59 protein-coding genes, 2 pseudogenes, 3 riboswitches and 1 other annotated feature (1 of these 65 running past the window's edge) are annotated in these 57,671 nt (G+C 34.8%); of the genes and pseudogenes, 24 read left to right on the top strand and 37 right to left on the bottom strand.

Annotation, left to right across the window (positions count from 1 at the left end; all coding sequences use genetic code 11):
- Nucleotides 1–1,322, top strand: partial view of a CocE/NonD family hydrolase gene (locus FHP05_RS00285; RefSeq protein ID WP_147664961.1) — the 3' portion only. 409 nt of this gene lie to the left of the window's left edge; 1,322 of the gene's 1,731 nt are visible here — the last part of the coding sequence; its start codon lies off the left edge, out of view; its stop codon occupies nucleotides 1,320–1,322.
- A 129-nt stretch (nucleotides 1,323–1,451) separates the two neighbouring features.
- Here the strand turns inward: FHP05_RS00285 and FHP05_RS00280 are convergent, their stop codons facing one another.
- Nucleotides 1,452–1,763, bottom strand: coding sequence for a hypothetical protein (locus FHP05_RS00280; RefSeq protein WP_147664959.1), 312 nt, complete (start codon nucleotides 1,761–1,763; stop codon nucleotides 1,452–1,454).
- A 54-nt stretch (nucleotides 1,764–1,817) separates the two neighbouring features.
- Nucleotides 1,818–2,579 (bottom strand): class I SAM-dependent methyltransferase, encoded by a 762-nt coding sequence (locus tag FHP05_RS00275; RefSeq protein ID WP_147664957.1) that lies wholly within the window; start codon nucleotides 2,577–2,579, stop codon nucleotides 1,818–1,820.
- 421 nt (nucleotides 2,580–3,000) lie between these two features.
- Between FHP05_RS00275 and FHP05_RS00270 the strand changes: the two genes are divergently transcribed.
- On the top strand, nucleotides 3,001–3,780 hold the full coding sequence (locus FHP05_RS00270; protein ID WP_230973896.1) for a 2-keto-4-pentenoate hydratase: 780 nt from the start codon (nucleotides 3,001–3,003) through the stop codon (nucleotides 3,778–3,780).
- Nucleotides 3,781–3,862: 82 nt separating this feature from the next.
- Here the strand turns inward: FHP05_RS00270 and FHP05_RS00265 are convergent, their stop codons facing one another.
- Nucleotides 3,863–4,405, bottom strand: a complete 543-nt coding sequence (locus FHP05_RS00265) for a recombinase family protein (RefSeq protein ID WP_147664955.1) — start codon at nucleotides 4,403–4,405, stop codon at nucleotides 3,863–3,865.
- A 304-nt stretch (nucleotides 4,406–4,709) separates the two neighbouring features.
- Here FHP05_RS00265 and FHP05_RS00260 point away from each other — a divergent pair, with 304 nt between their 5' ends.
- The 3 genes from FHP05_RS00260 to FHP05_RS00250 all read left to right on the top strand — a co-directional run bounded on the left by FHP05_RS00260 (nucleotide 4,710) and on the right by FHP05_RS00250 (nucleotide 8,063).
- Nucleotides 4,710–6,173, top strand: a complete 1,464-nt coding sequence (locus FHP05_RS00260; protein ID WP_147664953.1) for a SulP family inorganic anion transporter — start codon at nucleotides 4,710–4,712, stop codon at nucleotides 6,171–6,173.
- Nucleotides 6,174–6,194: 21 nt separating this feature from the next.
- Nucleotides 6,195–6,614 carry a universal stress protein gene (locus FHP05_RS00255; protein WP_147664951.1) on the top strand — a complete coding sequence of 140 codons (420 nt, stop codon included), beginning with the start codon at nucleotides 6,195–6,197 and terminating at the stop codon, nucleotides 6,612–6,614.
- Nucleotides 6,615–6,965: 351 nt separating this feature from the next.
- Nucleotides 6,966–8,063: a flavin monoamine oxidase family protein gene (locus FHP05_RS00250; protein ID WP_147664949.1), complete on the top strand. Its 1,098-nt coding sequence runs from the start codon at nucleotides 6,966–6,968 to the stop codon at nucleotides 8,061–8,063.
- A gap of 401 nt (nucleotides 8,064–8,464) precedes the next feature.
- Here the strand turns inward: FHP05_RS00250 and brnQ are convergent, their stop codons facing one another.
- A complete protein-coding gene (brnQ, locus tag FHP05_RS00245) occupies nucleotides 8,465–9,787 on the bottom strand; it encodes a branched-chain amino acid transport system II carrier protein (protein WP_147664947.1) in 1,323 nt (440 codons plus the stop codon).
- A gap of 197 nt (nucleotides 9,788–9,984) precedes the next feature.
- Nucleotides 9,985–10,231 (bottom strand) — a binding site (T-box leader).
- 274 nt (nucleotides 10,232–10,505) lie between these two features.
- On the opposite strand from brnQ, the gene FHP05_RS00240 reads away from it, so the two are divergent.
- The 3 genes from FHP05_RS00240 (at nucleotide 10,506) to FHP05_RS00230 (ending at nucleotide 14,094) form a co-directional block, all read left to right on the top strand.
- On the top strand, nucleotides 10,506–11,669 hold the full coding sequence (locus tag FHP05_RS00240) for an aminotransferase class I/II-fold pyridoxal phosphate-dependent enzyme (protein WP_147664945.1): 1,164 nt from the start codon (nucleotides 10,506–10,508) through the stop codon (nucleotides 11,667–11,669).
- Between the two features lie 617 nt (nucleotides 11,670–12,286).
- Nucleotides 12,287–13,108: a DnaD domain protein gene (locus FHP05_RS00235; protein ID WP_147664943.1), complete on the top strand. Its 822-nt coding sequence runs from the start codon at nucleotides 12,287–12,289 to the stop codon at nucleotides 13,106–13,108.
- 158 nt (nucleotides 13,109–13,266) lie between these two features.
- Nucleotides 13,267–14,094, top strand: a complete 828-nt coding sequence (locus FHP05_RS00230; protein ID WP_407923406.1) for an alpha/beta fold hydrolase — start codon at nucleotides 13,267–13,269, stop codon at nucleotides 14,092–14,094.
- Nucleotides 14,095–14,132: 38 nt separating this feature from the next.
- On the opposite strand, the gene FHP05_RS00225 is transcribed toward FHP05_RS00230, so the two are convergent.
- From FHP05_RS00225 to FHP05_RS00190, 8 genes and pseudogenes are all read right to left on the bottom strand, one after another.
- Nucleotides 14,133–15,566 carry an amidase gene (locus tag FHP05_RS00225; RefSeq protein WP_230973895.1) on the bottom strand — a complete coding sequence of 478 codons (1,434 nt, stop codon included), beginning with the start codon at nucleotides 15,564–15,566 and terminating at the stop codon, nucleotides 14,133–14,135.
- Nucleotides 15,567–15,931: 365 nt separating this feature from the next.
- The gene (locus tag FHP05_RS00220; RefSeq protein WP_407923405.1) at nucleotides 15,932–16,033 is read right to left on the bottom strand and encodes a flagellin; all 102 of its coding nucleotides are present in this window, start codon (nucleotides 16,031–16,033) and stop codon (nucleotides 15,932–15,934) included.
- A 362-nt stretch (nucleotides 16,034–16,395) separates the two neighbouring features.
- Nucleotides 16,396–17,444: pseudogene (locus FHP05_RS15680) on the bottom strand (flagellin N-terminal helical domain-containing protein).
- Between the two features lie 76 nt (nucleotides 17,445–17,520).
- On the bottom strand, nucleotides 17,521–18,087 hold the full coding sequence (locus FHP05_RS00205; protein ID WP_269144268.1) for a peptide arginase family protein: 567 nt from the start codon (nucleotides 18,085–18,087) through the stop codon (nucleotides 17,521–17,523).
- A gap of 28 nt (nucleotides 18,088–18,115) precedes the next feature.
- Nucleotides 18,116–18,262: a hypothetical protein gene (locus FHP05_RS15230; RefSeq protein ID WP_191126190.1), complete on the bottom strand. Its 147-nt coding sequence runs from the start codon at nucleotides 18,260–18,262 to the stop codon at nucleotides 18,116–18,118.
- A gap of 245 nt (nucleotides 18,263–18,507) precedes the next feature.
- Nucleotides 18,508–19,533, bottom strand: a complete 1,026-nt coding sequence (gene darG, locus FHP05_RS00200; protein ID WP_147664939.1) for a type II toxin-antitoxin system antitoxin DNA ADP-ribosyl glycohydrolase DarG — start codon at nucleotides 19,531–19,533, stop codon at nucleotides 18,508–18,510.
- A gap of 20 nt (nucleotides 19,534–19,553) precedes the next feature.
- Entirely contained in the window at nucleotides 19,554–20,183 is a 630-nt protein-coding gene (gene darT / locus FHP05_RS00195; RefSeq protein WP_147664937.1) for a type II toxin-antitoxin system toxin DNA ADP-ribosyl transferase DarT, read from the bottom strand.
- Between the two features lie 64 nt (nucleotides 20,184–20,247).
- Nucleotides 20,248–21,069 carry a tyrosine-type recombinase/integrase gene (locus tag FHP05_RS00190; RefSeq protein ID WP_147664935.1) on the bottom strand — a complete coding sequence of 274 codons (822 nt, stop codon included), beginning with the start codon at nucleotides 21,067–21,069 and terminating at the stop codon, nucleotides 20,248–20,250.
- A 428-nt stretch (nucleotides 21,070–21,497) separates the two neighbouring features.
- Between FHP05_RS00190 and FHP05_RS00185 the strand changes: the two genes are divergently transcribed.
- Nucleotides 21,498–21,917: a hypothetical protein gene (locus tag FHP05_RS00185; RefSeq protein ID WP_147664933.1), complete on the top strand. Its 420-nt coding sequence runs from the start codon at nucleotides 21,498–21,500 to the stop codon at nucleotides 21,915–21,917.
- A complete protein-coding gene (locus FHP05_RS00180; RefSeq protein WP_191126189.1) occupies nucleotides 21,859–22,569 on the top strand; it encodes a hypothetical protein in 711 nt (236 codons plus the stop codon). Before FHP05_RS00185 ends, FHP05_RS00180 begins: the two co-directional genes overlap by 59 nt.
- Nucleotides 22,570–22,787: 218 nt before the next feature.
- Here FHP05_RS00180 and FHP05_RS15635 read toward each other — a convergent pair whose 3' ends face one another.
- A complete protein-coding gene (locus FHP05_RS15635; RefSeq protein ID WP_269144265.1) occupies nucleotides 22,788–22,916 on the bottom strand; it encodes a hypothetical protein in 129 nt (42 codons plus the stop codon).
- Nucleotides 22,917–23,405: 489 nt separating this feature from the next.
- On the opposite strand from FHP05_RS15635, the gene FHP05_RS15630 reads away from it, so the two are divergent.
- The gene (locus tag FHP05_RS15630; protein ID WP_269144264.1) at nucleotides 23,406–23,528 is read left to right on the top strand and encodes a hypothetical protein; all 123 of its coding nucleotides are present in this window, start codon (nucleotides 23,406–23,408) and stop codon (nucleotides 23,526–23,528) included.
- A gap of 72 nt (nucleotides 23,529–23,600) precedes the next feature.
- On the opposite strand, the gene FHP05_RS00175 is transcribed toward FHP05_RS15630, so the two are convergent.
- From FHP05_RS00175 to FHP05_RS15225, 3 genes are all read right to left on the bottom strand, one after another.
- The gene (locus FHP05_RS00175) at nucleotides 23,601–24,974 is read right to left on the bottom strand and encodes a reverse transcriptase/maturase family protein (protein WP_147664929.1); all 1,374 of its coding nucleotides are present in this window, start codon (nucleotides 24,972–24,974) and stop codon (nucleotides 23,601–23,603) included.
- Nucleotides 24,975–26,103: 1,129 nt separating this feature from the next.
- On the bottom strand, nucleotides 26,104–26,460 hold the full coding sequence (locus tag FHP05_RS00165; protein ID WP_191126188.1) for an ankyrin repeat domain-containing protein: 357 nt from the start codon (nucleotides 26,458–26,460) through the stop codon (nucleotides 26,104–26,106).
- 322 nt (nucleotides 26,461–26,782) lie between these two features.
- Nucleotides 26,783–26,959 carry a hypothetical protein gene (locus FHP05_RS15225; RefSeq protein WP_191126187.1) on the bottom strand — a complete coding sequence of 59 codons (177 nt, stop codon included), beginning with the start codon at nucleotides 26,957–26,959 and terminating at the stop codon, nucleotides 26,783–26,785.
- A gap of 301 nt (nucleotides 26,960–27,260) precedes the next feature.
- Here FHP05_RS15225 and FHP05_RS00160 point away from each other — a divergent pair, with 301 nt between their 5' ends.
- Complete coding sequence (locus FHP05_RS00160; RefSeq protein WP_147664923.1) at nucleotides 27,261–27,557, top strand: hypothetical protein; 297 nt, start codon at nucleotides 27,261–27,263, stop codon at nucleotides 27,555–27,557.
- 980 nt (nucleotides 27,558–28,537) lie between these two features.
- On the opposite strand, the gene FHP05_RS15625 is transcribed toward FHP05_RS00160, so the two are convergent.
- The gene (locus FHP05_RS15625) at nucleotides 28,538–28,666 is read right to left on the bottom strand and encodes a hypothetical protein (protein WP_269144263.1); all 129 of its coding nucleotides are present in this window, start codon (nucleotides 28,664–28,666) and stop codon (nucleotides 28,538–28,540) included.
- Complete coding sequence (locus FHP05_RS00155; protein ID WP_147664921.1) at nucleotides 28,650–28,937, bottom strand: hypothetical protein; 288 nt, start codon at nucleotides 28,935–28,937, stop codon at nucleotides 28,650–28,652. Before FHP05_RS00155 ends, FHP05_RS15625 begins: the two co-directional genes overlap by 17 nt.
- 804 nt (nucleotides 28,938–29,741) lie before the next feature.
- Here FHP05_RS00155 and FHP05_RS15220 point away from each other — a divergent pair.
- Nucleotides 29,742–29,897: a hypothetical protein gene (locus FHP05_RS15220; RefSeq protein ID WP_191126186.1), complete on the top strand. Its 156-nt coding sequence runs from the start codon at nucleotides 29,742–29,744 to the stop codon at nucleotides 29,895–29,897.
- An 80-nt stretch (nucleotides 29,898–29,977) separates the two neighbouring features.
- Here the strand turns inward: FHP05_RS15220 and FHP05_RS00150 are convergent, their stop codons facing one another.
- Nucleotides 29,978–30,280 carry a hypothetical protein gene (locus FHP05_RS00150; protein WP_147664919.1) on the bottom strand — a complete coding sequence of 101 codons (303 nt, stop codon included), beginning with the start codon at nucleotides 30,278–30,280 and terminating at the stop codon, nucleotides 29,978–29,980.
- Between the two features lie 622 nt (nucleotides 30,281–30,902).
- Here FHP05_RS00150 and FHP05_RS00145 point away from each other — a divergent pair.
- Both FHP05_RS00145 and FHP05_RS00140 read left to right on the top strand, forming a co-directional pair.
- Entirely contained in the window at nucleotides 30,903–31,157 is a 255-nt protein-coding gene (locus tag FHP05_RS00145; protein ID WP_230973893.1) for a hypothetical protein, read from the top strand.
- Between the two features lie 119 nt (nucleotides 31,158–31,276).
- Nucleotides 31,277–31,543: a hypothetical protein gene (locus FHP05_RS00140; protein ID WP_230973892.1), complete on the top strand. Its 267-nt coding sequence runs from the start codon at nucleotides 31,277–31,279 to the stop codon at nucleotides 31,541–31,543.
- Between the two features lie 628 nt (nucleotides 31,544–32,171).
- Here the strand turns inward: FHP05_RS00140 and FHP05_RS00135 are convergent.
- From FHP05_RS00135 to FHP05_RS00120, 4 genes are all read right to left on the bottom strand, one after another.
- Entirely contained in the window at nucleotides 32,172–33,170 is a 999-nt protein-coding gene (locus FHP05_RS00135) for a replication-relaxation family protein (protein ID WP_191126185.1), read from the bottom strand.
- 349 nt (nucleotides 33,171–33,519) lie between these two features.
- Nucleotides 33,520–34,014 (bottom strand): hypothetical protein, encoded by a 495-nt coding sequence (locus FHP05_RS00130; protein WP_147664915.1) that lies wholly within the window; start codon nucleotides 34,012–34,014, stop codon nucleotides 33,520–33,522.
- Nucleotides 34,015–34,089: 75 nt separating this feature from the next.
- On the bottom strand, nucleotides 34,090–34,524 hold the full coding sequence (locus FHP05_RS00125; RefSeq protein WP_147664914.1) for a hypothetical protein: 435 nt from the start codon (nucleotides 34,522–34,524) through the stop codon (nucleotides 34,090–34,092).
- Nucleotides 34,525–36,384 (bottom strand): YfjI family protein, encoded by a 1,860-nt coding sequence (locus tag FHP05_RS00120; RefSeq protein ID WP_147664912.1) that lies wholly within the window; start codon nucleotides 36,382–36,384, stop codon nucleotides 34,525–34,527.
- Between the two features lie 585 nt (nucleotides 36,385–36,969).
- Here FHP05_RS00120 and FHP05_RS00115 point away from each other — a divergent pair.
- The 4 genes from FHP05_RS00115 to FHP05_RS00100 all read left to right on the top strand — a co-directional run bounded on the left by FHP05_RS00115 (nucleotide 36,970) and on the right by FHP05_RS00100 (nucleotide 39,253).
- On the top strand, nucleotides 36,970–37,182 hold the full coding sequence (locus tag FHP05_RS00115; RefSeq protein ID WP_191126184.1) for a helix-turn-helix transcriptional regulator: 213 nt from the start codon (nucleotides 36,970–36,972) through the stop codon (nucleotides 37,180–37,182).
- Nucleotides 37,183–37,319: 137 nt separating this feature from the next.
- On the top strand, nucleotides 37,320–37,529 hold the full coding sequence (locus tag FHP05_RS00110; RefSeq protein WP_147664909.1) for a helix-turn-helix domain-containing protein: 210 nt from the start codon (nucleotides 37,320–37,322) through the stop codon (nucleotides 37,527–37,529).
- Between the two features lie 21 nt (nucleotides 37,530–37,550).
- Entirely contained in the window at nucleotides 37,551–37,871 is a 321-nt protein-coding gene (locus tag FHP05_RS00105; protein ID WP_230973891.1) for a hypothetical protein, read from the top strand.
- 164 nt (nucleotides 37,872–38,035) lie between these two features.
- Nucleotides 38,036–39,253, top strand: coding sequence for an IS110 family RNA-guided transposase (locus FHP05_RS00100; protein WP_147664908.1), 1,218 nt, complete (start codon nucleotides 38,036–38,038; stop codon nucleotides 39,251–39,253).
- 45 nt (nucleotides 39,254–39,298) lie between these two features.
- Here the strand turns inward: FHP05_RS00100 and FHP05_RS00095 are convergent, their stop codons facing one another.
- The 8 genes from FHP05_RS00095 to FHP05_RS00055 all read right to left on the bottom strand — a co-directional run bounded on the left by FHP05_RS00095 (nucleotide 39,299) and on the right by FHP05_RS00055 (nucleotide 43,926).
- Nucleotides 39,299–39,538: a hypothetical protein gene (locus FHP05_RS00095; RefSeq protein WP_147664906.1), complete on the bottom strand. Its 240-nt coding sequence runs from the start codon at nucleotides 39,536–39,538 to the stop codon at nucleotides 39,299–39,301.
- 306 nt (nucleotides 39,539–39,844) lie between these two features.
- The gene (locus FHP05_RS00090; protein ID WP_147664904.1) at nucleotides 39,845–40,408 is read right to left on the bottom strand and encodes a hypothetical protein; all 564 of its coding nucleotides are present in this window, start codon (nucleotides 40,406–40,408) and stop codon (nucleotides 39,845–39,847) included.
- A 167-nt stretch (nucleotides 40,409–40,575) separates the two neighbouring features.
- Nucleotides 40,576–40,677, bottom strand: a complete 102-nt coding sequence (locus FHP05_RS00085; protein WP_407923413.1) for a flagellin — start codon at nucleotides 40,675–40,677, stop codon at nucleotides 40,576–40,578.
- Between the two features lie 357 nt (nucleotides 40,678–41,034).
- The gene (locus FHP05_RS15490; protein WP_230973908.1) at nucleotides 41,035–42,528 is read right to left on the bottom strand and encodes a flagellin N-terminal helical domain-containing protein; all 1,494 of its coding nucleotides are present in this window, start codon (nucleotides 42,526–42,528) and stop codon (nucleotides 41,035–41,037) included.
- 263 nt (nucleotides 42,529–42,791) lie between these two features.
- Nucleotides 42,792–43,004 (bottom strand): flagellin N-terminal helical domain-containing protein, encoded by a 213-nt coding sequence (locus FHP05_RS00070; protein ID WP_330998067.1) that lies wholly within the window; start codon nucleotides 43,002–43,004, stop codon nucleotides 42,792–42,794.
- A 6-nt stretch (nucleotides 43,005–43,010) separates the two neighbouring features.
- Nucleotides 43,011–43,490 (bottom strand): hypothetical protein, encoded by a 480-nt coding sequence (locus tag FHP05_RS00065; protein WP_147664900.1) that lies wholly within the window; start codon nucleotides 43,488–43,490, stop codon nucleotides 43,011–43,013.
- Nucleotides 43,472–43,747 carry a hypothetical protein gene (locus FHP05_RS00060; RefSeq protein WP_147664898.1) on the bottom strand — a complete coding sequence of 92 codons (276 nt, stop codon included), beginning with the start codon at nucleotides 43,745–43,747 and terminating at the stop codon, nucleotides 43,472–43,474. The genes FHP05_RS00065 and FHP05_RS00060 overlap by 19 nt, the downstream gene beginning before the upstream one ends.
- A gap of 8 nt (nucleotides 43,748–43,755) precedes the next feature.
- Complete coding sequence (locus FHP05_RS00055; protein WP_147664896.1) at nucleotides 43,756–43,926, bottom strand: CoA-transferase; 171 nt, start codon at nucleotides 43,924–43,926, stop codon at nucleotides 43,756–43,758.
- Between the two features lie 123 nt (nucleotides 43,927–44,049).
- Nucleotides 44,050–44,163: riboswitch (SAM riboswitch) on the bottom strand.
- 490 nt (nucleotides 44,164–44,653) lie between these two features.
- Nucleotides 44,654–44,775: riboswitch (SAM riboswitch) on the top strand.
- A gap of 113 nt (nucleotides 44,776–44,888) precedes the next feature.
- Here FHP05_RS00055 and FHP05_RS00050 point away from each other — a divergent pair.
- The 5 genes from FHP05_RS00050 to FHP05_RS00030 all read left to right on the top strand — a co-directional run bounded on the left by FHP05_RS00050 (nucleotide 44,889) and on the right by FHP05_RS00030 (nucleotide 50,675).
- On the top strand, nucleotides 44,889–45,956 hold the full coding sequence (locus FHP05_RS00050) for an ABC transporter substrate-binding protein (protein WP_147664894.1): 1,068 nt from the start codon (nucleotides 44,889–44,891) through the stop codon (nucleotides 45,954–45,956).
- A 40-nt stretch (nucleotides 45,957–45,996) separates the two neighbouring features.
- On the top strand, nucleotides 45,997–46,758 hold the full coding sequence (locus FHP05_RS00045; protein WP_210766922.1) for an ABC transporter ATP-binding protein: 762 nt from the start codon (nucleotides 45,997–45,999) through the stop codon (nucleotides 46,756–46,758).
- A 12-nt stretch (nucleotides 46,759–46,770) separates the two neighbouring features.
- Nucleotides 46,771–47,694: an ABC transporter permease gene (locus FHP05_RS00040; RefSeq protein ID WP_147664890.1), complete on the top strand. Its 924-nt coding sequence runs from the start codon at nucleotides 46,771–46,773 to the stop codon at nucleotides 47,692–47,694.
- Between the two features lie 423 nt (nucleotides 47,695–48,117).
- Nucleotides 48,118–48,225, top strand: a riboswitch (SAM riboswitch).
- A gap of 348 nt (nucleotides 48,226–48,573) precedes the next feature.
- Nucleotides 48,574–49,047: an OsmC family protein gene (locus FHP05_RS00035; protein WP_147664888.1), complete on the top strand. Its 474-nt coding sequence runs from the start codon at nucleotides 48,574–48,576 to the stop codon at nucleotides 49,045–49,047.
- On the top strand, nucleotides 49,047–50,675 hold the full coding sequence (locus FHP05_RS00030) for a sodium:solute symporter family protein (RefSeq protein ID WP_147664886.1): 1,629 nt from the start codon (nucleotides 49,047–49,049) through the stop codon (nucleotides 50,673–50,675). The genes FHP05_RS00035 and FHP05_RS00030 overlap by 1 nt, the downstream gene beginning before the upstream one ends.
- 112 nt (nucleotides 50,676–50,787) lie before the next feature.
- On the opposite strand, the pseudogene FHP05_RS15720 reads toward FHP05_RS00030, so the two are convergent.
- The 6 genes and pseudogenes from FHP05_RS15720 to FHP05_RS15215 form a co-directional block, all read right to left on the bottom strand.
- Nucleotides 50,788–50,994 (bottom strand): annotated as a pseudogene (locus FHP05_RS15720) (hypothetical protein); the annotation flags it as partial.
- 919 nt (nucleotides 50,995–51,913) lie between these two features.
- A complete protein-coding gene (locus FHP05_RS00020; RefSeq protein WP_147664884.1) occupies nucleotides 51,914–52,126 on the bottom strand; it encodes a hypothetical protein in 213 nt (70 codons plus the stop codon).
- A 629-nt stretch (nucleotides 52,127–52,755) separates the two neighbouring features.
- Complete coding sequence (locus FHP05_RS00015; RefSeq protein WP_147664882.1) at nucleotides 52,756–53,484, bottom strand: hypothetical protein; 729 nt, start codon at nucleotides 53,482–53,484, stop codon at nucleotides 52,756–52,758.
- Nucleotides 53,485–53,565: 81 nt separating this feature from the next.
- Nucleotides 53,566–55,308, bottom strand: a complete 1,743-nt coding sequence (locus FHP05_RS15675) for a flagellin N-terminal helical domain-containing protein (RefSeq protein WP_147664880.1) — start codon at nucleotides 55,306–55,308, stop codon at nucleotides 53,566–53,568.
- A gap of 545 nt (nucleotides 55,309–55,853) precedes the next feature.
- Nucleotides 55,854–56,324, bottom strand: a complete 471-nt coding sequence (gene yiaA / locus FHP05_RS00005; protein ID WP_147664879.1) for an inner membrane protein YiaA — start codon at nucleotides 56,322–56,324, stop codon at nucleotides 55,854–55,856.
- 573 nt (nucleotides 56,325–56,897) lie between these two features.
- Nucleotides 56,898–57,068, bottom strand: coding sequence for a hypothetical protein (locus FHP05_RS15215; protein ID WP_191126183.1), 171 nt, complete (start codon nucleotides 57,066–57,068; stop codon nucleotides 56,898–56,900).
- Between the last annotated feature and the right edge of the window lie 603 nt (nucleotides 57,069–57,671).

Here is a 57,671-nt window from a genome sequence, read left to right as displayed (position 1 = left end):
TTCCGGCAATGACTTTAAATGATTTACAACGTAATATGATCTACCAAGATGGTGCTTTGAAGGTAGCTTCTATAAAAACATGGACATTGGAATCCATTGTGCCCAATTTATTGAAACGGAAATATACTACCCAAAGAACATACGAAGATAAATTACAACAATGGCTTACTGAAATGAATCACATCGATAAATCATTTCGTGAAGTACCTGTTCTAAATTGGAAAGTACTTGAGGAATTCAGTGTGGCAGATTACTTTTTTAAACACTTGTCACTTTATCCAGATGATAAAGAATGGGATGAAACAAGTATCACGAAACACTATCAAAACATCAATATACCCGCCTATCATCTTGCTGGCTGGTATGATAATTTCCTAAAGTCAACGATAGAGAACTTTCAATATATGAATCAAAAAACAAATCAAGTACAAAAGTTAATGATAGGACCGTGGACACATGGAGATTTCAGTTCGACCGCTGGGGATCGTTATTTCGGCAACCATGCTTCTGAAGACTTTTTAGCTGGAAAAGAAGACCTTACAACACTTCACATACGTTGGTTTGACTACTGGTTAAAAGAAAAGGAAACAGGTATCAAGCAAGAAGCACCCATAAAAATATTTGTTATGGGAATCAATGAATGGCGTGATGAATATGAATGGCCATTAGCACGTACCTCTTATGTTCCTTATTATTTTCATAGTAATGGTAATGCTAACTCCCGTTTTGGAGATGGCTCTTTGAGTACAGAGGCTCCAAACAATGAACCGGAAGATACATTTATTCATAATCCAGATCATCCCGTTCCAACCCAAGGTGGACAAACATTATATCACGGAGTTCATACATCTGGACCACGTGATCAACGTTACGTAGAGGAAAGAGAAGATGTACTTGTCTATACCAGCGCGCCACTGACAGAGCCACTGGAAGTAACAGGACCGATTAAAGTAAAACTATGGGCAAAAAGCGATGCGAAAGATACAGACTTTACAGCAAAACTCATTGATGTTCATCCAGATCAAACTGCTTATAATCTTACGGATGGAATTGTACGTGCTAAATATCGTAATGGTACTAAGGAAGAAAAAGAGTTAAACGAAGAGATTATCTGTTATGAAATAGATTTATGGGCAACAAGTAATGTCTTTTTATCAGGACATGCCATACGTGTAGAAATCGCTTCTAGTAATCACCCTCGTTTTGATGTCAATCCAAATACGGGGACAACATTAAAAAACACGAAACAAACACAGACAGCTACTCAAACGATTTTTCATAACAAGGAGTTCCCTTCTCATATTGAATTGCCGATTGTTTGAACATATACTTAAAAACAAAAAAAGATCATAACCAAATAAATAGAAGGTATGTATGTTCATATATGAATTTACATACCTTCTATTGTTATAATTATGTTCGCTTCTCCACAAAAAGAAAGCATTTACACATTACGGAGCAAAATCAATTTGCCCAGTAAACAATAAAGTTATTATGATCACCCAATATATAAAGAAAGATGATGAAAGAATGAATGAGATAATAGGTATAATATTTTTCTCCGTTTTCTTCACTATCCCAATTATTGATAATAAAATACCTAAACCAGTTAGAAAAAACGTGATATAATCTCCAACCAAATTCCCAATATTTGCTATTCTTGTGGGTGTTACAAATACAATGAAGAAACAAATAATTCCAATCAGTAAAGAAATATAACTGATGATACCATGTTTCTTTTGAATAGCTTTTTCGTTTTCCACATAAGCACAACCTTTCTAATACTTTAGTCTAAATTTTACTACAGCGTTTTGCTTTTACTCCTTTAATACCGCTTCAAATGTAATCATTTCATTTGCATTTGAAGGATATTTACCATATACATATCCTGCCGAAATTGTAATATCAGTGAAGCCAATGCTTTCTAATAACATTTTAAATTCTTCTATCCCATACCACCTCAATCCAAACTCTTGTAATTCTGTATCGATTAATTTTCCATCTTTCCACTTTTCATACTTTAAATATGTTTTAGTTGTTTGCTTTATCCAATCCATTTCGATTGACTTACTTTCCAATGTAATTCCTTCTCCATTTAGTAACGAAAATGAGTCTGTTACAATTTCCCCCACTTTAAAATCATATGGCATGAACAAATCAATAATAATACGTCCTTTTGGTGCTAAATGATTCTTAAAATTAGTTAATACCTTTATCGAGTCCAATCTATTTTCTATTAAACAAAAAGAACCAGTTGGCATGACAATCGCTTCATATTTATCTGGAAAAGAAAAATCCCTTAGGTCTCCCTCATATAAATTTGGATTCAGTCCTCTTTTTTCACATCGCTTCTTACAAGAATCTAGCATCTCTTTTGAATAGTCTATTCCATCTACTGTATTACCTTGTTCCAAAAGCGGAATGAGAAACCTACCTGATCCAACACCAGCTTCTAGTAATCTCCCATTGATATTTCCTAGTCTTTCTAAATAATATTCTATGTCACCATTGATGGATTTACCGACCGGTTTTGTAAAATCATAAAGCTCTGTACTTAGTTTTCCATAATAACTAAACATCTCTTCTCTCCTTATTGAGAATTCCCTTTTATGGTGTCAATCTTTCCATAAGCGTTTAAAATGAGATTCATTCTGGGATATTTTTAATTGATACACATCTGGATTACTCATTTTCCTCCATTCCTCAAATCCAAAATCTAAATCATAATAATTTAATACAAGGGATACAATGCCTCCATGTACACAATAATTGTATTTTCAGTATTACTAGCCACAATATCTTCTATAACCTTTACAATTCGCTTCACAATGTCTAATGATATAGATGTTTATATCCATAATTTCTCCTTAAAAGAACATACAAAAAGACATGTAATCTTTTCAAATTTGCAATCCATGTTTTTATTTTATATTATTCCGACTTTACAAAATATGGTATACCAATTAAACTAAAATGTAAAATCAAAGGGAGAGTGAGCGTGTGACAGATAAAATAGATATGATTGTGAATAAATTACTAAATGCGTATAAAACAGGTATTCCAATTGATTTTATCAGAAATGAGATAACATTAGATGAACAAACTTCCTACAAAATTCAAGATGTATTAGTCAAGAAAAAATGTGCACTATTCAACGAAGAGATTGCAGGTTATAAAATCAGTATGACAAGTCCAGAAACACAGAAACTAGCTAACACAAATGAGCCAGCATATGGAACAATCACGACCTCCTCACTACTAAAAAGCACAGATAGTCTTTCGCTTACAAATATGAACAAACCGCTTGTAGAGCCTGAAATTATGTTTATTCTTACCGACGATATATCTATGGGAGCAACCGAGGAAGAAATTCTTGCCCACAGTAAACTGACTGCAGGTCTTGAGATTCCTGACTCACGATACAAAAATTGGTTTCCTAACTTCACTTTACAAGATCTCCTCTGTGATAACGGCGTAATGGGAAAAGTAGTTATAGCAGATGAAGTAGCCCCCCCATCATTTGAGGCTTTGGCTAAGATTGAAATGGAGCTATTTTACAATGGGGAAAAAATCAGTGAAGGTATTGCTTCGAATGTACTTGAAAATCCTGCCTCATCTGTTGCCTGGTTAACACAAAAGCTTGCAAAACAAGGCAAAAACTTAAAAAAAGGAATGGTTATTTCTTCTGGGACATTTATCTCTCCTATTCCTGTTGAGGAAGGTATATATGAGGCTAACTTTACGGGGTTAGGTAATGTAAACATTTTACTTAAATCTTGATATAGACTCCCCAGTCCAAAATATTGGCCTGGGGGATAAACCTTCATAGTGAATTTATGTATTATCTTGTCTGACGATAATTTTAATTTTCAAGATATCTATATAATGTAGATTTGCTGATTCCTGTATCTTTCTTTATCTCGGAAAGGCTATATTTCTTACTTTGGTACATTTTAATGGCACGTTTTACATTTTCATCAGGTTTTCTTGGTCTTCCCGTAGTTACTCCTTTTTGTTTTGCCTCATATAATCCTTTTTTCGTCTTTTCACTTATTACATCACTTTGAAATTCCACCAAGTGCTTCACAATATCACTAAAGTTATATCCATTCTTTTTACTTGTATCAATACCTTCTAAAAGAGATTGTACATAAGCTCCTTTGGTTTCTATAATTTCTAGTAATTCTACTAAATGACGGGTTGAATCGGCTATGACAAAGAGTTTCGTAACAATTATTTTGTCGTCAGATTGGATAGTATCAAGTATGTATTCTAACTGGGTTCTTTTTTTGGCGGATGAATGTTCTTCTTTAATGATTTTAGAGCAATTCAGTTGTGTTAGTTTTTTTAATTGAATTTGACAATCTTTATCTTCATAATAAGGCCTCATATATCCAAGTAACATAGATACTCCCCCAACTATAAAAATGTTTTCTTTTATCTTCGCGGCGTTACTAATACTCCCACTTTTTAGGCGATAGTCAAGTAACGCCAAGGCTTCGAAATAAGTGCGGATAAGATTCGGGTGGAGTAAAAACTCCATTTGAATCAAGTCTTTTTTATCATAACATATTCTTTATTTTTTAAAATAAAAGTTCCAAAAGGGTTCCATTTTGGGAAATAAGATGATAGACTAATCTTTATTGATATCGGCCAGGGCTTTTATGAGAGTTAAAAGCCAAAAAAATATATAAAAGAGGTGTTAAAAAGTGCAAGGAAGGATAAAAAAGGAATGGTTTTCTAATATAAGGGCAGATATCCTTGCGGGGATTGTTGTCGCATTAGCATTGATCCCCGAAGCGATTGCTTTTTCCATCATTGCTGGGGTTGATCCGATGGTGGGATTGTATGCTTCTTTCTGTATCGCTGTTATCATCGCTTTTGTTGGTGGGCGCCCAGGGATGATTTCGGCTGCAACAGGTGCCATGGCATTATTGATGTTACCTTTAGTGAAAGAGCATGGACTGAATTATCTATTAGCGGCTACTATTTTGACAGGTGTGATTCAAGTACTTTTTGGTATATTTAAAGTGGCCAAGGTTATGAAATTCATTCCTCGTGCTGTTATGATTGGTTTCGTCAATGCACTCGCCATATTAATTTTTATGGCTCAGGTACCACATTTTATTGGTATTTCAACGATGACTTATGTTTTTGTTGCCATTACATTATTAATTGTCTATATCATGCCTAGATTTATTAAAACAATCCCGGCTCCATTAATCGCAATCATTATTTTAACAGCTATTGCTATTTATGCCAACATGGACTTGCGAACAGTGGGAGATTTAGGAACAATTACAAAATCTTTGCCGGAATTCTTTATTCCAGATGTTCCATTTACATTCGAGACACTAGCGATTATTTTCCCTTATTCGTTAGCTTTAGCCATTGTCGGTTTATTAGAATCTTTGCTGACAGCATCTATTGTAGATGATATGACAGGAACAGAAAGTAATAAAAATAAAGAAGCTAGAGGGCAAGGGATTGCCAATATTTTTACTGGTTTCTTTGGCGGCATGGCCGGTTGTGCTATGATTGGACAATCTGTCATTAATGTTAAATCAGGAGGACGTGGCCGACTATCCACTTTAGTTGCAGGATTGTTCCTTATGTTTTTAATCATTGTTCTCGGAGATTTAGTAGTCCAAATTCCCATGCCAGTACTTGTGGGAATCATGATTATGGTGTCTATTGGAACATTTGACTGGTCTTCGTTCTCCTATTTAAGAAAAGCACCAAAGACCGATGCCGTAGTGATGCTAGTAACTGTTGGGATTGTTGTAGCTACAAACGACTTGTCTAAGGGAGTTATCGCAGGTGTTATTTTGAGTGCTATTTTCTTTGTAGCCAAAATCTCACATATTCAAGTAAAAGAACATCATGAAAATCAGCAGACCATTTTTACGGTAGAAGGCCAATTATTTTTTGCTTCTGTAGATAAATTTGTAGATTCATTTAACTACAATGTAGAAAATAAAGATATCATCATTGATTTTTCAAATGCTCATATTTGGGATGATTCTGCTGTTGGAGCGATAGACAAAGCAGTTCTTAAATATAGAGAAAATAATAATACAGTCACCATTAAAGGATTAAATGCATCAAGCAAAAAAATTGTAGATAAGCTTTCTATTTCCAATCATTCTAATACCAAATTATCAGCACATTAATTTATTTTATGAGGTGATAAGATGTATGAAAAAATTTTATTAGCTGCAGATGGTTCAAAGAACTCAATCCGGGCTGCAAAAGAGGCGATAAAGATTGCTTCTTTGATTCAAAACTGTTTGATTGAAGTCGTTTATGTAGCCGATTTTGCCAAGGCAAAGAGTGATATCCTTCATTCGAAAGGAAAAGAAGAATTAGATTTTTCACGCAGACAGAAACTTCTTCCTTTAGAAGAACAATTAAAATCTCACAATGTAACGTATGAAGTAAAAATCCTTCATGGGGAACCTGGACCAGCCATTGTCGATTATGCGAACAAAGAGAAATTTGATTTAGTCATCATAGGAAGTCGAGGACTTAATACATTACAGGAAATGGTATTAGGAAGTGTAAGCCATAAAGTAATGAAAAGGGTGAATTGCCCGGCTCTTATTGTGAAATAGAAACGTTAAGTAAAAAGGCGCTCATTGGATTAGAAATAGTCTTGGTTTCCGTGGAATATCCACGAAATTAGGGCTTTTTCTCTTTTTATTAACCTTATTAACACCTATTCTTACCTTATCTTTTTGCTCGTGAATGGCGTAATAACTGTTTGGGTTCCGAAGAAAAATTATTAATTATTTTAGATCTTTTTTCGCATTCCCTTAATGTTAACTATCATACATTACGCAAATCTCTTCCCTTTCTCCATTATTTTCGGTATTCTTTATTTTATATGCAAAAGATGAAAAACTAGCTTGTTTTTTTGCTAAATATAAATAACTTAAGTAAACACAACGAATGGACGTGAATATATGAATGAACCTATTGTAATTGTCGGGGCTGGATTAAGTGGCCTCCGTGCTGCATCTCTACTATATTCCCAAGGCATCAATTGTAACGTTTTGGAGGCGCGTGGACGAATTGGAGGTAGAATTTTAAGTGAAATGGCCTTAGACAGACCTGACCTCGGAAAGTTCGATCTAGGCCCAACATGGTTCTGGCCGCAACATGAACCCATTATCTCTCATCTTGTTAATGAACTTGGTTTACAGACATTCGAACAGCATACCAATGGAGCATTACTTTTGGAGCAATCTCTAAATGAGCCTATACAGCGACACGTCCTACCTGAAGAAGCTGTCGAGAAATCAGTACGCCTTGTTGGGGGTGTTCAGTCTCTAATTGACGCTATAGCAGACTCGCTTCCTCCCAGTACAGTTAAATTAAATACATGTGTAACGGCAATTCAAATGAACGATCACGGAACTACCACCGTTGAAGCGGTTCTCGGTGATGGGAAAAAGAAAACTATACGTGCAAAAGCTGTTATCTTAGCACTACCACCCCGAATTGTGGCACAACGGATAACATTCTCACCTTCTCTACCCACTGAATTTATGGCGAGCTTGGTAGATAAGCCTACATGGATGGCAGGACAGGCTAAGGTGGTTGCAATATATAATAGCCCTTTTTGGCGAGACGATGGACTTTCCGGCCAAGTAATGAGCTGGGGTGGTCCCTTGCAGAAGATTCACGATGCATCACCCAGTACAGGGTATGGTGCACTCTTTGGTTTCTTCGGGATACCTGCAAAGATACGCCAGGAAATGGGGGAGGAAAAAATTCTCAAGCTTGTTGTTGATCAGTTGACAAGGCTTTTTGGGCCTTCCGCAGAAAAGCCGATTTCTCTTTTATATAAAGATTGGTCTAGTGATCATGAAACTGCGGTTGAAGATGACCTTAACCCACTTACCAAATTTCCAAAGTATGGTCAATCGACAATTACAGGTGTGTGGGAAAAGAATATCATTTTTACTGGTACAGAAACTTCCTTTGAACATGGGGGACATCTTGAAGGTGCACTTCAGTCAGCTGAACGTGCAGTTTCTGAAGTTATTGAATTATTATAAAAGGGAATATTTTACAAGGAAAATCTAGGTGGAATCGCGAAGTGTAATATCCGAATAATCACTAACCGAAAAGGCAGCAGTAAATATCTCTAAAAAGCTAAAATCATTGTCAAAACTTCGTCCATTTTGTTTTAATGGACATTCTACTAAGTTTTTTCATCAAGCTTAATCAATAGGTTCTAAAAACTATAATATTTTTTAAAAATTATTTTAGGGAATCCCATATAAACTGAAGTTTTCCGTTCTTTTAATATAAGCCAGAGGGACAGTCCCCTCTGGCTTTGGTATTCCATAAGATGATAGTTTAGAGTTGTTACGTATTTAAAAAGTATTCCAAAAAGTAAGGTTATATCCTCACTTATTCTACTATTGTCGTTTTCAAAACTCCATTTTCAGTGTGTTCATGAAGCGATTGTAGCTTCCTTATGCAAAATCTTTCCTTGAGAGTCATCCCACAAATAACCAATAATCGCAACAACTAAGGTCGGCACTACCCAGCCCAAACCATTTTCGAATAATGGAAATACACCTAATACGGTATCAATGATTGGTACATCAATGTTAAAGAATTGTAAAACATCGTATACAGCAAAAACAGATGTTACCGAGATTGATAAAACGTACATTTTCTTACTTTCGCCAATGAAATGTTGAAATATTGATAATATAATTAACACGATGGCAAACGGGTATACAAAGACAAGCAGTGGTGTTGCAATAGCTAAAATCGTGTTTAAACCAAGGTTTGTAATAAGTAATCCAGTCACAACAAAAATGAGAACAAATTTTTTATAAGAAATTTTAGAAAAAGTTTGACTGAAGAAACTAGCACATGCATTGATTAATCCAACACAAGTTGTTAGGCATGCCAATGTTACAATTGTACCGAATAATAAACTTCCGCCATAACCAAATAATCCTTTAGAAGCTAATACAAGTATTTCGGCGCCATTTTCTACAGGTGTATCCATTGGTAGTACCCTTCCAATCCAGCCAAGTGAAAGATATACAATGGTAAGACCTACAGCTGCAATTATTCCCGCAAGAGCAGTTCCACGAATTAAATCTTTTTTCTTCCCTACCCCTGTCAACTTTAAACCATTAATAATTACAATTCCAAATGCTAATGCAGCAATGGCATCCATCGTATAGTACCCTTCCAAAAAGCCGGCTAAAAATGGACTGGATTGAAATTTCTCTGCAGTTGGTTTTCCCGTGTAATTTAATGTTGTAAAGGCTTTGACAAATAAGACGGCTAATACAACTAGTAATGCTGGGGTGAGAATCTGTCCAATTCGATTGATCATTTTCTTCGGATTAATACTGAGTATATATGTTAAACCAAAGAAAACTACAGTAAATAAGAATAATGACAATCGATTATCCACTTGAAATGCTTGGACAAAACCTAATTCATAAGCCACACTCGATGCACGTGGAATTCCATAAAGTGCCCCAATCGATAAATAGATGACAATGGTAAAAATAAGGCCAAAAACAGGATGAACACGCTGTCCAATTGCTAATAAACCATTGTTAGATAGTGAGACAGACATAACCGCTAGAAATGGCATGAATACGGCAGTTAAAATAAATCCAATCATTGCAGGTATAAAGAAATCACCTGATTCCATCCCAAGAAATGGTGGAAATATTAAATTCCCTGCTCCAAAAAATAGTGAAAAAAGCATAAACCCTAAAAATAAGATATTTTTTTTATTCATCGTAAATCCCCCCTAATTATTAGCAAAAAGTAAAATCTAACAAATTATGATTTTGGATACTTTAACTTTTTATGAAATATTTTGATAATTCAGTCCAGTGATTTTGTATATGTGTTATAAATATCTCTTAAATGGTCCCTCCTGCCTAAATATTTTTATCTTCAAACTATTCTAGCAACAAAAAAACCCGTCCCATAAATTGGGACGAGTTTATACTCGCGTTACCACCCATATTCCTCAAGTTTCTTAAAGAAACCTTCGGCGCTCAACCAACGTACTATCATACGTGTTCCAGATAACGGAGGAAAACCGTCAAAGCTTACCTCATCTCAGCTTTGCATCTCAGGGATGATTTTCAGATAAGATCTACACATCAGTTTTCACCAAATTCTGACTCTCTTTGGAGTAGTTTCTTTTCCTACTTTTTCCCGTCAAAGAATTTTATTATAGTTAAAATATACTATAATTTAAATTGCATGTCAATAATTTTCAAAAAAATTAGCGAAATTAACCAAACAATGTCGGTTTTTAATCAATGTTTAAACTATAGTTGATGCCTAAAATAATTGCATCAAATTCTATTCATTACCGTGCTTATATTTTTTTCATAAATTATCAATGTATTAATAGTTATTTGAATTCAAAATAATCAATAGATATAATATAAATAAATTATTCTAGCTTAAAACAAATCAAAATTATATAGGAGATGTTTTATTTGAAGATGGAACCAGCTAAAAAAATGTCGGTATTTACACCTTCTATTTTCGGAAAATTAAAAGCAGTAACCGCTAAAAGGGAAGCACAAAATGAAAAGATAATCGATTTAAGTTTAGGTAGTCCAGACATACCGCCATCTGATTTAGTGAGACAAACTTTATCAAAAGAAAGTGCAAAGGCAGATATGTATGGATATACGTTAGGTGGAATAAAGCGTTTTAATGAAGCTGTTTCCAATTACTATCAACGTCGCTCTAAGGTTTCACTGAATCCAGAAACAGAAGTACTGCAAACGATGGGATCACAAGAGGGCTTAGTTCATTTACCGTTAGCTTTTTGTAATGAGAATGACATTGTACTAACAACAAATCCTGCATATGTTGCGTATGATGCTGGAATTAAATTGGCAGGAGCAATCCCCTACTATATGCCATTACATGCGGAGAATAATTTTTTACCTGACTTGGATGCTATCCCTGAAAATATTTTAGAACAAGCAAAATTACTTATTTTAAATTTACCAGGGAATCCAGTTCCGGCTATTCCAACAAAGGCATTTTTTGAAAAAGTTGTTTCATTTGCTAAAAAGTACCAAATTATTGTTTTACATGATGCCGCTTATTCTGAATTTTATTTTACAGAAAATTCCCCTGCTAGCTTTTTAGCCACACCAGGAGCAAAGGAAGTTGGATTGGAAATTAATTCTTTATCGAAAAGTTTTTCTTTAGCAGGTGCAAGAGTTGCTTATTTCGCTGGAAATGCGGACGCCATTCGAATTATGCGTGAATTCAAGTCAAATTTAGACTATGGTATATTCGCACCAATTCAAGAAGCAGCGATTGTCGCATTGAATCATGCGGAGGAAATTACAGATCGCCTCAGAAAAATATTCAAAGAACGCCACCAAATTCTTACAGAAGGGTTAACTGAACTAGGTTGGGAAGTAACACCATCAAGTGGTGGAATGTTTATCTGGGCAAAATATCCTTATGAAATAGATGACAAGGAATTTGCTTTTAAAGCCATTGAACAAGTCGGTGTTGTCATGGTTCCAGGTAGTGCTTTCGGAACAGAAGGCAAAGGTTTCGTTCGTATTGCCCTTGTTCAAGATGTGGAAGAACTAAAATTGGCATTACAGTTACTAAAAGGACTTGACATGTAAGTTTAGCATATGAATAGGATATTGATTATAGAAACATGTGATCAAAAAAACCAACTTAATGACTAAATGAGTTGGTTTTTTTGTACATTTTATTTTAATTTTCTTTGATCTTAGTATTAATTAGCCTTCATTGATAAAACCAATGACTCAAACAGAAACCATAAAATTTTTTTATGAAAAAAAATAAAACTCCCCTCTGGTAGCGTGTTTTATAAAAATTTGTCCAATTTTTAGATTATGTCCGGAATTGTGTGTAAAATGATAACTTTATAATGGTTATCGCTACAGAAATATACTCCGCTTTCCGCGGGCGGCTGCTGAGCCTCCTCGAGTTACACTCTGCGGGGTCTTAAGCGAGGCCTTTTTTCCCGCAGGAGTCTACGTATATTTCTTTCGCTCATGTTACTTGGTCCATTTAATATTTACACAATTATTCGGACATGACCAATTTTTATGGAATTTGCCTTAAAAATGATTTTTAGGCTATTTTTGAATTGAAAAATTCACTTTCATTATGAGGTTTTGTTGTTTTGAAGAGGTTTTTAAAAATTTTGTGTCTCGTTTTATTTCTATAAAATTTTTATAATAAAGAAAATGATTGTAGGAGATGATAAGCGATGAATTATATTAAGGAAATAAATGCATTTTATATAAAAATGGAAACAGAGCCATTATCATTTGGAGCCGTGTCCCTATGGCATACATTGTTACATATCAATAACCTAACAGACTGGGTGAAACAATTTACTGTCGCACAAGCGGTACTTTGTTATATATCAGGACTGTCAGATAGTGGTTTTAGTAGAGCGCGAGCCGAATTGCGTGATAAAGGTTTTATCACCTATATGTCGCGTGGAACGAAAGCACCTGTATATGAAATGATTTCATGTGTGAGAAGTAATGTAGCCGATGCTGGGAAGGAAGAATTTCCTACAAGAAAAGTAGATACAAAGCATACTTTCGACAAAGATTGCTCAGAAAATACAACAGATACGAAAAGCGAAATAATGATAAATGAATTAATACGTGATAAAAACAAGGTTACGATGAATAAAGATGTAAACGAAGATATGGATGAAATGGTGACAGATGAAGTGATGGAAGATGTGAATGAAGATGTGAATGAAGATGTGACGGAAGTTTCGGCGGAAGATGCGGGCACATTATATAAACAAAACAATACAAAACAAAACATAAACAAAACTACTACTAGTAGTAATAGTCGCGTAGTACCATTTGGTTCCATTCTATTTTTTACAAACCATTTTGACAAACCAACAAATAATGTGCATCAACAATTAATAAAATGGATAAAAAACATGGGAGATGAACTCGTTCTTCAAGCATTAAAACAAACCACTGATAACGGAAAAGCATGGACCTATGCAGTTGGTATTTTAAAAAAATGGCAAAAGAATCGATTATTCACACCAGAATAGGAAACATAACGCTTAAATTTATATCTTGATGATATAGGTTTCTCTAAGCCATAAACAAATGCTGTATAATATTCCTTGGAGCGAATAAAAATAAAAAAGAGATTACTTCAATTTCCAAGAAGAGTGGAGATATAATCATAGCAATTGGCGGTGGAAAATTGAGACAGAATGAATATACCAAAACGAAAATTACACTTGCTGGTGCAAAGGTGTACTGTGAATATATACTAAACGGGAAACCACCAATTATATTGATTCATGGTTTTGTATCATCTACCCATACATTTCATCGTATAATGCCTTTATTACAAAAGGAGTTTTCTGTTATTGCCATTGATTTAATCGGATTTGGCCGAAGTGAGAAATCCACGAAGTTTATATATTCCTATGCCAATTATGCGAAGGTTATTGTGGATTGTATGGATCATTTTCAACTTGAAAACGCTACAATTGCTGGTCATTCGATGGGAGGTCAAATTGCTTTATATACAGCAAGAAGCACTCCCAAAAGAATCAATAAATTAATCCTTTTAGCCAGCTCATCCTACTTAGGAAAATCTCGTAAATCTCTCATTTACAGTTCATTCTTACCCTTTTTCCATTTAATTGCCAAGTATAAAATACAACAGCAAGATGTAAAACAAAACTTAGCAAATGTGCTGTATGATTCATCACTTATTACTCCCGAATTAGTGGAGGAATATGGAAGGCCATTGAAAGAAAGAAATTTTTATAAGGCACTCGTCCGATTACTCCGCCACCGAGAAGGAGATTTAAAACCTAAAGAACTTCAGAAAATATACACGCCTGCATTGTTAATTTGGGGAGAGAAAGATAAAGTTGTACCACTTCATGTTGGCCGCCGATTAGTCAAAGATTTACCAAATGCAAAATTAAAAACCTATGAAAAAGCAGGCCATTTAATAACAGAAGAACGACCGAATGAGATTTATGAAGAAATTCTTAGCTTTGTAATGGGTACTTAGAGAGAGCAAAGTCATTTAGTTCCCTATAGGCACCTAGATCAATCAAACAAGGTACTTCGAATATATCCACGAAATCTCGCTTCAAGAATTTTGCCTAACTGAATTATGGCGGATTCATTACCATTTTTACTCATGATTTGAATGCTGATTGGCATATTGTTTTTATCTGTTCCAACAGGGATGGTTAATGCAGGCAGTCCCCAAACATTTGCATAAGCAATGTATGGCATATATTTTAAAAATGTCTTACGAATAGAGAAGATTTCTTTATATACTTTTCCATGTTTCGGTGCTGCTGTATGGTAGACAGGGAAAATAAGTAATCGATTATTTAAGTAGCCATCTAGCCTTCTATCTCCTTCACCCAGTATGTTCCTTATCACCATTTGACGTTTATGTGAAGGTTTAAAAAGCCTTGCCCCAATTAGTGCCCATGATAAATATGGATGGACTTGAGATTTCCCGATTACCTTTTTTTTTGCATATTCCAGGAATACATTCCCCTGCCCTGATGGAAACGCTACGTTGATTTCCGATTTTCCTCCACCAATTGACATGATTTCCTGCCATAATAATGCACTTTCTTCAAAATATGGTGGAGTATTTTGTTCCACCGAAAATGACCCTTTTAAGAAATCCTTCACTTTTTTTAGAATACTGGTGGTAGTATAAGTTAAAGGATAAATCTGATTGTCTGTTAAAAATTCTATTGTGTAATCGTGAATTTCCTGGTCTTCGATTTCTTTCACACTGTTTTCAGCAATAATGTTGTACATCAATTCCATGTCGCATACAGATTTTCCCATTGGTCCAAGTCCAAGCATACGACTTTGTAATGGCTCCGTAGTTTCTGGGAAATGTCCTTGTTCAGAGACCTGAAATTTACCTGATTTAAATCCTATCACTCCATTAAAATGACTTGGAAAACGAATCGAACCACCAATATCCGAGCCAATTCCAAGTGCTGCTCCACCAACACCCAATAAAGCACCCTCGCCACCACTCGAACCACCAGCCGTACGGGTTTTATCCCAAGCATTATTTGTTCGACCATATAATGTATTATCTGTTTCTTGACAAAAGCATAACTCCGGCGTATTCGTCTTTCCTAAAATAATCGCACCTGCTTGTTTAAGCTTTTTTACGACAGCGGCATCTGAATTTCTAATCCGTTCCTTCCATTTCACCAATCCCCCTGTTGTTTTCATACCAGATACATCATATGCTTCTTTAATGCTGATAGGAACACCATGTAATGCTCCCCTTTCCCCTGTTTGTGCGTCCTTTTCCTTTGCTTCAGCTAATGCTTCGTCAAACCGATCTTCAACAAGCGTATTTAAAGACGGATTAGCCCTTTTAATGTGTGTAATATAAGCTTGTGTCACTTCAAGGCTTGTTAAATTTCCGTTTCTTATTTCCTTTGCAATACTTGTAGCATCCATTTGAAGGATGTCTCGTTTTATGAAGTTCATTTTCATCACCCCACTATTATGATTATTCTGACTAATTTTAATATATCACTTTTAAGGAAAAATTGGGATGGAAATTTCAAGAGTTTGACGTATCTCTTTTGTAATAGCTCAATATTTCTGTAGGAATTTATTTCTTAATAATCTATATCATGAAAAATCACCCATTGCAAAACCACCACATAACTAGCTATGGCGTTTCTCATATGAGATAATAAAAATAAGAACATTAGTTCCAAATAGATGGGAGGAATTTTAATGAATGCTGAGGAAAGTTGGAGAAATACACCTGCTTTCTTATTAAGAAACACATATAAAAAAGAAGAACTCTAGCACGAAAACTAGAATTCTCCTATATTTATCCACTATTAACGAAGTAACTGTAATACTCCTTGTGGTGTTTGGTTGGCTTGAGCTAACATTGCTTGTGCCGCTTGAGTTAAGATGTTGTTCTTAGTGAACTCCATCATCTCTTTCGCCATCGTGCGAACATTTACTTTCATAAATGACTAGACTATATCTTCACCCTCTAGATTACTAGTAGGGGTCGGGCACTTCGGATTCCAAAGAATTTGCGGCTTCCTTGTTCACCTATGGATTTCATCATCATGAGCTAATGCTTTTAGATGGTCTATCCTAGTCGTTGAACCTTCGCCAGGCTTTCACCACAGGCGCTTGGCTGCTGATTGCCCAATCTCGTCTTTTTTCAAACCGTCACGTCTGTCATTTCCGACTGCATTGTGGTAAGACAAGCTCTAAGGGGTTTCCAGCAATTCACCCGATCATCCTCACTAACCGTTACCAGTTAGGACGACTATACCTCATGCTGCTATTATGCAGCTTCGGTATGATCAACGTCACGAATACGTGATTCTGCAGCTGTTAAGTTCTCCGCTGAAGCACCAAGGTTGTTGATTGTGTGCTCTAGGCGGTTTTGAGTAGCACCTAATTTAGAGCGTTCACTTGAAACTAAATCAATAGCACTTTGAATTTTTGTTACTGCAGCTGCTGCATTATCGTGTGTAGAAATATCTAGTGCTTGTTCTTTAATTTCACTATTCGTTCCATCTGTTACACCTAATTTAGCATCTGTACCTTCTGTAGTAAGTCCAAGTGCTTCTGCACGCATATCTGAAATTTCAAGGGACATGCTTTGATCTTTATTCGCACCAATTTGGAAATCAAGTCCAGTACCGGTTCCAATTTTTTCATCAGTACCCTGAACAGATCCAGTAATTCCTAAAGTATCTGCATGTGTACCAGAAATTGCAACTTTTGATTCCGCACCTTCTACATTACTTGTGATAGTTAGGGCATTACCATCAGTTCCAACAGTGAATTTTACTTTATCATGTTTGGAGCCATCAAATACAGTGTCTAGGTCACTTTGTAGTGCTGTTTTGACAGCATCAATATTAAAAGCACCTGATTCACCGTCCAATTTTGCTACTTCAGTTAATGCTACTTCTTGGCCATTTACAGTAATATTATCCATACCATCAAGTTTTGTATCAAAAATTGATGAGATGTCAGTTCCTGTAAGAGCTGCTGCTGTTGCTGGTCCTCCTTCGGTTTTTTCACCGTTTAGTAATTGTTGATTTCAGAAGTTAATGAGTTAATTTCTTTTTGAATTTCGTCTCGGTCTGCTGTAGTGTTGGTATCATTTCCAGCTTGTACTGCCAATTCACGCATTCTTTGAAGGATGGAATGCGTTTCATTAAGAGCTCCTTCTGCCGTTTGAATTAAAGAAATTCCATCTTGAGCATTTTTCTGCGCCATTTCCAAACCACGAATTTGTCCACGCATTTTTTCAGAGATTGCAAGTCCAGCTGCGTCATCTCCTGCACGGTTAATTTGTAGTCCAGAAGAAAGCTTCTCCAATGAACCTTGTACTGCATTGTTGTTTGCACCTAACTGACGATACGTGTAAGACTATGGGACTAAAGGAGTGTATTTATTAAATTTCAGTGATGTATTCCCTAATAATATCTAGCATATAATCTGCTGTTTTAGGAGTATATTGTGGCGACTGACAAAATACTAAGTAATCATATTCCTCGACTAATTTAAAATTATTTGGCTTATATATCTTATAGGGAATAAGTGAATCCTTTTTTAATGGATTTATATTTCTTATATTTTCAGTAAGATACGAAGCACTATATTGCGAATCATATGATCTAAATTCAAAAAATCCACTATAATCATCAAAGTCTTTTAAATAAATAGAGAAGAAGTCATTAAAATTCCAATATTCATGAAAAACAAAATTAAGCTTGTTAATCCATCCCATTGACATCGTGAATGTTAAATAGTTTGCTAAATTCACTTTTGAACGATCAAGTATTTTTATTCTTTGTTCAATTGGATAAGATAGTAACTGTGTTAATATATAATGCCATGCTGAGTCACCTAGTCCCAAATCAGAATGGGCATCAATATGAGTAACTTCAAATGGGGTTGATATATGTCCCTCTGAAATAAGTTCCTCCCAAAAATTAAACGACTCATTGTGGTGGGTAATAACTCTACCTTTTATTTTAGAACTTTTACTAAAGGCAATTTTGCTCTAAGAAATTCCGAAATTCCCTTTCTTTCCAAGGTTGCACATAATCGTCTTGAATCCTCCCCTTTCCTGTTTGCCAATAAGCTGTATCATTCAAGAAAAAATCCATGTCTATGTCTAGAATTCTAGTCATTATGTTTCCGCCTTTCTTTGATGTAATAATAAAATTATATAGAAATTATTTATTTTAATCGAATGCAGTCAGTACCTATTACATAACTTTATTGCGAGTGTAAGCACGACTTTCCAGTAATAGTAATATTATACATAGAATTTCTATTAATTCTGCTGATTATCTTTAAAAAATAACATAATCACTTTATTACAAAAATACCCCCACTCCTATAAAGAATGAGGCTATACTTTAATATCACTTTACTAATTAATCTCAATCAAATGCTCCCAAGCCTTCCCAATATGCTTTTCTTTAAATAGCTTCCGCTTCCGCTCATTCCAATTATGAACTTCCTCCACAATTTTTTGTACATCGCCTTGTATTTCTGGCTTATTACCTGCAACCCAATGAACCGTTGCAAGTAATTCCAATCCGTATGGAGTTTCAAATCCATGAATTATTTCCCGGACCGCTTCAAGATGATCAACGGCTGATTTATCATCTTCCAGAAACATTTCTGCCTCTTCCGCTGCATCCCTCATTAAATAAATTTCCGCATCTCTACTTCTATCTCCGAACCCTCGAATAAAGTGACCATCTATACGTTGTAAAACATGATTAAGATTATCTGCATAAGGACCGAACTTCCCTTTTTCAAATCTTAATCGAAGTGGTTCACCAACTGTTTGTAGGAAATAAGCTAACTTTTGTATTTCTAATAATGACAATTTATATCCCGGAATGGAGTAATCATTCATCAGCATTAAAAATAACGCTCTTGCTTTAGTCATTTTCGGACGGTTTGTTCGAATCTTTATTTTATCAGGCTTAGGACTTCCCGCAGGTTCATATAAATGAACTTCAACACTCGGTAATTGTTCAAACGCTTTTTCAATCTTTGGGCGTACCTCAGACCATTTGAGTCCTCCATTACCACACCCAAGAGGTGGTACTGCAATAGACTTTAATCCCAAATCTTTTACGACCTTAACTAAATCAACTAATCCAGATTCAATGTCTTCCATTCGGGATTTGCTTTTCCAATGACGCTTAGTGGGAAAATTAATAATAAATTTAGGATTAAATAGTGTCTTAGTATCAACAACATGCATTTTACCGGGTTGCATTTCTTCCTTTCGACAAGCCTTTTGATATTCCGTAAACATCTTTGGATATGCCTGTTTAAATTGAAGGGCAATTCCCTTTCCCATGACCCCTACACAGTTTACTGTATTAACCAATGCTTCCGCTTCATCATTAAGAAGATTACCTTGTTTTAAAATTATCATCTAAATCACCTCCAGTTTAGTTAGTAATACCAATCTCTAATAGCTACTGGCTTATTAAAATTATATTTATGTATTACATCTTCAACTTTTCGTTTCATCTCTTCATTTTTAACAGCAAACCCTAAAAGTATATCAATTGGAATCCCTTTATGGACTAAGAACTCAGCCTGTCTGCGGCGTTTCCTATCTGGATCTTCTTCTGTATCAAACCAATAGCGAGAATTCATTACATCCCAATCAATCTTATCAAGTTCTTGTAAGTCCTTAAAAAATTCCGTAAAAACCATAACTGCATGACCGTCAGTAAATACATACTTTAATTGTGCATTGTGTATAACATCTGTTCTAGAAACTAAATAAATAATATGCTCTTGCCCCAGTTCATATCCTTCCACCTGACCTTTATAAATTGCATATAGCATTGGCGATCTAGGAGCAAAATAAAAAGGAACATAATCATGCAAATCACCGTTTGGTGGAAGCGGTACTGTTTTCATTGACCTTCTATCTTGAATATTATTGTGTGCAATGTTCTCATACTCGACACCTTTTTCATTTACTACGTTATTAGCCAACAATCCACCTTGTTGAAGAATGGATTCTAGATTATCTAAATCGGTAATGTGATAAAGCAACTTTTCAACTGTCATATATGCACATCCAATTCTATAATTATATAAAATTTTTATTCTGTTGTCATTGCCGTCATAACTGTCATTCATGCTTATAAAGTATTTCCACAGCCTTTTGTTTATCCTCTTGCGTTGGCATGGAGTATCGTGATAACATCCCCAATGATGAATGACCACTTAGCGATTGGATGAGTGTTAAATCTGCCCCGCTTCTCTGCAGATCCGTAATAAATGTATGACGAAGCTGATGAACGTGATATCCATATTTATGAATGAGATTTTGCACTGTTCTCACACTAATCCTTTTCCCCCTATTACTCAGGAAGAGAGCTGGATGCTGATCAGTTCGTTGATGTAAATATTTATCAATCGCACGCCTTACTTCCCCATTTAAGGGAATAGATCGTTCCTTATTACCTTTTCCAACTACCGTTAACTTTCCTTTTCTCTCACTCATTTCAATATCTGATCGATCAATTGAAACTAATTCAGACACCCTAACACCAGTATTTAATAACACCATAAGAATGGCAAAATCCCTTTTATTGCTGGTTCGGTCAATTTCACGTATAAGACGATTACGTTCATTTCTTGATAATGCCTCTGGTGCTTCCTTTTTATAATCTGGTGCTTTTACAATTGAAATTTCCTCCATGCATTCTTCCTTACCTGCAAATTTGCAATATTTCTTAATAGCGTTCCAAATCTTATTAATAGTTGAAGCACTCTTTTTCTTTGCTGCTAAATAATCTATGTATTGCTGAACATCAGAGCGGGAAAATTCCTCAATGTTCGTTCCGCTACCAACAAGCCACTTATCGAATTGTTCAAGACAATACACATACGTTTTAATCGTTGTAGCAGACTTACCTCGCATTCCATCTTCTTGAAACTGTACAAGCAAATATAATCCTCCCTAATATATCACTAAATAATTCCACGCAATAATTTCTCTTATTTAAATTCTACAATACTATCGATAATCCTGCAAAAAGGAGATTTTAAAAAAGAAAAAATGACGTAGAATTATAGTTCCACGCTGTTATTCTACGCTATTTAAAACCTTTTAATAAATTCCTTTTCAACCAGTTATAGGAACCATTGCATACCAATCATCATTATTATATGCAAGAATGGTCAATCAGTACATACATTCTAGTAAAAGATATTAAGATTAGATACTTATAATGATGTCATTTCTCTTTCTATGGTGTATCGGTACTAATTACTTCTGTATTTTTAATACATTAATTTCCCAACTTTACAAACAATAAAATTGGGAGGTTTATGATGAGTATCAGGACTAGGCAGCGAACTGGGATTACTGACCAAATGGATGCAAGTGGTAATAAATTTAAAGCTAAACAATGCTTTGGACCCCTATGCAATGGCATATATAGATCTTTGGAATCTTTCCACAAAAATAAAAAGGGACTTGGCGGAAGGAAAGAAAAATGCATTGAATGCGTTAGATACGATAGGGGTACTAAAAAAAGAAACGACAACATCCTTATCGAAAAATATATTGATGGTAAAAAGGTTACACTAAAAAGCTGTACCGTTTGTGGTGAGTTTAAGGAACTAAACCAATATAGTAATGCTAAAGGACAACTTTATAACAAATACCCTTCATGTAAAAGTTGTGAAAATAAAAGGTTAAAAGATTATTACAAGGACAATAAAGCGAAAGTAAATGAAAAGGGAAAAAAGTACTATCAAGAAAATAGAGAAATTGATTTTAGAAAGATCTAGCAGGTATAGAGAAGATCATAGGGATCGTTATCTTTTATTGCAAAGAAATTGGAGGAAAGAAAACAAGGAACATATTAAAGATTATAACCAAAAGCATTACGCCGAAAAGAAAACGCATTATAAATTAGTTCGAAAGAGGTATTATAATAATAATAAGCCAAAATTCAAAGCTTTGAGAATAAAATGGACAGAGGAGAATCCCGAATTAGTAAGACTCTATTCTCAACGTTATAATGCAAAGAAAAAAGCCCTTCCATATGATTTAAGTGCGGATGAATTAGACGATATCTACAGTCAATTTAACTACTCCTGTGCATTAACTGGTACATCTAAAAATTTACATCATGAACATTTTATCTGTATTGATACTGGACATATGGGTACTACATACGGTAACATTATTCCCCTTGATGGAAGCTTAAACATTAGTAAAAATAATAAAAATCCTTTTGAATGGATTAAAGACTTTCCTAAATACCAAATAAACTTCAACTATATTGTATCAATACTATCCAGTATCAATGGGCTTTCTGTGGATGAATATAAACAGTTTGTATACTGGTGTTACGAATACAAAAGAACTATTGAAGAAATAGAAAATGATCAAAGATTATCAATAGAAATCTGGTTATCATCGTTCAAACGTATTTAAGTGGAATATAAATAAAGGACTTGTATCTTTTTCCAAGTCCTTCGAATTATTACTTAAATAACCAATGTATGTATAAGTTGATCATATTGTTGGAACTGCAAAAATCGAAAGCGAACGAATACTTGATGCAAAGGGTATAAATTTGATCCGTCTTTGTTAGATGAATCTAATGAATAATCTCCTGTGGTCGTGATTTAAGTAATTATAGATGTGAAAAGTTACAAGCTAAATCTGTCTTTATCATTTAAAAAACGAAAATATTCATTTGTTGCGTTTTTATCTTTAAACACTTTGCCCGTTAAATAATATCCCCGAATATCAAAGCCAATTACACCAAATCTTTTCATCCCCGCTCCCACCCCGTTCAAAATACGGACATCGCCATCTAATTATACAATCTTCCTCCATACTGGAAATGACAATCTTTCTGGTAAAGTGGATGGCATTACCGTAACGATTTAGTGTTTCTTTCGAAATTGGATCACCTTGCAAGTCTGTATGGCATAATGAACATGATCATAGATTGCCAATGCAGTTAGTATGTTAGTTTTGGTTGCAAGCTCTATAAGAAATGCAAAATAAAAAAATTCCTAATATCAAAACTAATAATAACATACCTTATCACTCCCATGCCCCTTTTAGAGTTCACATATTGCCATTTCATCGTTCACTTTATATCAAGGCAGTATATCGCTATTTTAATAGAACCGTGAGTAGCTCCTCTTCAATTCAAGGATTTTGTTCGTGTAATCCCGCTCCTTTAAAATATAAATATTTGGTGCAAAATGTTTAGAAGCTGGTTCACATAAAAATGCTCCTATTGTAGAAGGGAGAATATGGTTATTCTCGAAGTTTCAACAAAAGAGCTTTTACAACTTATTATTGCAGTCACTTTAATTTATTTTTTAATTGTGTATTTTCATGAATTAAAGCAAGGTGATCCTGATATATTGCTTTAAGCCTTTTCATATCTTCTGTTTTTCTCACAATAAGTTGTTGTAGTTTAGCCCTTTTTTGTTTTTAACTTTGTTTCATTCTCCCTTTTTAATGCTTATTTTATACCCTAGTGCCTTTTCTAATTTTTTCTTCCTATTTTTAATTTGCTGCATCATTAGGTTATTTGTATTTGGAGAGATTTTATCGAAAGAATTTTGTGATCTCATTGCATAGGAAATGAAGTTACCATAAAGTCCTTTGTTAATTCCCCAATCAGTATATAATCTGTACAATTTTTTCCTATAAGGAATTTTTGGGAGATTCCTTTTTCTTTGTACTTTCTTAGCCTTTTCGATTAATTTATAAGCGTTTCGGTAAAATTTATAAGGACTTTTTCCTCTCATTTCGACATTTATACCATCAAAAACAAATCCTAAATAATCTATCTTATCTTCCTTTTCTGTTTTTAGATTTGTTATCAATCCCTGATTGTATTGATAAATATTTGTTTTTTCTCGCTCTATTGTTAACTTTTCCATATCAACTAATGAATAAATTTGTTGCTCAATTTTTCTAAACTGTTCATCTGTTAATATTTGACCTTTATTTTCCGACGGTAAAATCACAATAAAGTCATCAGAATATCTTCTATATACTCCACCATGCTTATCCACCAACTTTTTAATATGAACATCAAAATAAATGGAATAGACATTTGATAAGATTGCGCTAATAGCAGTTCCTTGAGGAATACCACATGCATTTCTATTTACTTGTATTGGATAAATAGCTTTGAATTTACGGAATTCTGCGGGGCTATTAAAATAGCTCTTTTGTTTTTTTTGCTTTAATTTTTTGTCTGAACCACAATATTTACTTATAACACGTTTATTATAATAACTAAATTTAGTGACAGACCGAAACACTTTAAACCAATCGGCTGGTAATCGTTTTACATTAAGGACTTCACATACATTGTGTTTTAATTTATTATGATCCAGCGTATCAAAGTAACTTTTAAAATCTCCTATTAAAATAAAAGATGACTGGAATTTTTGGATTTCATTAATTACTTTGGCCGCATACTCTATATTAGAGTTTCCACGTTTCTCCGGTTTTGAACGATACGCAATCACATTTGTATCTATGTCATTATTTTCGACCCAACGATTATAATATTTATTTAATTCGTCCCCGTAATATCTATAAATAAAGTTATCTATATGGCTCGCATACATAATAGGACGTTTTTTTGAATTAATTGGTCTAGGCCTGCTGTCAATAATATCTGTGGTTTGTTCGTTATATTTATCATATCTGCTTACATATCGAATGAATGGATAAAAGTTGTGTGTTGCAATTTTTTCGGGGCTTTTAACATAACTTTCTGTTTTTAAGTTGAAGAATCTCTTCTTATCAAAATGCAAATATCCTTTAGGTATATATTTACAAAACTCATTCTTCTTCATTAACAGTCTCCTTAGTTGGAGCAGGTCAGAAACAATCCAGCACTTGTTTTCTCCTTTCCTGCACTCGCTAATACTACTGCAAAAGCCAATATTAGACTAGTCATAGTTCACCGCAATTTATGACTATTAACAATTGCGGGACGCTGGGCAAGTCAACTTATATTGTATAATGTTATCAAGCAATTAGATAAAGATTGGAGTTGCATAACAATGAATTTCATCATGTGCTATACAATTGAAATACTTTATCTTGATTTAGTACAATTGGGAATATTCTTAATTGCATCTAAGTCATCGGCTGTGAAAGATTTCTATAGAAACTTCACTTTGCTCGACAGTTTCAAACATTAAACCTTACTACCTAATGTAATAAGCTTCTTTATTATAACATGGGAATCGTTGGAAATCTATTAATCAATCAGTCTATTGCATTTGGCTATTTCAGTAAATTTCTATAATGAAGAGACCAAATATAAAAAGAAGAAGGTTTAACTGTTGCAAGATTACTGGGGATCACATCAACCTTGCCCCATCCTATTGGTAAGTCTTCTAGAGAGTAAATAGTTCCACATGAAATTTGACCCGACTACACTCCACGAATTTTGTCAAATGAACGTTTTATTGTGAAGGAAGTGCTGTGGAGAGAAATCTCTGCAGGACTTTTCTTATTCATTTATTCTAACGGAATCATGATAGTGGATTGGAAACACGGGGACGGTTCTCGTGTTTCATTGATAGAAAGTCCTGTGGAGAAATATCACTGCAGGGCTTTTCTTTTTCTTATATTTTTATGAATGAAGAAAAAGGACAAAGATGGAGTAATTTTACCCTCAAATCACTCCCGCTCCCATTCCCCCTCACAATCTGGACACTGCCATTTCACGGTTCTATCTTTCTCACGACTGTATATCGCAATCTTTCGAGAACCGTGAGTAGCACCGTAATGAAGTTGATCTTTTTCTGGGATTTCTTTTCCTTGTAAATTAGTATTGCAATATGGACAGAATTCTTTGTTGTCTCTAAGTTTACTCATATATTGCCCGCCTTTCATTTGTGGAGTAGTTGATAACTGTGCTTCTACCGCTTCCTTATTACACTATTATATCGGTAATTTTAGCAGCTGATTTAGTTACTGAACATACTCCCTAAGCAATTCTATTATTTCTGATTGATAATGGCCATCCCAGCCACTTGATGCTCTTTCAAAACAGGCAGTATCCGCTACTGCACCATATTGTAATAGAAATTTAGCAATATCATAAAACCCGAAATAATAGGCAATGTGAAGTGCAGTTCTACCTAGTTTGTCTTTTTTATTGATATCGACACCATGATGAATCAGCCTTTGCATAAAGGTGAGATTATTTTCATAAACAGCCCAATACAAAAGGCTTTGTGTATTTATTTCCTCATTCACGTCATGTGTTTTTAAATAATGATCCAAATTTGCTATATTTCCAGTCTGAAGCAGCTTCAGATATTCCATTTCTGACACCTCTTTCATTTTAGTAAATCAAACTAAGAAAAAGAGTATTGTTAGCTACTTATTCCCTCTTATTTCTTAATCTTAAACCACTTATCCCACAACAATTCGTGAAAGACAAAGTTATATTTAATCATGACTCCACGATGAAACTTGGAATTAAAAAAGGATGGATAGGCTGGTTAAAAAGGAGGTTTACGATAACTAAATATGTTGCTGCTACATTAAGACTAATCGCCATTGCATTGATGAAAAAGATAAGTTTAAAGAAGTCCATGTAAGTTCACCTTGCTTTGGATTTAAATGATGTGTTTTATAGTATTTATTATACTTCTTCCTTTTCCCCTTTTAGCCTTGAACATCGTTTCATAATACAACCTGCAAGCGGATTTAAAATATCAAGTCTTTCATTTAAGTTTTGATTCCAATTAACTTGATCAAGGGCTTGAGTTGATTTTGCTTCGAATTTTTTTACAATGCCGAGTATGTAGTATGCACCCATTATATCCCTCACTTTACGATTTGCATCTTTTTATATCAGATCTATACCTCAATTCCTTGACAGGTCAGTTTGTGGTCATAAATGGGTAATTTAGAGACATGAAAGTGTTGGAAAAATAAATGAAAAACATCCAAAATTGAAGAAGGTTATCTTGTTAGTATGTTTTTCATATATTTCATTTTTGTTTATAATGAATATAACCGTAGTTAAAGTTTGGCTGACTATGGGTAAAAGTATATAAATCAACCTGCTTCTTCTTTGACAAGTAGAGGCAGTTTAAAAAACGGAGGATGTTAGAATAATGAATGAAAGAGATATAGATCAGGCTCCTGTAATAGATGTGGATTATATGTGTAGATATATTTCTAAAAATGCAGGAATTGACTCCAAAATAGTAGAAAATATATTATGGTATGAAATGGAATTCTTAGAGGGAAAAGGCGGAATTGGAGAAGTCGGAGAAGAAAATAATGAAGTTATTTATATTGACGAACAAGAACTGTTTAACTTTATTTCAGAAAAAGCAAAGGTGAATGAATTTCTAGTTGAAAAGGTTATCGAAGTGGAGAACAGGTATCTTTCACAAAATAATATTTAATAAAGAAAATCCGTTTTCTTGGTTTGATAAAAACCGAAAAACGTAACCTTGAAGGTTGAGATTCGGTTTTGGGATCGAATTTTATTCTTATCACTTTTTGTTCCCATATCTTCCCCACAATCCGACATTGCCATTTAAGGCACTTATGTAGAATAGCTACAGTTCTTTGGAAGATTGGTTTCCTTTGCAAGTGACCATAAGGATAATATTCATTGTTATCATTCTCTGTTTTTCGTCTAGTTTTGAGCTATCAGTGTTTGCGAAACAATGCTCGCATAAAATCAGCTACTTTTATTATGCGGCATTTAGCTTCGAAAGAGCAATAAACGTAATGTGGTTTCTTCCGTTTCAACTTCCTAATAATTACTTGATTAGTAGCATAGAGGGACTGTTAAAATTTAACATTTTGCAGATAAATGTACAAAAGTAATAAAAATCGTAGCCATTATAGATTTATAGGCTACGATTTTGTCGTTATAGTGATTACTTGCGTTCAGTGTATTGTTTTGGAAATTCGTAAATTCTGTAATTATCCAGTTCGCGTGATTCAGCTACAAAATAACTTCTTCTATATTCTTCTAAGTCATAATCACTAATAAAAAAAGTAATTATCGTCATCTTTTTCATAACTATAATTCACTTCCCTGTGTGACATTATTAATGACTTTAGAATATCTTCTTTATCTTCTTGTTCATCGGTATAACATACTCTTATTAGCTCTGAATCCCAGTTCCAAACAGCATACACAAAAGCCTACCCCATTCATACCATTTCCTTCTCACATTTTCTATTATTTTTTCATCCTCAAGAAAAATCAACGGATTAGCGCCAGTTTCTGTCTCAAATATCTCAGTAATATTGGCTAACACATACTCATCAATAAAATCAAGTCCCTAGAATGCATATAGGCCTGCACCTTTCCAGTGAATATCAAATTCTATATCTTCTATTTCCTCTTGATCATATTCACGCTCATGCACTAAATATTCAATGCTTGCATCTTCATTTCTTCCAATGATAATACATAGAACTCCCCGTTTATATTTTCCTCATTCACATTTAACATTTCTTCATAAAGCACTTTCTGCTGATTATAGCTTAGTTCCATAGCAATGCTCCTTTCCGCAAGCTTCATGATGCTGTAGAAATCCCATAATGAAATACATATCGAAATAGATTTTATTTTCATTATTTACCTGCTTTAATAGGTAAGGAACAGAACTGTGGTAACGTTTATAGAATTGTAATATTTTAATAGAAAACTGCTCGTAGCTTTGTTGCACCATAGCAAGTATCTCAATTGCTACATTTACTCTTTCCTCTGGTTCAATAAGTTGATTCATCTTTTTTCCCTCTTCAAACGCATCTTTATAATCCAAATCTATTCTTCCTTTCAACTGTTTTAAACATTATAGTTTTGAATCATACATATTCTAAGGGGGAAAAGAATAAAATTGGAAAGGCTCAAAGTCCATCTGTATTCTTGATTTTTTGAGATATTCATCTGTAGTTTTTACATAAGGACGAGTACGGAAAATATGTAAAAAATGAATATTAATAAGTAAATATTTAACGATAAATATCTTTTTTCCTTATCTTTTTAACCCTAAAAGTGAGGTCTGATTTTACCGAATCATTCAGGTCAAATTAGAAGTTGCTATATACTAATTGTCGTCTGAATGAAGCTGCTTTTGTTCATGAAAACCCACATATGATGCGCCTTTTGAATAGTGGGGGTTATGAAGTCGTTCATAGGGTGAACTGGGTATATTTGAAACATACCCAGTTCAGTTGATGAATCCCTTTCATGTTCAAGACTTTTCGAACAATATATCGTAACTTCATATAGTATCTATTATTTGTTTCTAGTAAATTAGTAATGGCGTTTGGATAAAAGTCTATTAATGTATGAAGGAATAAAAATGGTAACCAACATTCGTAACTAAAATTAAATAACAGAAAAAAATGAGTTGGAAAATGCAATCGTTAACAATCTTAGTTACGTACATTCGTTGCGATAACAGATGGAATTGTATTATACATAACTTCACATATTGATGGATTCTTGCTCTTTTCTTTTTTGTACTAGGAGTAGTTCATATAATAGCTTTTGCAATGGATACTATCACTCACTATTTTTGACCAAGTGACTTATTGTTTATATTGTAGGAAGGGGCTATGTTATGAGTAAAATGGAAATCCCAGAGAGATTTAAAAATATATTTGAAATGGAAAGAAGGTTTATAAAAGTAATAGAACAGACAAACGATAAGGTATATGATATTGCAATGGAAATCGCAAAAAGAATTCTGCCCTTCGAAAATTTAAAACACATATGAAACAAGGGGTGTGACGGAAAAGCTACACCCTCTGTTTCTTTTCTTAATCATTTAACTCAAAAGCCTTTTGTTCTCTTTCATTATTCAAACTCATTAAGCAATTCTTCATACCATTCTTCTTCAAATTTTGCTTCTTCCATTTCTAAATCCACTTCCTCTTTTGTCATTTCCTTATAATAAACAAGAATCAGATTATCACGATCTATGCTAACACCTATTGAAATTGCATTTGCTATTACTTTGTCGTACGCATTTTCTTTTAATTCCTCGAACTTTTCTTTTTTGTTTTTGTTATATTGCTGTAGGAAAGTCTCGTTTGTAGAAATTATTACAGAATGACGTGTGTCCCCATTATTTACCTCACATTTATAAAAGTTTTCCATAAGACTACCTCTTCCTTAATTTTAGAATAGTAAAATCTACTTTTCTTCTATAGAAATTTAATGATACTTCCTCTTCATAATTCAACGCCTCTAATTGTTCATTATCATATTCCAATGTTCTCTTTGTTACTGTCAACAATTTTGTAAAAATAAGTTTTAACCTTTTATTTATACCAATCCTTTCGTTTTTTAATTAGGTCTATTTTCATCCCTTATTATATTATTGTTTTTTTTCGTATGCAGAAAGAGTTTGAAATCAAAGGTCTTAAACTCCATTTGACAACTTAAAATTACTGTGCTGTAAGGAGTGAATAAAGTAGAGATAGGCTAATATCGCCTTTTTCAAAAGGAGAATGTCTTTATTTATTAGGATGGTTAAAAACACTATTATATAAAAAACTTTACGACAGCAAGGGTTATAATACGGAAATCAACAAGTTATAATAATAGTGTAGAAATCATTTTTATTTACTTTTACTTAAACAAACAACAATATAAAAGACCTTTTGGGTCAATTAATTAGTTAAAAATCATCGATAGGATGTGTGACGAAGAAATGAATCGTTAGCATTCTTTTCGATGTTTTTTTATATGAAAAATCAAGGAAGGGAGGTGAAATAAAATGAATCAATTGGAAAAATTTTATGTAATAAAGAGAACAACAGGAAAAGACGAACGATTTACAGTGATTGACGCAATGTCGCTTGATGAGGCAGATGCAATTTTCCTAGTTCGGCATGAGGAAGATAAGGATGCTATGAAAAAAGGAGAGGAAATCCTCATCTTTGAAGCGGATGGAGACCTAAAATTTGATGAAAACAATCGAGTAGTATTACCGACAAAAGGGGAAATGATAATTCATCGACAGTTATCGTAAAAGAAGGCCTTTCAGCTCCGGGTAAGGTTTAAAAATATCGGTAAGATGTGTGGCGAGAACAATCGTTACAGCATTCTTGCCGATGTTTTTATATTAAAATTAGTATGGAGGGAATCTGAATGAATCAAATGCAACAGTATTTTGTTGTAAGAAGAACGAAGGAGAAGGATGAACAATTTGCAGTGATTGATGCAATGTCTCTAGCTGAGGCTAAGGCGATTTTTAAAGTCCGGTATGACGACTTCGATATCACTAATGAAGAAATGAAGGAAGAGGATTTTTTCATTTTTAAAGCAGATGGAGAGCTGAAATATGATGAAAACAATCGAATACTACTTGCAGAAATAGTTGGAGGTATGGCGATTATTTCAAAGTGGCAGCAATAAGAAGAAATGACAAAAAGATGGCTCCTGTTGGTTTCTAATGGGAGTCATCTTTTTCGTTTCTAATAATGGCAACTGATAATGTTTAGTTTTAGCGTCTGCATAGCAAAAGAAATCCTACAATCAATCTATTGGCTGTATTGAACATCATGTATTATGGTGATGCATGATCTAAACGATTGATGTCTAGGAAGAAATGTCCTAAACATCCAGCAGCCCTGTTATTATGTTAAATTTTTTAGCATCCTTGTAATATATGGTAACGATTAATAGTAACTAATATTAGAAAACGGGATAGATAGAAGAATAAAAAAATCAACAAAATACAGGTCATGCCAATGTTTGTCATGGTATCTATTATTGGTTACCAATCATATGATAATGGCTGTTTCGAGATTAGATAATTATCGTATAAGTGCATTACTTCGCGTAATGGTTACCAATAATCGGAACGAATAGTAAAAAAGAGAAGAAAGGAAATGAGGGTTTAGGTGAGGCAAGTATTGATATGACAATGTTTTACCGTGGTGACTGGTATTGGTTACCAATCAAGGATACTGATTCGAATTTCAATGAAACCTAGTATGTATGCAAGCCATTCAAAACGAATGACTGCTGTGAACTTTATTGATTAGTATTTACGTAGTGCTTCATATACCTTCTTAACGTTAAGCCTTAAAGGTCGAACGATAATTTTTAATCCGGATTCTTTTATCCTTCTTATAACTGCTGAATCGTCCTTAAATTGTTTTACTATATTTTTTGTCCTCCCGATCCCATCGCTAAATGTAGAACGGTTTGAGATGCTTTTATCTGCAATTACAACATCCATAATGTGAAGTTTCTCCGGATTTTTCCCTGCTAGAATTGCATATTTAAATACCTTTTCTATTAAAGTTTCAATAGGCTCCGTTCCGGTATCTAGCTCGATATTTATAATTGCATCTTTTTGTTCCTTTTTTCCTTTTAATTCGATAATCCAATCTGGTTTTACAATAGTTATTGTCGTCCCATATATTTCTGCATTAGATTTATTTCCTGTCATATGTCTTGCTATTTTCGCATGATACGCTCCACTATTTTGTCGATGTAAGTTTTTGTATTTCCTTACCCATTCCGTATATGGATACAATGCTGGAGAACGGGAGAATAACGTTTTATTGTATAGAACTGGGTATTTCGTTTCACGAGTATCTGCATCTTTTATTGCTTTAGCGTTGAAGGTGATTAATATATTGATCACCGCTTGTTGTGTTGCTAAATAGTGCATTAAATTCTTCTTTTGATTAAATTTATAGATTTTGGATTTGCTGTATAATTGGTCTAGAAGTTCGTTTTCAATTAATAAATCAATGGCCTTGCTTCCAATGCACAAAAATTTAAATCGCTCTCCGTCGAACCCTTCACTGAATTGTTGTCCACGAATCAAGTGGTATTCCTCGAATTTCCGGACACGATTCTTAAAACTGTATTCTGTGATTTTTAATTCAAATAGATGTTTAGCAACTTGATAAAATTGTTGCAGGGTTAGCAAACGTTGCTGCTCTAAAAATACCAATAAATCTAAATCTACTTTAGTGAGTTCCAGTCGTTGCCGTGCGTTTTTCTTTAAGATGATTTTATCTAGCACTTGATTTTCTCCTTTCCTATTGGGGTGAATATTTTTTGCTTATTAGAACACTTTCGGAATTTCATTTTTCACTATTATTGTCGGCTATATAAAAAGTGGATTACATAGAGATTGTTCCTGTAAATAATGCACTTTTCCTGAATAATAAGGTTTGAAGGCCTAAATTTTACTTAGAAACCTTATTACCTGAGTAGTTGGAAGTGAAAGGGAAGTGTTCTATTAATAGTGTACTTTCAAATTTTGATATTTCTAGCATTACAAATATAAAGAGGAAGCGTTTTTAATAATAACGTTCCCTCTTAACATATTGATTAATATACTATCTTAATTTTCGTGTATCATTTGTTGTTTAGAGTTGTAAGTGGCTTAACTGGTTCTTCCAGATTGTTTCTTCAGGAATTATTTCTAGCATCATCAATCCCCAAACGATTTCTTCGGAATGATAATAATAATCACATTTTAATTCGATGAAGACAGAATGAATTGGGCCATGCAGACTATCAAGATAAGGTTTAAATGTTTTAGGTGTAAGCCCAACGAGATAAGGGATGACAGGATCATTGGTTACATCCCAATAGAAAATATTTTGTTCCAGTACTTCAGAAAAATCATATTCATCCTGACCGTGAAATTGATGAAGGTTGTCCATAATATAGTTAAAAAGTAATTGATCATATTCTTTAAAATTGGCATGGATATGAATGCCGCCACCGTCTAGAAAATCCTGTTTGGTTAGCTTGAGAATTTTGCGATAGTAATGCTCTTCAATCATAATGTTGTTTTGGTTTTGAGAGGAACATGCATTGCAATATTGACATTTGTTTAAATTATTTAATTGGAACATTTATATGCCTCCTAATATGGTTGTAATTATTTTTTATTGGTTAGGAGGACGAATCCTCCTAACAACAAATAAACTTTAATATTTACCTTTTTTTAAGTGAGGGTTCTTAGAATAAAACCATTTTAAAAAGGACTTTGCCTTTTGATAGGCTTTAGCAAATGGTATATTTTCGTGTAGTCCTTTTATATTTGTTGCTTTTTGATACTTATCGAATCGGCAGCGATATACATCAACTGTTTTATCATTGTTTCTTTCAATAAACACATATCCGCTTGAACTATACTGATACCAATAAACTTCACCGAAATTTGCAACATTCCAGTTACGTTCTTGAGCAAACGTATTATTCAACAATCGTCTTTTGATTTGTTGTCTATTGGTATGAATATAATTACGAGTGCTGTCAGGAAGGGCAATGCTTTCTTCCATACCAACGAGTAAATCGTCTCCACTAACCCAAATATCGATACGATGGTTGTCTAATTGATGCAGAAATCTCGTTAAATCCACTTATATTTTCTCAACTTTATATCCATCATTAGATGTTGTATAATAGTCGTTGATTAGATTATTTTTTTCAGGATTTTTATGGGAGTCAGAGGTTGTAGGAGACCCCTGTCTCTCTTCTTTTTGTTCAATCACATCAACTTCGACAGTGTTATTAGGGTTGTTAGGGGACACTAGGGTTTCTTTTTCCCCTTCTCCTGTTACAGTGTTTTCAAGGGCTTTAGCCTTATTAGGGTAATTATGGTACTCTTTTTTGCCTTTCGTATTTTTTAGTGCGCTTGGATTTACCCAGATTAAGCCTTTTTTCCCTGATTTACCACCGTACGTTTGCTGGATATACGAGTGGTATTCGAGGATGTCATAAGCCTGCTGCATTCGTTCTTTTCCTTTGATTTTTTTCTTTGTATTTTGATGAATCGTTTGTTTTTCGACAATAGGACTATTTTGATTAAGAATCTTTTCTAATAGATATTCAGCATCATCATAATCTTGATTTTTTTTCATAACACCGAATGCTTTTTCGGCGTGGGAAATCATATACTCTTTTAGTTGAAAAGCCGAAGCTAATGTTTCCTTACTAATCGTTGTATCTACATCTGTGATGTTCTCAGCTTTTGTTGCTTGGTAGGATACATGGAGCAATCCTGCAATTCGTAATAAGTTACCAATTAATTTTCCAGCCCATGCTTTTAAATCATCATGAAATGCACCATTTTCTCGGAATTCGGCTTCTACCTCATCCATTGTGTCGTATAAAAGATCTAGAGCATCTTCGGACAGTTTTAATGAAATAGCTTCTTCTGTCTCCCAAGCCAATAGTTTTCGAATGAAAGAATGATAGGAGTCAGTGATATCTACTGGAATTTCAGGCGCCCTAGAATCTCGATGTCCTAAATTGTCATTAGGGATTGAAAAAATAAACCTTGCCATTAATCCACGTTCATGTACAGAACTAGGTAGTTCTTTTATGACACTTGGTTGCGCTGTGACACAAATCGTCATTGTAGGTTTTTCGACTATTTCTGTATCCCTAGTGATTCGATCAGACCGCATATAATCCCCGCTATATGGTTTTAGATACACATCGTACCTTATTTGATCCACATTCTTATTTTTGAATCGCCCAAAAAAATCACCTTCAGATGTTAAAAGAGAAATCTTATCTCCGTTTTGATTCATTCCGGAAACTATAGCCTCTGGAGTAGCATCGTCAATCTTTATAGTTGGCAAATATAATGGTGGAATTTCCTGTAATCGTTTATTGGCTTCTTTCATTTCCTCTAAATACTCTGGGTTTTGATCTTTGGCATACTCGCGTTGCAGTGCTTCTTTTCGTTTTTCTAAAGCTGTGCGCTCTGCTTGGCGATTCTGAACAACTAACTCCATTTCTTCCCTTCGTTCTTTTTCATATTGACCAATCGGTTCTTCCATGATTGAAAAACCGGCCGATTTACGAGTTGATGGATCCAATAAAGAAACATTATATAGATTCAATGGTTCATGCCAACCTAATTTCGGTCTTGCTTCGAACTTCTTTTGAATACAAGTTGATAGAATCCCCAATCCGACTACAGCTGGTAGGTCAATCGGTGTTTGGATAGATTCAGCAACGTGTTTTACCATACTTCTTATCGGTTCATTAAAAACATTTACTGGAAATGGTGGAGTAGGATATTTATCAAAGGTAACCGGTGCTTCCCATTCAGCTTGTTCATAAGCTAGATCATCGGAATCTTTATTTAATGTTCCAATAACTTCATTTGCAAGCTCTTCTCCTGCGCCGCCATTTGTTTTTCTCCATTTTCTTTTTTGTTGGTTCGCACTCATATTGAGCGAAGATGTTGTTTGGTTTTTATCGTTCATTTTGATTCTCCTCGTAACTGTTGTATTTTTGTACCTTAGTTCCCCTAGCGTATCTACATCCCTTTATTTACGGGGCTTTGGGTCAGGGGTGGGTTGTTCCAGCTTCGTACCCTAATGCCCCTAACTGTTTTTAAAATTACATCCGCATCACCACTATCAATCCAATATTCTTAACAAACGACAAAAAATCCCCAATGAATAAATCTACATCAACTGATATAGATTCAACATTGGGGATTTCCCTTTTTCCGTGTTTATTAAGTTAATGCTATATTAATATAAAAGCATGGACTTGGCAATAGATAACTCTCGAAAAAATAAAAAATGTTTTATGTATTAGAATATTGAATGTTAGAGGATATAATGAGAATAGTATTTTGATAGACAGCTAAAAAGGTTTATATAAAATTATGTACCAAACTATTAAAATCTGAATAAAACCCTGTTATAGTATTTATACAAAAGATAAACAAAAACAAAATATAATATGTAAAAAGGGAGAACCCCATTTCAAGAATCGTAGTTCATATGCTACGAATCTATTGGCGGTTATCCCTTTTTCTTTTTAAGGAGGTGTACCCTTTAATGAAAATAAAATTAAAAAACAAGAAAAGATTCCAAATGATTTTAATTGAAAAAGGCTATACGCAGCGAGCCTTTTCTAAAAATATTGGAATGAGTGAGAACTACGTTAATCAAATAATCAATTACAAGAAGCATCCTAGCCCAGCAGTTGCGATGAAGATTGCTTCGGTACTAGAGCTAGACTTTAATGACGTATTTGATGTTAGCAATTAACACATCTGAGGGATTTGTCAAATGGGAGTTTTAATTTTAGCCTCTCAAACTCTCCTTTGTGGGTGAAAACAATCGGTAATAAAATATAATCAAGCGTTAAAACAAAGCAAGCACTTTTTGGAAGGAAGGTGATATAGGTGAAAGTGTTATTAAAGGATTCTATTGAATTTAGAAAAGTCCTAATAGAAAAGGGCTATTCCCAACGAAAGTTTGCAAGAGAAATAGACACAAGTGAAGCTTATTTGAATCAGATTATTAATATGAAAAAACATGCATCACCGGGTGTTGCAAGGAAAATAAGCAATGGGCTTGAGATAGAATTTAAGGATTTGTTCATCATTAAATAATGAAGGAGTTGGAAGTGAGAGATGAAAACATTGGATGAAGTGGAATTAATGAAGAATGCGGGTCCTGAATGGGCTTCTATAATATATCTATTTAAAAATCATAGCAAACTGCAAAACTATTTAACGAATTATTATTTCGATTTAGACAATGGACTAATTCTTGTGAAGGAGTTATTAAAAAAATCAAAACCGTGGTCAAGAAGTGAACAGTTTATGCTGAAACTTGCTATTCATTTGTTTAATAGCGAGGCTAAGGTAGACCTAAATGATATTGATTATTTGGATATCAACAATAAACAGTTAGTTATGGAAGCATTTAAGATTCGATTTAAAGGAATGTAGAATAAGGGTTATTTGTTTTTCTATTTAAGTATTTATTTTAATTAGATATACAGGGTAAAAGATTGTTAAACTAACGTATCACTGCGAGGACTGCTCCATCGTTCTAACGCTATAACTGACGCTGTTGCAATTTTCACCCTATATTTAGAAGGAGATAATTAACTTTGAAAATTAACAAAATGAAATATTTATACGTAGGTGTTGACCTTCATAAAAATAAGCATGTTGCTGTTCTATGCAATTGTGTTTTCGACAAAATTGCAACCTTCAAAATTGGGAACACACCCGCAAAGTTCCCTGAATTTATTAACAAATTAAAGAAATACACGAAGGGACAAGATGTAATTTTTGGATTGGAAGATGTAAACTTTTACGGACGTTCTTTTGCCAAATTCTTAATTCAAAAAGATTTCATTGTTAAAGAAGTGAATTCATCTTATACAAAAAAGAAAAGAAAGGCCGGAACAAATCGTAATAAAACAGATGAATTGGATGCTCTTGCCATTGCCAAAAATTTAATAACTGAATTCGATAAATTACCATACGCTAATCCTAAAGATATCTTTTGGACAATTAAACAAACTCTTAGTAGTAGAAATAATTATATGCAAATGATGGCAAATATAAAAGTAAGTTTGCATAACTTATTGGTGCATAACTATCCCAATTATAAGTCATTTTTTAAAAATTTAGACGGCAAAACAGTACAAGGATTCTTTAAAAAGTTCCCTAATCCAGAACCACTAATGAAAATGAATAGTGCTGAACTTCTAAAAATCCTAAAGGAGTTCAACAAATCAACTCCAGCAAAAAAAGCAGATGAAATTTTACAAGTTGTTAAGGAACACGGATGTTGGGAGAATGGATATCAAGAAGAAAGAAGTAATCTAATCAAATCTTATATTTCTACATTAAACGACTTGGAAGAGGAAATAGAAAAGTTAGAAAAACAAATGGATATACTTATCGATGAAACAGGTTATCCTTTAAAAAGCATACCGGGCGTTGATACGGTACTTGCTGCAACATTTATTGCCAATATAGGTGACATAAACCGATTCTCAAAAAGTAGTAAACTAGCAAAAATTGCTGGTATTGCTCCAATTGAGCATAGCTCTGGTGAAACATCTAAACAATACGCCAATAAGCTCGGAAATCGTGAACTAAATAATGCATTCTACTCCCTTTCTCTGACTCAGATTAGAAAAGATATAAATCCTATTATGTACGAGTATTACCAAAAGAAAATTAAAGAAGGACGAAAAAAGAAGCAAGCAATGGTGTATGTGGAGCGGAGATTGGTGAATATTGTATATCGAATTATGAAAGATAAAGTGCCGTATATGCAGCCTGAACCAAAAGTTGAAGAAGAAAGCGCATGAAATCCAGCTCTAGGACATCATTTCCTAGAGTTCAGCTTCACACTTCTAATGGACAACAGGATGTAATTGTTTCTCAAGGGATTGAATTTTACATTTCAATTCGTGCAATTGGTCATTTAACCTATCAGTTTCCGCCAAAGTAAGCTCATATTCAAGAGAATATTCAGCTATTCTTTTCATTTCATAAAGCTTTGTCCCTATTTCTACGAGGATATGATCTTGCTTCTTACACCATTGGATCTGTTCCTCAAGAAACTTTTTATGCGTTTGGTCATCTTTATCCATTTTACTATCTACTTTTGGTGTTAAGAAAATCGAGAGGACACACAGTTACAATTTTGATAAAATAAAAGGTTTAGACGGGATAATAACTTGTTGGCCTGTCTCTCAATCAAATAAGTTACAATCTTGTTGTACACACAACTGAGCAATTGTTCAAGAAATTTCTTTTGTTCCTCTTTCAAACTGTTATTCGAGAGTAGATCAACCATCCTAGCACTTCTTTTTAAACTCATATTCCACAAACGCGCTAATTATGTAGAATAGCCACTTTATCCTTGTACGGGGTTTAATTTCCTAGATTATGCTTCCTTAATTAATGTATCCTTTATTTCTCATTTCGGATACAAATTGTTCTAGCCAATTTAAATAGTAACCGCAAAGATATAAAATATCCTCGGAACCCTTCCACTCATCAAAAATAAACTGATAAGAAATAGTTGGTGAGCTATCTTTTTGAATGTAAGATACGTTATAGTATTCAGGTTCCACTTGGGTTAACTGCACTATTTCGTCTCCTTCATCGTTAATATTATATGTCTCAACTTCAATTGACTCTTTAGGGTTGACCGTAATAGATGAATACAGATCAGCATTTGCACTAGCAGAAAGCTTTAACTGCTTTCTATGAACAGTATAATTTCTTTGTTTAACCAAAAAACGGATAATCTTGTCTTTTTCAATCACGTCTATTACCGTTTGTACTTCCTTTTTCTTCTTTGCCTTATCTTGGACATATGAAGAAATACTTCTTGTTGCGGATAGAAACGCACTTAAATTATAAGTAAATTCAAGAAGTTGGCCTTCCTTTTCTAAGGATTCCAGTTTTTCAAAAAAGTATTTTGACTCAGCAATTTTATGTCTGCAATATTCCATAGTTATTCTCCTTTATTAAAGTTTTACTGGTTATTAGTTTTTATTACCTAGCTTTCGCAACCTAACCAGAATTCCGTACACCCTTATGGGACTCAGACTTACTTTGATTTAAATGGTTAATAAAAGAGACCCTAGCATAACTAGAGTCCCTTCCAAATAATCTAAAATTAGCGCAGAAGTTGTAAAACTCCTTGTGGCATCTGATTTGCTTGGGCAAGCATTGCTTGTGATGCTTGTGCAAGGATAGATGCTTTAGTTTGAGTCATCATTTCTTTCGCCATCGTGCGAACATTTACTTTCATAAATGACTAGACTATATCTTCACCCTCTAGCAATCTAGTAGGGGTCGGGAACTTCGGATTCACAATGCTGATGCACATTGTTTCACCTACGGATTTCATCATCATAGCTTAGCTTTTAGATGGTTTATCCTAGTCGTTGAACCTTCTCCAGCGTTTCCGCACAGGAGCTTGGCTGCTGATTGCCCAATCTTTTCTTTTTTCAGGACCTTCGCGCCTGTCGTTTCCAACTACGTTGTGGTAAGAAAAGTTCTAAGGGGTTTCCAGCAATTCACCCGATTATAATCGCTAGCCGTTACCAGCTAGGACGACTGTGCTTGTCACTGCTTATGCAGCAGCTAAAGCATAATCTACGTCACGAATACGAGATTCCGCAGCTGTTAAGTTTTCAGCTGAAGTACCTAGGTTATTAATTGTGTGATCTAAACGGTTTTGGTATGCACCAAGTTCAGAACGTTGTGATGATACTTCTTCAATTGCATCGTTGATTACGGTAATTGCCTCCGCCGCACTCTCATGTGTTGATACATCAAGAGCAGCTTCAACATCTTTATTATCTGTACCATCAGTAACAGAATTTGTTTCTGTAAAGCCATCTGCACCAGCTTTACCTGTCAAGCCGAGAGCATTGGCTCTCATATCAGCAATTTCAATAGTCATACTTTGACCTTCATTAGCACCAACTTGGAAGGTAGCTGTGAAATCTTCTTGGACACCACCATCAGTAATTTCTATGTTTTCACCTGCATCTCCGGCAACTTTAGCTTCAATAACAATTGCGGAAGTTGCTGGAGGAGTGGAACCTGTCTCACCATAGTTAGTAGCTCCGTCTCCTTGTATTACATTAACTCCTTCAAGCTCTGAGCCTAACTGTTTAGCAATAGTATTTGCTAATTCAACATCATTACCTGAGCCTGCATTAATTGCTGAACTAATATTAATCCCAATAGCCTCACCATTATAAGCACCTTTATCAGCGTTATAAAATTCAATTTGCTGTCCATTAATTGTCATTCCCGTATCTACCAAATCCTCAATATCAGATGAGGTCATTCCGGAGAAGTCAACTGATTTATAAGCTTTATAGCTGTCAGTTGTACCAATACTGGAAGTTCCAGCACCAGTTATTGCGGTTGTATCAGTAAGTGCATCAATATAACCTTTATCTCCAGCAAAATCTCCTTCTTTTGTTGCAGATAAAGTAATTTTACCTGATCCATCATTAGCTACACTATAATTACCAGATAATGTTTCATTTTTCTTGAGGACTTCATTAAGGGCTGATTCAACAGCATCTCCAAAGTCTGCTGCCGAAAGCACATCTGCATCAGTTGCATCTAAATTTACTGTAACAGAATTAGCTGTAACACTATCACTGTTGACCTTTGCAGTGCCATCTGTTAAATTTGTATCTTGAGCAAAATTAATTGTAATATTTTCACCATTTAATGATAATTCTAAGCTAGTACCAGTAATAGTACTAATATCAGCATTAGCAGTACCAGCATCAACGCCCTCCATTGTAAACACTTGAGTAGCTTCAGTTGTGTCAATAGCACCGTCAGCTAACGATCCACTCAACCCTGAAATACTAGTTTTATCAAGATTAGCTTTGTTTTCACCTTTTAAAAGACTCTGTGTATTAAACTCCGTAGTATTACCAATACGGTTAATTTCAGATGATAATTGATTAATTTCCTTTTGAATTTCACCACGGTCTGTTTCTGTGTTTGTATCATTTGCTGCTTGTGTAGCTAGTTCACGCATACGTTGAAGAATGCTATGTGTCTCGTTTAATGCACCTTCAGCTGTTTGGATCATTGAAATCAAATATGTTATCGCAGTGGCTCTTTATCCGCTGCTTCTTTATGTTTCCATAAAGTTCAGATCATATCTTCATCCCTTTTGGATGCCCCGCGCTCGTGGGTGGGTTATCGGTATGGCTCCTCACCACCTGATCGTTACACCTTCCTAATTACATATCACCAATTCATTAGGCTTGGCTCGGTATTGCCCACCATCCACCTTTAAGGCTGGTTTGGGGTTCCACCGAATTCACGGAGTGTTCATCTAAACATTACTGCTTAGAGCGGCATTTCTAGTTTACCGTCTTGTGCATTACTTTGTGCTTGTTCTAACCCACGAATCTGTCCACGCATTTTCTCAGAAATTGCTAGACCAGCTGCATCATCTGCAGCACTGTTAATACGTAGTCCTGATGATAGTTTCTGCATTGATTCAGATCTCATGTCGTTTGCAGTTCCTAACTGACGATACGTGTAGAGTTTGAGCTGAATTAATCACTATAATACTTTATTTAAAAAGTCAGATAAGCGTTCGTAAGCAGAAATTGGATCAATTTTAGCTGGTGCGTCACCAAGTTTTCCATGTGCAACCCAATTACGATATGTATATACTTGTTTAACCATGCCAATTAATTCAGAATCCACTTGTGGCTTAAATAATTCAATAATCTCGGTAAATCGGCCCCGTTCTGCATGTTCAATAGTGTAGTCACTTATTCTCTTATTCAACTCATTTTTAGGCTCAAACTGAGAGTATATTAAATTTTTCAGATGCCCAATCAATGTTTGTTCAAAGATGGAAACTAGCGAGACTACCGTTAAATCGTTTAATTCAACAATGGAAGTTTCTAATAGTTTAGTTGTTTCTTTTAATTCTTTTGCAACTAATACACTTTGAAGAGGGATTATTTCAGGATTCTTCTTTATTATTTTCTTCAGGACTTTTTGGGAATCTAGATTTATTTCATACCATTCCATAATTTTATCCAACCCTTTTCCGAATGGTACAGAACAATAAAACGATTCATAAATGAACTAATGTCCACTCTTCCACTAGCTCCAATAATGAGACGTCCCACAGGGGTTATTTTGATGCTTTCTGATCCAATAGTTAGTACTAGCGATGGTACTATATATTTCCCAAGGTGTTCTTCTGTGATTTCAATCTCCTTTTCAGCAACATCAATTAATCCTTCTTTTTGATTCTGTACAAGCCAACCTTTTATCCTATTCATAAATCCCTTTATTTGTTGAATCCATTCAGCTTTAACTTTATCCCAGTTAGATTTTGTACATTCGCTTCAACTAACGCATCGACTAGTGTTTCGGCAGCATTTAAAAATCCTCCAAACATGATTGTCGATCCATCCTTGACATGCTTTACGGCCTCTCTCGCATCAATAATTGGCTTCATTACCTTCTCCCCTTTTTCGCAATAACGTATATTTTTATCTTTTGAATTTGAGAAAAGAAGAAATTAAAAAACTCCCTTCCTAAAAGAAGAGAGTTTTATACATACATCATTAAATGCGTTCTCTTCTCATCTCCCAGGACGATCATCCTGCAGGAATTAGCACCATTTCAATAGAAAAAATCTATTGACGGTTGCTGGGCTTCAAAGGGCCAGTCCCTCCACCACTCGTAATAAGAATATGTTTTATGGATGTTCAAAAAGCCAAGCTTCTCACTTTTTGAACACGTCATTTGATTTGTTTAAATCTTACCGCAAATTTTTGCAAAAATCAATAGAAAAGTTTATAGAATATTAGATTTTTAGTGTAAGCGCTTAATGAATATATATTAAAAATGTGTGTTCAAAAAGAAGGATAAAAAGGACCGAGAAGTTCGAGACGGCGTAGTTTCGAGCAGCGGAATGTATGCAGTTAGATACATGAGCAAACGCTCTAGCACGCAGGAAAAGTGTTTTTTCTTTTCCAAGGAGCGGAGAAACAAGCCAACGAGCTTCTCGCGTGTTGTGGTGACTTCTGTGTTGCCCACAGGACGTGGGCGGTTTTAGCAGAAGGTCCCCTGCGATGTGTCATTTTTACCGGACTTTTTGAACTTCTTCTAAAAATAATATTGACAAACATTTTTTTATAGAGTAAGATTCGAATAAGTCAAAAAAACATAATCTCATATTTTCCTTATCAAGAGAAGTCGAGGGACTGACCCGATGACACTTCAGCAACCATGCAGGTTACGTACTGCAACGGTGCTAATTTCAGTGGTTCAACTTTATTTTGTTGATACCAGAAGATGAGGAAGTGGTAGCCTGTGCGTTCGTACATAAAACCCCTTCCTTGTGAAGGGGTTTTTTTTCGTGCTCGATGCAGATTATTGTTTTTTAAAAAAACTATTTTAGAGGGGTGCAAAAACATGAAATTTGTTAAACCATTAGTTAGTTTGATCGTTTTAGTATTTTTTATCGCAGGATGCCAAACTGCCTCAGGGACTGAGAAAAGTCAAAGTGAGGAAGGACTGACACCGGTAAATGTAGGCTATCTAGCTACAACTGGACATAGTTTATACTTCATCGCAGAGGAGCAAGGATTTTTTGAAGAAGCTGGTCTAGATGTTACGTTTAATTCCTTTAGTAATAGTGGGGAAGGTATTACTGCTGTTGCTGGTGGACAATTAGATGTTGGTACATTCGGAACAGCCGCACCACTTAAATTTGAGTCCGAGGGTGCTGAATTTGTTTTCTTTGGTGGACAAATGGGAACAGGCGCAGGTGTCGTATCGAAGCCTGAACTTGCTGATGAATTAAAAGATCCTGCTAATTTTGCCGGTAAAAAAGTAGCTACCGTATCGCTTGCAACGGGTGATGTTGTTTGGAGAGGTGCTTTAGTGGAAGCAGGATTAGATTGGGAAGAAGATTTAGAGATTGTAGAAATGAAAAGCCCTGCCGACGTGATTACAGCGGTTAACAAAGGGGAAGTAGATGCTGGTGTCGTGTGGGTACCATTTGTTGAAAAAGCGAAACAAGAAGGATTAGAAATTATCGCTTACAGTGACGAATATTTGAATGACCATGTTTGTGGTCGGTTGATTGCAAACCCGGAGAAGTTTGAAAATAGCCCGGAACTTTATGTGAGCTTCATGGAGGCAATGATCAAAGCAGAAGAATTTTTGCATGATGAAAATAATAAAGAGGAAGTTATTGCATCTGTAGCAGCATACATTGATGTCGACAAATCAATTATTGAAAAAGATTTATACGATGGATACCTGATTCAAACCGCAGATCCAGATAAAGAAGCGATTCTTGCATTTAAAGAAACAATGGTAGACATTGGTTACCTTGAAGAAGATCGAGATGTATCCGATATTATCGACATCGAAGTTTATAAAGAAGCACTAGATAATGTAATTGAAGCAAACCCAGACAATGCGTACTACGATAAATTGGTTGATAGATATAAGGATAGAAACCTAGAAATATAGAAATGCTCATTTGAACATGGAATAATAGGGGGAAAACATCTTGAGTACAATTCAATATGACAACGTCGGTGTAACTTACGAATCAAATGGACAGCAAGCGATTAAGAATTTTAACCTTTCCATCGAATCAGGTGAAATCATTTCTTTTGTCGGTCCTTCTGGATGCGGTAAATCTACTGCACTCAACGTGGCAGCTGGTCTTATCCAGCCGTCCGTTGGTGCTTTTAAAATGGATGAAAATATTATTACAAGTCCTGGCACGGATCGTGGTGTCGTTTTTCAAAATTATTCTTTATTCCCTTGGATGTCGAATCTGGAAAATGTACGCTTTGCCCTTTCGCAAAAATCAAAGAAATCAAACACGGAACTGATCAAACAATCCAAGAAGTTACTAGATAAAGTAGGAATCACAGGAAAATCCCAGTATGTATATCCTACGCAAATTTCCGGTGGGATGCAGCAACGCGTAGCAATTGCGAGAATGTTTGCACTCGATTCACCCGTTTTTCTAATGGATGAACCATTTGCTGCTGTTGATGAAATTACGAGAAAGCATCTCCAAAATCTATTATTGGACTTATGGGAAAAGGAAACATCACGGAAAACAATTATCCTTGTCACACACAATATTGAAGAAGCCATTTATCTTTCAGACCGTGTAGTCGTTTTATATGAGGGAGAAATAATTACTACGAAGCCTATTCCCTTTAAAAGGCCACGCGATCGACAAGAGCTCGAAAATGAACGTGACTATTTAACAATTAGAAAGCAATTATTACAAGCTATTGAAGGCAACGCATAGGGGGAAATGAACATGAAATCTATTATAACACGTCATCAACTATTACCTACTATTTTCACAGTTATAGGCATTCTTTCTGTATTGATTTTCCCTTCTATTGGAGATGCCGTATCGAATGGTTATGTGATTGGTTTATTCATTGGTATTTACATATTGTATCAAATCATATCATTACTTTTTTATAAAAAGGATACCTATAGACAGGTAACTGCGGATATTGTTTCTATTATTCTCGTCTTATTTATTTTATGGGAATTGTTAACCAATCGTTTTGGAATATTAACTAGTTTTGTTTATCCAACACCAGGAGAAGTGCTGCTCCAATTTCAAGAGGATCGTGCTGAATTAGTTGTTCATTTATTCTCATCTGTTCGATTACTTGTGTCAGGTTATTTATTAGCCGTTTGTTTAGCAATTCCTTTAGGTATGATTAGTGCATGGTATGGAAGATTGGACAGGGTGATGCGCCCGATTTCAAGTGTTTTAGCACCAATTCCACCAATTGTTTTAATTCCATATGCCATATCCATTTTACCTTCCTTTGCCGCATCGTCCACATTCATTATCTTTATCGGTGCATTTTGGCCAATCTTTGTGGCAGCATTAAATGGGGTAGCTGGAATTGATCGTAGATATATTAGCTCTGCACGTACGTTAGGCGTTAATAATTGGACATTATTCAGAAAGATAATTCTCCCAGCAGCCCTACCATCGATTTTCACAGGGCTAACAATCGGTATGATTTTGAGCTTTATTCTACTAACAGCTGCTGAAATGATTGGAGCCAACGCAGGTGTTGGCTATTACGTTAAACTTGCCACCGATTTCGGTAACTACTCACAAGTAGTAGCAGGGATTATATTCATCGGTCTAATCGTAACCGTCGTAATGACTATCCTTACACAACTAGAACGATACTTGTTAAGATGGCGGTAGGGATAGGTGGAAACATGGGCACGACTTCGAACTAGCGCAGAATGGGTTGGAACTCGAGCGGCACTGGCTGGTACTCGAGCGAGAGCCACCGGAACTCGTGCGACTTTGGTTGGAACTCGAGCGACATTCGCTGGAACTCGAGCGGCAACAGTTAATTCGATTGATTTCGCCCGAGTTGGTAGTGCTGCCGCCCGAATTGACTTGGGGGTCGCTCAAGTTTTGACTTCTGCCGCACGAGTTAACTTTTTCCCGTTCGAGTTGGCTGAAATCTCAAGGTAACGGCTGGAACTCGTGCGACAACAGCCCAAACTCGCACGACCGCCAGCGTAACTCGTACGGAAACGATCCATGCTTCCCCTTCTAATTCCTCCGTCCCTTGACTTCCCAAAATTATTCATGTAATATATTATTAATTTCATATTACTCTTATCCAGAGAGGTGGAGGGACTAGCCCTGTGATACCTCGGCAACAGGCTTTTTTCAGGAAGTACTGTGCCAATTCCAGTAAGCAATTTGCTTTGAAGATAAGACGGGACAACTTGTACATAGAAGCCTCTTCTTATCTTAGAAGAGGCTTTTTTAATTTTTTAAAAGGGGATGAAAAACATGGTAATATTAGTCGTTTTAGAAAAAGACAAAGGTGGTATTCCACGCTATACAAGAATAAGCGCCATGATGACAATAGCTTGATTTAAAAGAAATTTTAAATGAAATGGAGTGTTTAGTCGAAGTTAAAGTTCTTAACATTGTTACGGATGGACTTGGTCATAAGAATCATCATAGCAGCGGCATTTTTAGAAAATACCAAGATTCACTTACTTTAATTCGGACTAATCACATTGGAATAATAAAATCTAACTAAAATTGGAGGAACCACGAATGCAAACTACAGTAAACAAAGAAATAAGAGAGATTAAAGCCTCTTCCCAACGAGTAGGGGTAAAGAAAAACACGAATGAGGTTAGAAATTTTCATTTTTTAATAGATGAACCGGTTAAATTAGGTGGAACCAATAAAGCTCCAACACCAATGGAATTTGTTTTGGGATCTTTTAATGGCTGTATCCTCATTGTTATCGAAACAATTGCTAAGGAAATCGGCTTTCCATTCAATGATTTAAAATCAGAGTCAGTCGGAACAGTTGACCGGAGAGGAATACAGGGGACGGCTGATGTCAGTCCACATTTCGGGAGCGTAACAAATACAATCTGGTTTGACACTACTGAAAGTGAAGAACGGATTCAAGCACTACAAGAACTGGTTAAAAAAAGATGTCCGGTCTATAATCTGTTTCGGGATACAGGAATTCCTATTCAACTAAATTGGCATAAGGAATCGGAGGTAGAAAAATAATGACATCCTATGGTTGGTGGTTAATTCTATTTGCAGTAATTTATACACTTGGATTAATTTTAGCAGGACATTTTTCCAGAAAAAAAGCTGCAAAGGAAAATGGGTATTTTGTTGGTGGACGTAAATTTAATAAATGGATTGTAGCATTCTGTATTACGGGGTTATTTTCGGGTTCAACATTTATTTCCATTGTTGAATTATCCTATTTATCAGGAATATCAGCTATTTGGTATGGTGTTGCGGAAACAGTACAAATATTAATTATTGCCTTTGTGATTATCGGTCCATTTCGGGAAAAATTGGTTGTCACCGTTTCTGGTATGATAGGAGATCGCTACGGCAGAGCAGCACGTGGTATTGGCGGAGCAATCACAGCATTCGCATTTCCAATGTGGTCTGTAGCTACGGCTATCGCATTTGCTTCAGCTATTCATGTGTTTACCGGTTTTTCATTAACACTGTCCGTCGCTTTTACAGCTTTATTATTGTATCTCTACTTACAAGCTGGCGGAATGTGGTCGATAGCATTTACACAAACAATGAATTTTATCGTGTTTATCATCATGTTTATTATTGGTATCATTGCATTTTTCGTTAATCCGGGGGTGGATGGACTTCGATCATTCGCAGCTAGTAATCCAGCAATGTTTCAATGGGATGGTGTCGGAATCCAGGTCATTGTCGCATGGTTTGGCACATTTTTGGTCAATGTAATTTTGGCACAGGCAGCTTTTCAAATGTCTTTATCCTGCAAAACACCTGAGGAAGGACAAAAAGGACTGAAACTTGCGGTCTTATTTGGAATTCCCTTCATCATCCTAGGCGCTTTATTCGGAATATCAGCAGCTATTGTTATACCTGATTCATCACTTGGACTTGTAGCCTTACCACAATATTTAATGGAAGTACTTCCAGCCCCACTTGTTGGCTTGTTCTTCCTTGGTATTTGGGCCTGTGCACTTGGTTGGGGAGCACCTTGCCAATTCTCTGGTGCCACAAGTTTGGGTAAGGATGTAGGGAGTGCCGTATTTCCACAGGCGACTTCGGAACAGCTAGTTAAATATACGAAAAGATCTTTACTTGTGCTTTCTATACTTATGATTGTCTTTGGAATGGCAAGAACAGAACAGTCAGCATGGTGGAATATTTTAGCATGGACAATGCGAAATTCAGCCACTTTTGCCCCTGTAGTTGCAGTCTTATTTTGGCGATTAGCAACAAAGGAAGCTGTAGTTGGGTCGATGGTAGGTGGTTTCCTTTCTGGCCTTATTTGGTACCATCTAGGGGGATGGCTTCCAAATGAATTTCATTTAAATATACACCCTGTCTGGATTGGTATGTCAGCTAATATCGGAATCCTAGTCTTGATTACACTGCTACAAAATGCAAGCAAATTAAAATCCAACTTCTCATTTGAAGACTCCAAGAAAGGATATTATGCATTATTTTTTGGTGCTCTTGTTCTGATTGGGCTGATTATAGAATTTGAAACGATTTATAATAGTGGATTACTTGGGATTTTCTCCTTTTCCATTCTTATGAGTGTATTTATTGCGACGATTATATTTGTACCTCATACAAGATTGGAAGATCAGAAAGATAGGTTGCGTGTGGCTGATGTGAAGTAAAGTGAAACTTCATTCAGTGGGGGTTTCTTCCAGTGGGGGTTTCTTCATCCCCCACTGATTTAGCCCGCCGAATCAGGAATTTACTGACAGTTTACCCGTGACTTTGTTGTTACTATTTCCTAAGTCTTAAAGTGGGGTTATTACTGCCAGTTAATGCGTGATAAATTTCAATATAATGATTTAAAACATTAAAATTAACCCACTCTTCCCATGGATTCATCCCAGGTGCATAATCGTTTGATTCACCTTCTTTCACTCCAAACACATCAAAAATAAACGTACCTGGTTCGAAACTATTCTCAGTTTTTGCCACCACTAATGTAAATGCCGATTGATTGGGGAAACCTCAAGACTTGATCATTAATTAATGGATCCATTATCTTCCACACCTTTGATTTATTGCAATATAATGCTCTCTAACCTTTATTCGTTCTACAACATCAAGTAAATTATCTTTATCTGATTCTCTTAACTGTCCCATTAATAATAAAACGGGATCCTCCTCCTCTTTAAAAATTCTTAGCCTAATTCCAAATCACATTTACGGTAAAAATAGCATTTGTTCAAATATTAATATAAAACGAGATATATCAAGCTCTTTGAAAATTAATATAGCTTATGATACAGATGGAAAAACTACCAAAAAAATCATCTTCCTTTTAAAAGATTTACGGAATGCTCTTGCTCATAATGATGCTATTTTTGATATATTTTATTTAAAAGAAGCAATAATGTAAATCAAACAATATCTCAAATGTTGACCCATGAAACAGGTATTCCTAATATTACCTTTAATAAATTGTGGACTACCTTGTATTAAAGATGTATTTACAGAAAAGTGTGAGTATTACAAAAACGTTCTATACTTCTCACGTTTCTTTCTTTCACTTCCCGAAACATAATGGAAAATAACATTCATATTTAATATGATGAATGAACTTATAGTATGTAAATAATAACGGATAACTACCCCACAGATAAGATTCTGGAGTCAAGATCATGCCAGCTTCAACTGGAGTTAAATGGATTTAGCGACTTACTTTAAGCATGCCTTGTCCGGAATCTATTAGCTTGTCATAAAATCGTTTTTCGAAAACATGACCAGTTAGAGAGTTTGTTGTATTGTAATAATCTGCATAGTGTTTATTGAACTTCAATTGTAGCACAGGGGGGGGTGAAATGGAGATATAAACATTTGATGGTAGGTAAAAAATGGACTTTGTGATAAGTAAATTTTTCTAATAAAATTTGTAGGAATAGAAACCCACCATCACCGCTGAGAAATAGACAACATCAAATATCATTTGACAAAATTCAGGGAAGTGACAGCACCCGAACTTTTTCATTTGATGCAAAAGCATGTCTATTTCGTCTAAAATACGCATTTGTTCTATACTCCATTGATACTGTTGCTCTAGGAATTTTTTCTGTTCTTGTTGGCCTTTATCCATTTTATCCCTTCTTGTTAGCAGAATTTAAGCCAGTTATATACTTATAATTTCTTAACGCCAATAGAATGCTTCAGTCTGATTCGTGATGGATAGCTGTACTTGTTTTTCGATTGCTTAATGCCTATCGACGCCATGCCCATTATTCGTGTTCAAGAAAATATTAATGTATTCAACATAGACATACCAGAGGGTATTGGAAGCAAAAGAATCATCCCCCGCTTCTATTAATGTGTTAAAGAAGCATGTTGGAAGATATTTTTCATTTATTTAGCCTCTCTACGATATTCACCTATAAATTTCAACCACTGATTTAAGTTTTGGTCCAATATTTATCATAAAAACCTAAAATTAACTTTTTTAAATTATGGTTAACGGCAAGGTAAGTGGCTAAATACCTTGGGCTAATTCATGCTACTAGTCAGGCATTTTTCTTGAATATAGCTACGAACAGTATATCATCATCACTTATTCCAACTATGTTATTTGACGAAATATGGAAAGTGACAGAACTTAATACAATACGATAAAGTATCAAAGAAAGCCAATGCAGAAAATTACTTCTCACATTCACAAAATATTTTTCAACAAAATATGACAAAATCCGGGGAGTGACAGGCACCGGCCCTAAGCTACATTTCATTTTTATTCATATAGGGGTGTTTGGTAATATATTCATCGATTTCTCTAAGAATACTTTTATAATCTATCAAATGGTTGCTGATAATAATGAGGTCTTCATTAAAACTTAACAGTCCACCCTCTATAAAACTTGCAAACTTAAATAATTCTGAGTACAAAACTTTATTTACTAAAACGATATGTTCAGAATCCATTATAGGTACATATTTCAAAATCTCTTTAGTATGTTCCTTAGTTCTATTTATGTGTATAAGCAAATTTCTATCCCAATTCACTTGATTAGCAACTGTATTTCCTTGTAAATTACCAATATTAATACTGGGAGATAGTGTATTTGGATTAATATTTTTGCAAATATCTTTTATATCATTTGGTTTTAAATTACTGAAAGTTAGATCTTTCCTGTTTGCTTTTTTAATCATATCGTTAAATAAATTTTCCCCGTGCATCACTATTAAATTTGTCAATTTCGAAACATACAGATATACCTTTTTCTTTCTTCTTTGTTCTGGTATATAGACAACAAGTATATTAAAAATGTAACTGACAGTGTAACCAATTGACAAATTAGAAATTACAACACCTAATTCATACCCACCTTGGAAATATTCAGGAACATCGTCTAGGATAAAATAAATTATATATATACATACTAGCGAGGTTATTTCTATAATTGTAATTATCTTATTCTCTTTTATAAATTGAAAGACTGACCTCAAGCTATGTATTTCTCCTTTACTTAAGAATTTAGTGAGAAAATGCTATCCCCAAAAAAGGGATAGCATTTTCTACAAAGCTTATTAACGTAATAATTGAAGCACACCTTGAGGCATCTGATTTGCTTGTGCAAGCATTGCTTGTGATGCTTGTGCAAGGATAGATGCTTTTGTTTGTTGCATCATTTCTTTAGCCATGTCTACGTCACGGATACGAGATTCCGCAGCTGTTAGGTTTTCAGCTGAAGTACCTAAGTTATTAATTGTGTGATCTAAACGGTTTTGGTAAGCACCTAGTTTAGAACGTTCAGCAGAAACACTTTCAATTGCATCATTAATTGTCTTAATAGCATCAGATGCACTTGCAGATGAAGTTACATCTAGTGCAGCTTCAACAGAATTATTATTTGTACCGTTTGTAACGTTATTAGATGCACTAAATCCATCTTCTCCAGCTTCACCTGTAAGACCTAATGCTGCTGAACGCATATCGCCAATTTCAATCGTCATTGATTGACCTTTATTTGCACCAACTTGGAAAGTAGCAGTAAAATCACTTTTCACAGTACCATCTTTAATATCAACTTTAGCGTCTTCTCCGGTTGCTTCAGAAGTTACAGTTAATGCTCCTGCAGCACCTGCAGTAATTTTCACACCTTCAACTTTTGTACCAATTTGGTCAGCTACTGCATTTGTAAATGCATCTTGAATAGCTGTAGTATCATCTGCTTGACTACCTGTTGTACCGGTTGCAGATTCTACTGCATCCAAGGCTTTACTAATATCTACACCCAGTGCATCACCATTATATGCACCATCATTTACATTATAGAATTCAATACTAGTACCATTTACTTCAAAACCAGTACCAACTAAATCCTTAATTGCCTTAAGAGATGCTTCTTGATCTACAGCAGTTCCTGCTGCGTCATTCACTACAACACTTGAGAAATCAATATCTGTCGTAGCTTCTGTATGAGTTGTAGTTCCAACACCTGCTGTTGCAGTAACTGCTGCTGAACCAGTACCTGTTACTTCTGCTGTTGAAATAGTTCCCTTAGCACCATCAAATTCTTTACCACTTTCTGCAGCAATAGTTACTGTAGCAGTTGACACATCTGAAGTAAAGTTTCCTTTTAGTGTGTCATTATTAGAAATAAAATCATTAAGTGCAGAATTTAAGATATTTGCAGTTTCATTAATTTCGGTTCCAGTAGAAGCATCAATAGCCGTTTCATCAGCTGCAGTAAAAGTATATTCAAACTTTTCTCCACCAATTTCCAGTGATATAATATCACCTTCATCAGCGGCAGTTGTAAATTCTATTGTAGCTGACGCTTGTGTATAAGTAGTGTCACCTGCTGCATTGGCATTTGCCACCATTTCTGTTTTGGCTAAATCAACCCCACTATCACCTTTTAAAAGGCTCTGTGTATTAAACTCAGTTGTATTACCAATACGATTAATTTCAGAAGTTAACTGGTTGATTTCCTTTTGGATTTCACCACGATCTGTTTCTGTATTCGTATCGTTTGAAGCTTGAGTTGCTAGCTCACGCATACGCTGAAGAATGCTGTGAGTTTCGTTCAATGCACCTTCAGCAGTTTGAATCATAGAAATACCATCTTGTGCATTCGCTTGCGCTTGCTCCAACCCACGAATCTGCCCACGCATTTTCTCAGAAATCGCTAACCCTGCAGCATCATCAGCAGCACTATTAATACGTAGCCCTGAAGACAATTTCTGCATTGATTCAGATCTCATGTCGTTTGCATTACCCAACTGACGATGTGTGTTAAGTGCTGAAATGTTGTGATTGATAATCATGATCAATCTACCTCCATGTTTTTTGTTTTACTAGCAAACCACATCCATGTGAAATGCTAGTTTTATATAATAGCTCCTATTTAGGAGTTATTACCGAAATAAATTTCTGTAGAGATATGTTTTGAAGCTTGAAGGTGTTTTTAATATTTCCCTCCACCTTTCAGCTTCTACCTCACTATCCTATTGACCATCCATCATACACAGCTTTTCTGATGATCTATTATGTATATCGGCAGGATTATGAAATGTTTAAATCATTTTTGTAACTTTTTTATTTATATTGAATTTGTTCTCATTTTTAGAAAAGGCCAACTAGGAGATATGATAAAGAATTGTGAAACAAATTTTTCAAAATAAAAAACCGCATCAAATCTTTTAAACGCAGATTTCATACGGCCCTATTGTTACCAAAACATCCAATCTATAATTTTTCTAAATCAACTATTTTTAATTCGTAGACAATTCCCTTAAGATATGATCAATCTTTCAACAAATTCTTCTACCTTCTCAGGATTGTTTTTACATAAATTCATCTATTAAATTTCTTAATCTCTTTCCCTCGCCTGCTTTGTATCCCTAATGTTCTTCTGAATAGTTACTGCTGCAAATAAACTAAGAACAAAAGACATCCCATAAAAACCTTTTTCACTCAGAATAATACTTCCTGCATTGTATAATCCGATACCCATTAATAGGATAGATGCAATAAGCGCAATCCAACTAATCCCATAATAAATACCAGTAACTGGTATTCCCTCATCTTTATCTCTTACTGCTTTTTGTAAAGATACTGCCGAATAAAGTCCAAATATTAAAATTGCAAAATAATATCCTTTTTCATTCAGTTCCATTGTTGCGTTAAACAAGCCAATAAGATAAGCCCCAACACCTACAAGCAACGCTGCCCACGAAGCTCCTATGAAAGCTGGAGTTGGTTCTCCCTCTTTTCTTTCATTTTTTAAATTTGAATCAACCTCTGTTTCCTCATCAAATAAGAACTTATGTTCACTAGACATTCAATCTTCCTCTCCATCTCTTTATTTACTAATCGAGCATCATAGATATGCTGTAGTACCCTCATCATATCCATTATATAGAAATTTCCGATAAATAGTAGATTATTTTATTAAAAATTCAATTTATTTTAAAAATACTTTATAACAATGCCTAGAAACTTCGAATCTCCTAAGATACTTCGTAGTACCATTTAAAGCAATACTTAGAAAGCTCAGCAAACCCGCTACTTTCTTCAAATAACACTTATTTAAACAATTTTATGTTTATTTAAAAAACATATCTTACTTTTTTGACATTAGCCTCGCCTATTTTCATTCTTACTTTAAAAATTTTATACAAAAAGACACACCCAAGAATTTATGGAATGTGTCTTGAAGATGTGTTCTGATAGAGATTTAATCCCCACTGTATAGCAAGCAGTCTCAAGTATGACTTCGATTGGGCTCGAACCATCCCCTACTCTTTCAAGTAAGAAGGGTATGTTATGCTCTACTGAAAGTTGAATGAGGTAAAAAGTATACACAAATAATTATTCTGTTACAAGTTATCGTATGATATAAATTATTTACATTTTAATCATTTTCATTTTTTTCTTGATTTTCATTTTGAATGTTGCGTCTCCTATGGGATCTTCTTCCAAATAAAATAGCCGACCAAGGGTCTACAACTTTTCCTTTATTATTATTTATTTCTTCATTTCCTTCCACATCATTTTGATTTTCATTCATTTGTTCTTTATCCACCGCTATCGAACTCCTTTCAATTCTTATCGATATGTTTTTTTGTCTCTCAATCTTACCGGATAGAATATTAACTTCTCTTTTTGAGTTTTCAATAGTAATATATGTTGGATTATTTTAGGTGGTAGGGCAAAAATGGAATTAAGTTCATTTTATTCAACATACAAACATTATTTTTGCTCGTTTCGAACCTATAATGTGAGGGATTATATTATTGTACGAAAGGATACAGATAACTTAATTGAATCTGAAGAACAATCTAAAACGTATATATACGATATGTTTACGATGCTGGTGGGAAATCTATTGGAATATGTATTTATACAATTTAAAGGCAATACGATTAGTCGGTATAGATTGGTGACTATCTTTTTTATTTTGCTTGAACTTCCTTTATCTGTCCATACGGTAATCATTTATTAGCATATATTATTATTGTTAGGAGCAAACTATATGAAGTTTTGCGATAAAAATGTGGAGAGGAGCATTCCTGTAATGAAGATATTTGAGGGAATTTGAGGTTTGCATAAAAAAGAGCTCTCCTGGTATAGTACAAGGTGTCAATGCGCATTGACCCTGAAATTATAGATACCAAGGAGAGGACTC

This window comes from Cerasibacillus terrae (assembly GCF_008039555.1).
In the GTDB taxonomy this organism is placed as follows: Bacteria; Bacillota; Bacilli; order Bacillales; family Amphibacillaceae; genus Cerasibacillus; species Cerasibacillus terrae.
Note: the sequence above shows the minus strand (reverse complement) of the source record. Positions and strands in the feature narration are given on the sequence as shown.

What these genes read in the sequence shown, in the direction of transcription:
- FHP05_RS00275 (WP_147664957.1), bottom strand. Translation starts at nt 2,579, where the DNA reads ATGTTTAGTTATTATGGAAAACTAAGTACAGAGCTTTATGATTTTACA.
- FHP05_RS00265 (WP_147664955.1), bottom strand. Translation starts at nt 4,405, where the DNA reads ATGTTACTTGGATATATGAGGCCTTATTATGAAGATAAAGATTGTCAA.
- FHP05_RS00255 (WP_147664951.1), top strand. Translation starts at nt 6,195, where the DNA reads ATGTATGAAAAAATTTTATTAGCTGCAGATGGTTCAAAGAACTCAATC.
- FHP05_RS00250 (WP_147664949.1), top strand. Translation starts at nt 6,966, where the DNA reads ATGAATGAACCTATTGTAATTGTCGGGGCTGGATTAAGTGGCCTCCGT.
- brnQ (WP_147664947.1), bottom strand. Translation starts at nt 9,787, where the DNA reads ATGAATAAAAAAAATATCTTATTTTTAGGGTTTATGCTTTTTTCACTA.
- FHP05_RS00235 (WP_147664943.1), top strand. Translation starts at nt 12,287, where the DNA reads ATGAATTATATTAAGGAAATAAATGCATTTTATATAAAAATGGAAACA.
- FHP05_RS00225 (WP_230973895.1), bottom strand. Translation starts at nt 15,566, where the DNA reads ATGAACTTCATAAAACGAGACATCCTTCAAATGGATGCTACAAGTATT.
- FHP05_RS00220 (WP_407923405.1), bottom strand. Translation starts at nt 16,033, where the DNA reads ATGATGGAGTTCACTAAGAACAACATCTTAACTCAAGCGGCACAAGCA.
- FHP05_RS15230 (WP_191126190.1), bottom strand. Translation starts at nt 18,262, where the DNA reads ATGACTAGAATTCTAGACATAGACATGGATTTTTTCTTGAATGATACA.
- darG (WP_147664939.1), bottom strand. Translation starts at nt 19,533, where the DNA reads ATGATAATTTTAAAACAAGGTAATCTTCTTAATGATGAAGCGGAAGCA.
- darT (WP_147664937.1), bottom strand. Translation starts at nt 20,183, where the DNA reads ATGACAGTTGAAAAGTTGCTTTATCACATTACCGATTTAGATAATCTA.
- FHP05_RS00185 (WP_147664933.1), top strand. Translation starts at nt 21,498, where the DNA reads ATGGATGCAAGTGGTAATAAATTTAAAGCTAAACAATGCTTTGGACCC.
- FHP05_RS00180 (WP_191126189.1), top strand. Translation starts at nt 21,859, where the DNA reads ATGAAAAGGGAAAAAAGTACTATCAAGAAAATAGAGAAATTGATTTTA.
- FHP05_RS15635 (WP_269144265.1), bottom strand. Translation starts at nt 22,916, where the DNA reads ATGAAAAGATTTGGTGTAATTGGCTTTGATATTCGGGGATATTATTTA.
- FHP05_RS15630 (WP_269144264.1), top strand. Translation starts at nt 23,406, where the DNA reads ATGGTTATTCTCGAAGTTTCAACAAAAGAGCTTTTACAACTTATTATT.
- FHP05_RS00175 (WP_147664929.1), bottom strand. Translation starts at nt 24,974, where the DNA reads ATGAAGAAGAATGAGTTTTGTAAATATATACCTAAAGGATATTTGCAT.
- FHP05_RS00165 (WP_191126188.1), bottom strand. Translation starts at nt 26,460, where the DNA reads ATGGAATATCTGAAGCTGCTTCAGACTGGAAATATAGCAAATTTGGAT.
- FHP05_RS15225 (WP_191126187.1), bottom strand. Translation starts at nt 26,959, where the DNA reads ATGGGTGCATACTACATACTCGGCATTGTAAAAAAATTCGAAGCAAAA.
- FHP05_RS00160 (WP_147664923.1), top strand. Translation starts at nt 27,261, where the DNA reads ATGAATGAAAGAGATATAGATCAGGCTCCTGTAATAGATGTGGATTAT.
- FHP05_RS15625 (WP_269144263.1), bottom strand. Translation starts at nt 28,666, where the DNA reads ATGGAACTAAGCTATAATCAGCAGAAAGTGCTTTATGAAGAAATGTTA.
- FHP05_RS15220 (WP_191126186.1), top strand. Translation starts at nt 29,742, where the DNA reads ATGAGTAAAATGGAAATCCCAGAGAGATTTAAAAATATATTTGAAATG.
- FHP05_RS00150 (WP_147664919.1), bottom strand. Translation starts at nt 30,280, where the DNA reads ATGGAAAACTTTTATAAATGTGAGGTAAATAATGGGGACACACGTCAT.
- FHP05_RS00145 (WP_230973893.1), top strand. Translation starts at nt 30,903, where the DNA reads ATGAATCAATTGGAAAAATTTTATGTAATAAAGAGAACAACAGGAAAA.
- FHP05_RS00140 (WP_230973892.1), top strand. Translation starts at nt 31,277, where the DNA reads ATGAATCAAATGCAACAGTATTTTGTTGTAAGAAGAACGAAGGAGAAG.
- FHP05_RS00130 (WP_147664915.1), bottom strand. Translation starts at nt 34,014, where the DNA reads ATGTTCCAATTAAATAATTTAAACAAATGTCAATATTGCAATGCATGT.
- FHP05_RS00120 (WP_147664912.1), bottom strand. Translation starts at nt 36,384, where the DNA reads ATGAACGATAAAAACCAAACAACATCTTCGCTCAATATGAGTGCGAAC.
- FHP05_RS00115 (WP_191126184.1), top strand. Translation starts at nt 36,970, where the DNA reads ATGAAAATAAAATTAAAAAACAAGAAAAGATTCCAAATGATTTTAATT.
- FHP05_RS00105 (WP_230973891.1), top strand. Translation starts at nt 37,551, where the DNA reads ATGAAAACATTGGATGAAGTGGAATTAATGAAGAATGCGGGTCCTGAA.
- FHP05_RS00095 (WP_147664906.1), bottom strand. Translation starts at nt 39,538, where the DNA reads ATGGATAAAGATGACCAAACGCATAAAAAGTTTCTTGAGGAACAGATC.
- FHP05_RS00090 (WP_147664904.1), bottom strand. Translation starts at nt 40,408, where the DNA reads ATGGAATATTGCAGACATAAAATTGCTGAGTCAAAATACTTTTTTGAA.
- FHP05_RS00085 (WP_407923413.1), bottom strand. Translation starts at nt 40,677, where the DNA reads ATGATGACTCAAACTAAAGCATCTATCCTTGCACAAGCATCACAAGCA.
- FHP05_RS15490 (WP_230973908.1), bottom strand. Translation starts at nt 42,528, where the DNA reads ATGATCCAAACAGCTGAAGGTGCATTAAACGAGACACATAGCATTCTT.
- FHP05_RS00065 (WP_147664900.1), bottom strand. Translation starts at nt 43,490, where the DNA reads ATGGAATGGTATGAAATAAATCTAGATTCCCAAAAAGTCCTGAAGAAA.
- FHP05_RS00060 (WP_147664898.1), bottom strand. Translation starts at nt 43,747, where the DNA reads ATGAATAGGATAAAAGGTTGGCTTGTACAGAATCAAAAAGAAGGATTA.
- FHP05_RS00055 (WP_147664896.1), bottom strand. Translation starts at nt 43,926, where the DNA reads ATGAAGCCAATTATTGATGCGAGAGAGGCCGTAAAGCATGTCAAGGAT.
- FHP05_RS00050 (WP_147664894.1), top strand. Translation starts at nt 44,889, where the DNA reads ATGAAATTTGTTAAACCATTAGTTAGTTTGATCGTTTTAGTATTTTTT.
- FHP05_RS00040 (WP_147664890.1), top strand. Translation starts at nt 46,771, where the DNA reads ATGAAATCTATTATAACACGTCATCAACTATTACCTACTATTTTCACA.
- FHP05_RS00035 (WP_147664888.1), top strand. Translation starts at nt 48,574, where the DNA reads ATGCAAACTACAGTAAACAAAGAAATAAGAGAGATTAAAGCCTCTTCC.
- FHP05_RS00030 (WP_147664886.1), top strand. Translation starts at nt 49,047, where the DNA reads ATGACATCCTATGGTTGGTGGTTAATTCTATTTGCAGTAATTTATACA.
- FHP05_RS00020 (WP_147664884.1), bottom strand. Translation starts at nt 52,126, where the DNA reads ATGGATAAAGGCCAACAAGAACAGAAAAAATTCCTAGAGCAACAGTAT.
- FHP05_RS15675 (WP_147664880.1), bottom strand. Translation starts at nt 55,308, where the DNA reads ATGATTATCAATCACAACATTTCAGCACTTAACACACATCGTCAGTTG.
- yiaA (WP_147664879.1), bottom strand. Translation starts at nt 56,324, where the DNA reads ATGTCTAGTGAACATAAGTTCTTATTTGATGAGGAAACAGAGGTTGAT.